This window comes from Agrobacterium sp. CGMCC 11546 (assembly GCF_013365515.1).
Lineage (GTDB): Bacteria > Pseudomonadota > Alphaproteobacteria > Rhizobiales > Rhizobiaceae > Agrobacterium > Agrobacterium fabrum.
The window spans coordinates 1,203,358-1,261,028 of sequence record NZ_CP047388.1; the positions used below are offsets into that span (position 1 = coordinate 1,203,358).

Annotated in this window: 42 protein-coding genes (2 of these 42 only partly in view); 19 read left to right on the plus strand and 23 right to left on the minus strand. The window is 60.2% G+C overall.

What is annotated here, in order from left to right; all coding sequences use genetic code 11:
• The 8 genes in view from GSF67_RS20190 to GSF67_RS20225 are tightly spaced (at most 37 nt apart) and all read right to left on the minus strand, a layout consistent with a single transcriptional unit that may run on beyond the window.
• Positions 1-5,665 carry the 5' portion of a non-ribosomal peptide synthetase gene (locus tag GSF67_RS20190; RefSeq protein WP_006310327.1) on the minus strand. The gene continues 1,535 nt to the left of window position 1, outside the view, so only the first 5,665 of its 7,200 coding nucleotides appear in the window; the start codon lies at positions 5,663-5,665; its stop codon lies beyond the left edge, outside the window.
• A complete protein-coding gene (locus GSF67_RS20195) occupies positions 5,662-10,095 on the minus strand; it encodes a type I polyketide synthase (protein ID WP_006310328.1) in 4,434 nt (1,477 codons plus the stop codon). The genes GSF67_RS20190 and GSF67_RS20195 overlap by 4 nt, the downstream gene beginning before the upstream one ends.
• Before the next feature lie 37 nt (positions 10,096-10,132).
• Positions 10,133-10,696 carry a hypothetical protein gene (locus GSF67_RS20200; protein ID WP_006310329.1) on the minus strand — a complete coding sequence of 188 codons (564 nt, stop codon included), beginning with the start codon at positions 10,694-10,696 and terminating at the stop codon, positions 10,133-10,135.
• Complete coding sequence (locus GSF67_RS20205) at positions 10,693-11,211, minus strand: hypothetical protein (protein ID WP_006310330.1); 519 nt, start codon at positions 11,209-11,211, stop codon at positions 10,693-10,695. Before GSF67_RS20205 ends, GSF67_RS20200 begins: the two co-directional genes overlap by 4 nt.
• Before the next feature lie 10 nt (positions 11,212-11,221).
• Complete coding sequence (locus GSF67_RS20210; RefSeq protein WP_006310331.1) at positions 11,222-11,461, minus strand: MbtH family protein; 240 nt, start codon at positions 11,459-11,461, stop codon at positions 11,222-11,224.
• Positions 11,462-11,475: 14 nt separating this feature from the next.
• Complete coding sequence (locus GSF67_RS20215) at positions 11,476-12,951, minus strand: aspartate aminotransferase family protein (protein ID WP_006310332.1); 1,476 nt, start codon at positions 12,949-12,951, stop codon at positions 11,476-11,478.
• Entirely contained in the window at positions 12,948-13,844 is an 897-nt protein-coding gene (locus tag GSF67_RS20220) for a class I SAM-dependent methyltransferase (protein WP_006310333.1), read from the minus strand. Before GSF67_RS20220 ends, GSF67_RS20215 begins: the two co-directional genes overlap by 4 nt.
• Positions 13,841-18,403: a non-ribosomal peptide synthetase gene (locus GSF67_RS20225; protein WP_006310334.1), complete on the minus strand. Its 4,563-nt coding sequence runs from the start codon at positions 18,401-18,403 to the stop codon at positions 13,841-13,843. The genes GSF67_RS20220 and GSF67_RS20225 overlap by 4 nt, the downstream gene beginning before the upstream one ends.
• 337 nt (positions 18,404-18,740) lie before the next feature.
• Between GSF67_RS20225 and GSF67_RS20230 the strand changes: the two genes are divergently transcribed.
• The 6 genes from GSF67_RS20230 (at position 18,741) to GSF67_RS20255 (ending at position 32,118) form a co-directional block, all read left to right on the plus strand.
• Entirely contained in the window at positions 18,741-20,978 is a 2,238-nt protein-coding gene (locus GSF67_RS20230) for an AMP-binding protein (RefSeq protein ID WP_256435178.1), read from the plus strand.
• Positions 20,979-21,019: 41 nt separating this feature from the next.
• Positions 21,020-25,585, plus strand: coding sequence for a type I polyketide synthase (locus tag GSF67_RS20235; RefSeq protein WP_176072074.1), 4,566 nt, complete (start codon positions 21,020-21,022; stop codon positions 25,583-25,585).
• Positions 25,586-25,624: 39 nt separating this feature from the next.
• Positions 25,625-26,692 carry an LLM class flavin-dependent oxidoreductase gene (locus GSF67_RS20240; protein ID WP_006310339.1) on the plus strand — a complete coding sequence of 356 codons (1,068 nt, stop codon included), beginning with the start codon at positions 25,625-25,627 and terminating at the stop codon, positions 26,690-26,692.
• Between the two features lie 10 nt (positions 26,693-26,702).
• Positions 26,703-30,089, plus strand: a complete 3,387-nt coding sequence (locus GSF67_RS20245; protein WP_006310340.1) for a non-ribosomal peptide synthetase — start codon at positions 26,703-26,705, stop codon at positions 30,087-30,089.
• Positions 30,090-30,120: 31 nt separating this feature from the next.
• The gene (locus GSF67_RS20250; protein WP_006310341.1) at positions 30,121-31,482 is read left to right on the plus strand and encodes an MATE family efflux transporter; all 1,362 of its coding nucleotides are present in this window, start codon (positions 30,121-30,123) and stop codon (positions 31,480-31,482) included.
• Positions 31,483-31,596: 114 nt separating this feature from the next.
• The gene (locus GSF67_RS20255; RefSeq protein WP_006310342.1) at positions 31,597-32,118 is read left to right on the plus strand and encodes an Rrf2 family transcriptional regulator; all 522 of its coding nucleotides are present in this window, start codon (positions 31,597-31,599) and stop codon (positions 32,116-32,118) included.
• A 32-nt stretch (positions 32,119-32,150) separates the two neighbouring features.
• Here the strand turns inward: GSF67_RS20255 and GSF67_RS20260 are convergent, their stop codons facing one another.
• From GSF67_RS20260 to GSF67_RS20270, 3 genes are all read right to left on the minus strand, one after another.
• Entirely contained in the window at positions 32,151-32,618 is a 468-nt protein-coding gene (locus GSF67_RS20260) for an aspartate 1-decarboxylase (RefSeq protein ID WP_006310343.1), read from the minus strand.
• Between the two features lie 54 nt (positions 32,619-32,672).
• The gene (locus tag GSF67_RS20265; protein ID WP_006310344.1) at positions 32,673-33,131 is read right to left on the minus strand and encodes an Rrf2 family transcriptional regulator; all 459 of its coding nucleotides are present in this window, start codon (positions 33,129-33,131) and stop codon (positions 32,673-32,675) included.
• A gap of 728 nt (positions 33,132-33,859) precedes the next feature.
• Positions 33,860-35,023 (minus strand): M20 aminoacylase family protein, encoded by a 1,164-nt coding sequence (locus GSF67_RS20270; RefSeq protein ID WP_006310345.1) that lies wholly within the window; start codon positions 35,021-35,023, stop codon positions 33,860-33,862.
• Between the two features lie 163 nt (positions 35,024-35,186).
• On the opposite strand from GSF67_RS20270, the gene GSF67_RS20275 reads away from it, so the two are divergent.
• Both GSF67_RS20275 and GSF67_RS20280 read left to right on the plus strand, forming a co-directional pair.
• Positions 35,187-36,305 (plus strand): D-alanyl-D-alanine carboxypeptidase family protein, encoded by a 1,119-nt coding sequence (locus tag GSF67_RS20275; RefSeq protein WP_035214607.1) that lies wholly within the window; start codon positions 35,187-35,189, stop codon positions 36,303-36,305.
• A gap of 186 nt (positions 36,306-36,491) precedes the next feature.
• On the plus strand, positions 36,492-37,649 hold the full coding sequence (locus tag GSF67_RS20280) for a GTP-binding protein (protein ID WP_006310354.1): 1,158 nt from the start codon (positions 36,492-36,494) through the stop codon (positions 37,647-37,649).
• Between the two features lie 220 nt (positions 37,650-37,869).
• Here GSF67_RS20280 and GSF67_RS20285 read toward each other — a convergent pair whose 3' ends face one another.
• From GSF67_RS20285 to GSF67_RS20305, 5 genes are all read right to left on the minus strand, one after another.
• Complete coding sequence (locus tag GSF67_RS20285; protein WP_006310355.1) at positions 37,870-38,106, minus strand: sulfurtransferase TusA family protein; 237 nt, start codon at positions 38,104-38,106, stop codon at positions 37,870-37,872.
• A complete protein-coding gene (locus GSF67_RS20290; protein WP_006310356.1) occupies positions 38,103-39,401 on the minus strand; it encodes a murein L,D-transpeptidase family protein in 1,299 nt (432 codons plus the stop codon). The genes GSF67_RS20285 and GSF67_RS20290 overlap by 4 nt, the downstream gene beginning before the upstream one ends.
• A gap of 293 nt (positions 39,402-39,694) precedes the next feature.
• A complete protein-coding gene (locus GSF67_RS20295; RefSeq protein WP_006310357.1) occupies positions 39,695-40,648 on the minus strand; it encodes an acetyl-CoA carboxylase carboxyltransferase subunit alpha in 954 nt (317 codons plus the stop codon).
• A 63-nt stretch (positions 40,649-40,711) separates the two neighbouring features.
• On the minus strand, positions 40,712-41,707 hold the full coding sequence (locus GSF67_RS20300) for a site-specific tyrosine recombinase XerD (protein WP_176072075.1): 996 nt from the start codon (positions 41,705-41,707) through the stop codon (positions 40,712-40,714).
• Positions 41,704-41,877 carry a hypothetical protein gene (locus GSF67_RS20305; RefSeq protein ID WP_006310359.1) on the minus strand — a complete coding sequence of 58 codons (174 nt, stop codon included), beginning with the start codon at positions 41,875-41,877 and terminating at the stop codon, positions 41,704-41,706. Before GSF67_RS20305 ends, GSF67_RS20300 begins: the two co-directional genes overlap by 4 nt.
• A 187-nt stretch (positions 41,878-42,064) precedes the next feature.
• On the opposite strand from GSF67_RS20305, the gene GSF67_RS20310 reads away from it, so the two are divergent.
• Both GSF67_RS20310 and aroB read left to right on the plus strand, forming a co-directional pair.
• Positions 42,065-42,646 carry a shikimate kinase gene (locus tag GSF67_RS20310; protein WP_006310360.1) on the plus strand — a complete coding sequence of 194 codons (582 nt, stop codon included), beginning with the start codon at positions 42,065-42,067 and terminating at the stop codon, positions 42,644-42,646.
• A gap of 5 nt (positions 42,647-42,651) precedes the next feature.
• Positions 42,652-43,785 (plus strand): 3-dehydroquinate synthase, encoded by a 1,134-nt coding sequence (aroB, locus tag GSF67_RS20315; protein ID WP_006310361.1) that lies wholly within the window; start codon positions 42,652-42,654, stop codon positions 43,783-43,785.
• Positions 43,786-43,802: 17 nt separating this feature from the next.
• Here aroB and GSF67_RS20320 read toward each other — a convergent pair whose 3' ends face one another.
• Positions 43,803-44,084, minus strand: a complete 282-nt coding sequence (locus tag GSF67_RS20320) for a BolA family transcriptional regulator (protein WP_006310362.1) — start codon at positions 44,082-44,084, stop codon at positions 43,803-43,805.
• Positions 44,085-44,198: 114 nt separating this feature from the next.
• On the opposite strand from GSF67_RS20320, the gene GSF67_RS20325 reads away from it, so the two are divergent.
• The 4 genes from GSF67_RS20325 (at position 44,199) to GSF67_RS20340 (ending at position 48,921) form a co-directional block, all read left to right on the plus strand.
• Positions 44,199-44,834: a J domain-containing protein gene (locus tag GSF67_RS20325; RefSeq protein WP_010973195.1), complete on the plus strand. Its 636-nt coding sequence runs from the start codon at positions 44,199-44,201 to the stop codon at positions 44,832-44,834.
• Positions 44,835-44,902: 68 nt separating this feature from the next.
• Positions 44,903-45,892: a cobaltochelatase subunit CobS gene (gene cobS / locus GSF67_RS20330; RefSeq protein WP_003523293.1), complete on the plus strand. Its 990-nt coding sequence runs from the start codon at positions 44,903-44,905 to the stop codon at positions 45,890-45,892.
• A gap of 109 nt (positions 45,893-46,001) precedes the next feature.
• Entirely contained in the window at positions 46,002-47,906 is a 1,905-nt protein-coding gene (cobT, locus tag GSF67_RS20335) for a cobaltochelatase subunit CobT (RefSeq protein WP_006310365.1), read from the plus strand.
• Positions 47,896-48,921: an esterase-like activity of phytase family protein gene (locus tag GSF67_RS20340; RefSeq protein ID WP_006310366.1), complete on the plus strand. Its 1,026-nt coding sequence runs from the start codon at positions 47,896-47,898 to the stop codon at positions 48,919-48,921. The genes cobT and GSF67_RS20340 overlap by 11 nt, the downstream gene beginning before the upstream one ends.
• Before the next feature lie 34 nt (positions 48,922-48,955).
• On the opposite strand, the gene GSF67_RS20345 is transcribed toward GSF67_RS20340, so the two are convergent.
• Positions 48,956-49,588: a queuosine precursor transporter gene (locus tag GSF67_RS20345; protein WP_006310367.1), complete on the minus strand. Its 633-nt coding sequence runs from the start codon at positions 49,586-49,588 to the stop codon at positions 48,956-48,958.
• A gap of 165 nt (positions 49,589-49,753) precedes the next feature.
• Positions 49,754-50,044, minus strand: a complete 291-nt coding sequence (gene rpmB, locus GSF67_RS20350) for a 50S ribosomal protein L28 (protein ID WP_003509888.1) — start codon at positions 50,042-50,044, stop codon at positions 49,754-49,756.
• Between the two features lie 252 nt (positions 50,045-50,296).
• On the opposite strand from rpmB, the gene GSF67_RS20355 reads away from it, so the two are divergent.
• A complete protein-coding gene (locus tag GSF67_RS20355; protein WP_035214610.1) occupies positions 50,297-51,070 on the plus strand; it encodes a DUF3108 domain-containing protein in 774 nt (257 codons plus the stop codon).
• 108 nt (positions 51,071-51,178) lie between these two features.
• Here GSF67_RS20355 and GSF67_RS20360 read toward each other — a convergent pair whose 3' ends face one another.
• Together GSF67_RS20360 and gloB are read right to left on the minus strand one after the other, a co-directional pair.
• On the minus strand, positions 51,179-51,619 hold the full coding sequence (locus tag GSF67_RS20360) for a cupin domain-containing protein (protein ID WP_006310369.1): 441 nt from the start codon (positions 51,617-51,619) through the stop codon (positions 51,179-51,181).
• Positions 51,619-52,389: a hydroxyacylglutathione hydrolase gene (gene gloB / locus GSF67_RS20365; RefSeq protein WP_006310370.1), complete on the minus strand. Its 771-nt coding sequence runs from the start codon at positions 52,387-52,389 to the stop codon at positions 51,619-51,621. Before gloB ends, GSF67_RS20360 begins: the two co-directional genes overlap by 1 nt.
• 119 nt (positions 52,390-52,508) lie before the next feature.
• Here gloB and GSF67_RS20370 point away from each other — a divergent pair, with 119 nt between their 5' ends.
• The 3 genes from GSF67_RS20370 (at position 52,509) to GSF67_RS20380 (ending at position 55,390) form a co-directional block, all read left to right on the plus strand.
• On the plus strand, positions 52,509-53,270 hold the full coding sequence (locus GSF67_RS20370) for a class I SAM-dependent methyltransferase (protein WP_006310371.1): 762 nt from the start codon (positions 52,509-52,511) through the stop codon (positions 53,268-53,270).
• Positions 53,271-53,354: 84 nt separating this feature from the next.
• Positions 53,355-54,461 (plus strand): histidinol-phosphate transaminase, encoded by a 1,107-nt coding sequence (hisC, locus tag GSF67_RS20375; protein ID WP_006310372.1) that lies wholly within the window; start codon positions 53,355-53,357, stop codon positions 54,459-54,461.
• A complete protein-coding gene (locus tag GSF67_RS20380; protein ID WP_006310373.1) occupies positions 54,461-55,390 on the plus strand; it encodes a prephenate/arogenate dehydrogenase family protein in 930 nt (309 codons plus the stop codon). Before hisC ends, GSF67_RS20380 begins: the two co-directional genes overlap by 1 nt.
• 174 nt (positions 55,391-55,564) lie before the next feature.
• On the opposite strand, the gene GSF67_RS20385 is transcribed toward GSF67_RS20380, so the two are convergent.
• The gene (locus tag GSF67_RS20385; protein WP_006310375.1) at positions 55,565-56,566 is read right to left on the minus strand and encodes a DUF2125 domain-containing protein; all 1,002 of its coding nucleotides are present in this window, start codon (positions 56,564-56,566) and stop codon (positions 55,565-55,567) included.
• A 49-nt stretch (positions 56,567-56,615) separates the two neighbouring features.
• Between GSF67_RS20385 and GSF67_RS20390 the strand changes: the two genes are divergently transcribed.
• Positions 56,616-57,167 (plus strand): gamma-glutamylcyclotransferase, encoded by a 552-nt coding sequence (locus GSF67_RS20390; RefSeq protein ID WP_035214615.1) that lies wholly within the window; start codon positions 56,616-56,618, stop codon positions 57,165-57,167.
• Here the strand turns inward: GSF67_RS20390 and GSF67_RS20395 are convergent.
• Positions 57,140-57,671: the 3' portion of a 1-acyl-sn-glycerol-3-phosphate acyltransferase gene (locus GSF67_RS20395; RefSeq protein ID WP_006310377.1), read on the minus strand. The gene runs 266 nt beyond the window's last position; 532 of the gene's 798 nt are visible here — the last part of the coding sequence; its start codon lies off the right edge, out of view — the gene reads right to left on this strand; it ends in the stop codon at positions 57,140-57,142. The two genes, GSF67_RS20390 and GSF67_RS20395, sit on opposite strands and share 28 nt — an antisense overlap.

A 57,671-nucleotide genomic window follows, 5' to 3' on the forward strand; every position in this document is an offset into this window, starting at 1 on the left:
CAACACCGATGCCGCCGATGAACAGCCGGCCCGTGACCCATGGCGGGCAGGGTCGGCCCTGATCGTCGAGGACATACCAGCGCTGGTTCGCCAGTGGCTGGCCATAAGGAATGCTTGTCCAGTCCCGCAGCGCTTCTCCGATCGGGTGGAAAATCGACCAGATGGAGGCTTCGGTGGCTCCGCCAAGGCTGATCAGGTCAGCATCGGGCAATTGTGCTTTCAAGGCGGGAGGCAGGCTGACGGGAATCCAGTCTCCGCTCATCATGATCATGCGCAGGGGTGGCTTTTCCCGGAGCGCCGGCAGTTCGGCCAGCAGCAATTGCGCAAGGGCCGGCACCGAGTTCCAGACCGTTACCCGATGTTGCAGCAAAAGCTTCATCCAGCGGGCATTGTCCGACACTTCCTCGCGCACGGGAATGACGATTGCGCCGCCAACCGCAAGCGGACCGAATATATCGTAAACCGAAAGATCGAAACTTAGAGACGAGAGCGCGAAAACCCGGTCCTCGGCAGAAACGCCAAAGCGGCGATTGATGTCGAGGATCGTATTTAGCGCACCGCGATGGTCGATCATCACGCCTTTCGGTTTGCCGGTCGAGCCTGAGGTGAAGATGATGTAGGCGAGGTCCGATGGTTTGGTCGCTGAGGGCGAAGGTCTTGCTCCGCCTTCTTCGGGAACCGCAATCACCCTTACCCGCTGCGGCCAGTCGCCCCCTTCGGCGATGACGAGATCGACCGCCGTGTCTTCCACGAGTTCGAAACGCCGTTCCGCGGGCAGGTCGGGGTCAACAGGCACATAGGCCGCGCCGCTTGCCAGAATACCGAGGCAGGCGATCACCTGGTCTGCGCCCTTCGGCAGAGAAACGGCAATCCGGTCGTTCGGGCCGGCACCGGCCTTCTGCAGGCTTGCCGCCAGCGCCAGCGCGCGTTCGGCCACCTGTCCGTAGGTCAATTCGATACCCCCTGCGCAGACGGCGATCTTCTCAGGGCTTTCCGCGGCTCTCTGAAAAAACGCTTCATGCAGGAGCCGCGTGTCGTCAGGAAGCGCGATTTTCGCCCTGTTGTTGAGCGTCTCGAACGCCTGGCAATCAATGATATCAGGCTCGGTCTGCCATGCTGCATCGTCGTTCGCCAGTGCCCGCAGCAACGTCTCATAGGCGGCAAACATCATGTCCAGCATGGATGGCGGGAAGAGTTCCTCGACCGCATCCCAGTTATAGACCAGATCGCCCTGGTCTTCGGAAACCTGATGGTCGAGATAGACCTGCGGTGTCTGGCTGACGCTGTCCACCAGGCGCGTATCGAGACGCGGAGCGCTGTCGTCTTTCGATGACTGACCCAGAACGCTGGTGAAAACGACGGGCATCAGGGCGCCGCCGGAGCGCCCGTTCTGTTTTGCCAGTTCGCGAAGCACGGAAACGCCGCTGAAAAGCCGGTGTTCCAGATCTTCCATCAGGCGCAACTGAACTTGACGCGCGCGCGTGGTGAAGTCGGCGCGGGCCGAAAAATCGAGCCCCAGCAGGAGCGATGCCGTGAAGTCGCCGACGATCTTTTCCACATCCTGATGAACCGGTTCGCGATTGAAGACGGTCAGATTGAGGGTGAAATCCTGACGCCTGCTCCAGCGCGCCAGAACCTCCGCAAAGATCGTCATGATCGCGGCTGTCGGGGTCAGGCCGGCGCTCTGGGCCATATCCTTGAAGCGCGACCAGTCCTTCGCGGCAAGCCGGCCCCGGCGACGCGTGAACCGCGGATGCTCTATCTGCGATGGATTGCATGCCAGCGGCAGATCCGGTGAGGCTGGCAGGGTAGCCATACGGGCGAACCAGTGCTCCCGCGCCCGCTCATAGGCCGAACTGGTATGCGCGGATTTTTCGAACAGGACATAATCCCGGAATGTCAGTCCGATTTCGGGAAGCGCGCGTTTCTGCATGAGGGCGGCGAGCTCGGTGCCCATCAATTTCAGCGACCAGGCGTCGCCGATGAGAACATCGAAACTGACGAACAGCCTCGTCGTCTTCCCATCGAGCCGGGCGGCTTCGATGTGAAACAGCGGCCAGTGATCCGCCTTGAAAATATTGTGCGACAGCCTGTTTCTGATGTCCATCAGGCAGGTAGCGCGGTCGGCTGCATCACGCAGATCCGCCACCGGCAGCGCATAATGGGGAACGTCCGCCAGCACACGCTGCCGCCCATCGGCATCGACGATGGCGCGCAGCATGTCGTGGCGCGCGACAAGTGCGTTTATGGCGTTTTCGAGCGCATCGGTATCGAGGTTGTCGATATCGAATTCCCGATAGCCATGGGATCCGACGCTGCCGAGTTCGAAGCCCTGGTTGCGACCGATCCAGTAGGCGTGCTGGATATCCGTCAGCGGAAACGGCTCATGGCGATCGTCAGGATCATGGACCACCGCGAGGCCGTCGACGTTGAGGGCTTCCTCAGCCTCATTCTCAAGCCGGTTTGCCAGCCCAGCGACTGTCGGTGTCTCGAAAATTGCCTTCAGCGGCAGTGAAACCCCGAAATCGGCCTTGATGCGAGCAATGATCCTGATGGCGAGGAGCGAATGCCCACCCATCTCGAAGAAGCTGCGCTCGACGTCGATCAGGCTCGTCTGAAGGACGTCCTGCCATATGGCTGCAAGCCGTTCCTCGATATGGTTTCGGGGTGCGGTGCCGCTACCGTCGGGCCCCTTGATTTCCAGTGCGCGCAGGGCGCTCCGGTCGATCTTGCCGTTCGGCAGATGTGGCATTGCCGGCAGGATGGTCCACAAGGCCGGAACGAGGTGGGAGGGCAGCTGCCTTGCAAGTGCGGCGCGGATGTCGTCCACCGTCAGTTGTCGGCCGGCATCCAGCGAAATATAGGCGGCCAGCTGGCGTTCCGGGCTTGCTTCGTCGCCGATGACTGCGATGACCGCCTCGTTGACACCATCAATATCCTCAAGCTGGTGCTCGATCTCGCCCGTTTCGATCCGCAGGCCCCTGATCTTGACTTGATTGTCGAGACGTCCATGGAATTCCAGCGTGCCATCGGCGCGGCGCCTGACCCGGTCGCCGGTACGATAGAGATAGGTGGAGGACCGGCCGGAGAAAGCGTCCGGCACGAAACGCTCCGCCGTCTGGCTGGGGCGCCGCAGATATCCGCGCGTGACGCCGGCTCCGCCGAGATAAAGTTCGCCGGCAAGGCCGTCAGGCCGCAGACGCCCAGCCCGGTCGAGGACATACGCTTGTGTTCCCGGCAGGGGAGCACCGATGGAAACCGTTTTCCCTCCGCTGACGGCGCGAACCATCGCGCCCGTCGAATATGTCGTATCCTCAGAAGGTCCGTAGAGATTGTGTATGCGCGACTGCGGCGCCTTCTTCGCCAGCTCTTCGAGCAGGACCGGCGGCAGCGGCTCTCCGGCAAGATTGACCCCGCTAACGGATGTCGGAAGCGCGTCGTGGCGCAGATATTCGCGCAGCAGACTTGGAACGGTGTTGATCAGGCTGACTTCTGCGACATGCTGCAAACGCGGCAAATCGAAGAGTGTGTTGGCCAGCACCACCTGGCCGCCGCAGGAGAGCGTGCCGAAAATCTCGAATATGGAGAGATCGAAGCAGACCGAGGTCGATGCCAGGACGCTCGCAAGCTCGTCACTGGTGAAGTTGTTGGCCGTCCATTGCATACGGGCGGCGGCATTCCCATGCGTGATCGCCACGCCCTTCGGTCGACCCGTCGACCCTGATGTATAGATGATGTAGGCAAGATCGGCCGGATCGCAGGCGTGAGTGGCGGAAAAGACCGCATCGGGCAGTTTGCCGACCTCAAGGAGCGTCAGATCATCCGTGGCATCGAATGCCAGCCGGTCGCTATCCGTCAGCACGACCCTGATGGCCGCATCCCGCGCAATGAAGGCAAGCCTCTCCGAAGGGTAGTCCGGATCGAGCGGCACATAGGCCGCGCCCGCTTTTAATACGCCAAACAGGGCAGCGATGAGGTTCGGTGTACGCTGCATGCAGACGCCGACGATGGAGCCCCGGCCAAACCCGCTGGCGGCGAGCGCGGCGGCAATCGCATCGCTTCGCTGATCTAGCTCCCGATAGGTGAGCTTGCCATGTTCGCTGGCCACTGCGGATTTTTCCGGCGTGCGTGTCGCCTGCGCCGTCAGCATCTCGTGCAGGCAAAGCCCGCTCTGTGTCAGCGCCTGGCCGGCGGACCGGCGGATTTGCTCCTGCTGCTCGTCGTCGCAAAGAAGAGAAAATTCCGACAGCCTGCGGGCGGGGTCCTCAGCGATCGTGCGCAATACATGTTCGAAACGCCGCCATAGGGTGGAGACCGTCTCTTCATTGAAAAGATCGGTTGCATATTCGATCTTGCCGCCGATATCGGGGTCATTGTCCTCGAGGTTGAAACGGATTTCGTTTTTTGCGGCACCGTCGGGCAGACGCAGGGTTTCGATCGCGAGACCGCCAAGTTCGGGCAACCTTGCCAGATTGTGCTGCAGATCGAATTTGGCCTGAAACAGCGGCGTCATCTCGGACAGGGAGCGCTTCGGATTGAGAGCCTCGACGATCCGCTCATAAGGCACGTCCTGGTTTGCCAAGCCGGTGCGGACGGTCTCGCTGACGCGCTGCAGCAGGCCGGAGAAAGCCGGATTACCCGCAAGATCGGTGCGCAGCACCAGCGTGTTGACCAGGGGGCCGATCATCGCCTGGGTTTCCGGCCTGTCGCGATTTGCGACTTCACTGCCCACCACGATGTCGTCGCTGTCGCAATAGAGATGCAGAACCAGTTTGAAAGCGGAGAGAAGCAGGACGTAAAGGCTGACATTGTGCGCCCGTGCCAGCGCCCTCAGCTGTCCTGAAAGTGCCGGATCGACGCAGACGGCAAATTGCGCGCCGAGGAAACTTGCAATGGCCGGGCGCGGACGGTCGAACGGAAGGTCCAGCACCGGCAGATCCGTGCCGAGCGCCCTTTTCCAGTATGCGAGCTGGTTTTCGAGCACCGGGCCGCGCAGCATCTTTCCCTGCCAGATCGCCCAGTCGGCATATTGAACGCGAATGTCAGGCAGATGGTGTGATTGTCCTGTCCTGTCCTTGTAGAAGCCCGCGAGATCACGGGCGAGAACAGTCATGGACCAGCGGTCGCCGGCGATGTGGTGCAGCCCGACCGCCAGCAGATGATCTTCGGCGGAAAGACGAACCAGCATTACACGCAATTGCGGATGGCTGAGGTCATAGGGCACGGAGAGCCGCTGCAGGATGTGCTGACGGGCCGTGGCTTCGGCATCGCTGTCCTGTCCAAGGTCGAGGAATTCGATTTCCGCGTCGCCAGCCGCCAGAATATCCTGTTCCGGAAAGCCGTCTGCGCCGGGGACGAAGCGGGTTCGCAGCGGCTCATGCCGTTTTACGACATTCGCCAGCGCCTCTTCCAGCGCCGTCCTGTCCAGTTTTCCGCGAAACCGAAGGATGCTGCGCATGTTGTAAGCCGTGTTTTCAGGTTCAAGCTGCTGCATGAACCACAGGCGCTGCTGTGCAAAGGACAGGGGTCGCTCACCATCGCCTTCCTCACGTCCCGGAATGACGGTATCGAGAGCCGACTGATATCCCCGCTCGGCAAGACGCTGCTCTATGAGGCGACGGCGCTCGGGCGAAAGGTTCGCGAGTTTGGCGTAGAATTCGTTCATCGTGCTTCTGCTCCTCCAAGCGCGCTCTGGACTTCACTGTCGGAAAGGCCTTCGATTTCCATCAACAGCGCTGCCATCTCGTCCAGATCGCCTTCATCAGGCATATGGGCGGTAATCATGCTGGCCACGCGGGCGACAGTCGGGTTTTCGAAGAGGAGTTCACGCATTTCGATCTTGACCGGGAATGTTTCCCGGAGCTTGGCGACAACGCGGATGGCCAGAAGAGAGTGGCCGCCCAGCTCATAAAACCCGTCATCGACGCCGATCCCGCTAACGCCGATCAGCTCTTCGAAAATGCCTGCGACCGTGGTTTCGATGCGGGTGCGCGGGGCAATGAAGGGCGTGGGCATCGCCGGCCTTGCACGACCCGAAGCGGGCGCTTTCGATAGTTGCGCCTTCTTGCCCGCCGTTGGTGCCACGGTGATGTCGCTGCGCGAAAGCATCGTTGTGCCGATAATGCCGTTCTCGATGATCTTTCTCGTCAGGTCCCAGGCATCTTCAGAGGCAATCGCATAGGCGTTGGTATCGAGCGAGGAACGTTTGCCGGCGGCCAGCACATCGATGAGCGGATAACCAATGGCGAACCATGGCATTCTTGCGCTGCGCGACTGGGCGGCCACAAGCAGCTCCACCGCCTGATATCCCGATGTATAGGCGGCGAGCCCGACGCCACCGATGACGGTTGCAAGCGATGACTGGATGCAGCAGAAACCTGCCCGCCGCTGCTCCATCGCCTCTATTAGCGCCCGCAGCGGCGCGATGCGAACCGCTTCATTGTAGCTGAGATGTGTCTCGTCCATCATCGAAAGCGGCGCTGCCGCCTGCCGGTTCGCCTGCGGCATGCTCAGAAAGATTCCGTCGATCCGGCCATGCATCGACACCACCTCATCAAGTGCCGCGCCGATGGTAGCCGGATCATTGCAGTCGATCCGGCGCGTATCGATAGCTGCGTCCGACTGGATCGCGGTTTCCGCATCCTCGACGGGTTGCAGAACCGACAGGCGTGTGCCGGATATTTTCGCCAGTTGATCCAGCCAGACGGTGCCGACACCTTCGGCGATATTGCCGATCACGACATAAACGCCGTTCTTTTTCAGCCGGGCCGACGCCTGCGATTCGGGCAGGTCGAGCGGCGCAAAGCCATGCGACCACCGATGTGGGCCCCTTATGGCAACCACCGCGCCGGTGCCGTTAAATTCCGCCAGGAGGCGATCCGCGATCGCCTGATCCGCCATGTCCGGCGTGACCATGATATCGATGTGCCTGCAGGTCAGGTCTTCATATTCCTGACCGGCAACCTTCAGAATGCCCGGCAGCTGGGACTGGAGGTCGTCGAGGCTCTCCAGCCCGGTAACATCCGTCGCTCCATTGGTCACCAGCGTCAGCTTGCCCTTATGCTCCTGTGCGGTGAGAGCCCGCACCAGATTGAGCAGCGCTGTAACTTCGTTCCGCCGGCCGGGCTTCAGGGGCCACAGATAAAGGATGTCCTGCGGCAGGGCCCCGCGCTCGCTCAGGGTCTCGAGCAGCTGGGCAAAGTCCGCCGCGGTATGTCCGGAAAGGCTGAAGCAGCGGAAATCGCACTCGTCAAACCTCTCGCCCGCAATGGCGCGATAGACCTGAGCGCCGGCGCCTTCCAGCCGTGCGGCGAGGGATTTGCCGATGCGTCCTTCATCGAGGATCAGTACACGGCGATTTCTGCAATCCGCCGGGGTTGCGGGTGAAAGGCGCTGCCATGTCGGACGATAGATTCTGGCGCTGTCGACGGGGGTGGTGATAGGCGCCTGATTTTCTGCCGTCTCAGCGGAAATCCAGTAGCGCTGCCCCTGAAACGGATAGGTGGCGAGCGGCACGCGAGCGCCTTCGGGCGATACGGCCTGCCAGTCGAGCTGCCCGCCGGTCCGCCAGTAATCGCCGAGCGCTGCAAGATACTGGCTCGTCTCGTTTTCCGGTCTGGAACGGCCAAGGCAGGGTATGATCCGGTCGGCGGCGATAGCGTGTTCGCGGATGAGGCCTGAGAGTGCCGAGCCCGGTCCCGCCTCGATGAAGACGGCGTTGTCGATGCCGAAAAGGGTTCGCATCCCCTCGTCGAAACGCACGGTCTGTTCCAGATGTGCGGCCCAGTAGTTCGGATCCGTCGCCTGCGAAGGGCTCAGCCAGGTTCCCGTCACGTTGGAAATCATCGCAATGGATGGCGGGGAAAACCTGACATTTCGCAATTCTTCCAGATAGCGCGCTGCGGCCTGCGCCATCATCGGCGAATGGAACGCATGTCCGGTCTTAAGCCGTCGGGTCGCGTAGCGGGCCTGTTTGAGTTCCGTTTCGAGCCTTGTTATGACGTCCATGCTGCCTGAAACGACGCTGAGGCCCGGCGCATTGCTGGCCGCAAGGGCAATGTCTGCGCCAAGCCACCAGTCTATCGGTGCATCGGGATGGACCACAGCAAGCATTGCGCCCGGGGCGGCCTGTTGCATCAACCGGCCGCGCACTACCACAAGCGAAAGCGCCGTATCGAGATCGAAGACGCCCGCCAGGCAGGCGGCCACATATTCGCCGACGCTGTGGCCATGGAGCGCTTGCGGTACCACACCCTGCGCCATCCAAGCCTTTGCAAGGGCATATTCCACGGCAAACAGCGCCGGCTGGGCAAATTCCGTATTCTGGATATCCTCATGTCCGGCAAAGAGATCAGCGCGGAAATCGCGTTGCATGATCTTCGAAAGACGATCCGCGCAGGCATCGAAAGGCGCGCGGAAAAGCTCCAGCCGCTCGTAGAGATCCTTGCCCATTCCGGCATATTGGCTTCCCTGTCCGGGAAACAGGAAAACCGGTGACGGCGTGCTGCCGACAATGGATGGTTTTTGCGCAGCAAGACGGTGCAGTTCCGCCGCGGCTGACGCCACATCATCGGCAACCAGCGACTGGCGATGGCTGAAAGCCTTCCGGCCATGACGAAGCGTGAAGGCAACATCCTCGAGCGCAAGTTCCGTGTCGGCCTCAAACGCCTTCGCCTGCGCCGACAGCAGTGCCGAGAGTGCTGTTGCATTGCGCGCCGAAAATACCAGAAGCTGCGGCGATGCCGTTTGCGCCTTGGCGCGCGCACTTGCGTCGATGGGTGCCTCTTCCAGCACCACATGCGCATTCGTTCCGCCGATACCCAGAGAACTAATGCCGGCTCTCCGGGGGCTTTCCAAGGCTGTCCAGTCCCGCAGTACGGTATTGACCGCAAAGGGGCTCGCCGGGAAGTCGATCTTCGCGTTTGCCTGTCTGAAATGAAGGCTTGCGGGAATTCTGCCGTGCTTGAGGCAAAGCACGGTCTTGATGAAGCCCGCAATGCCTGCGGCCGTATCGAGGTGGCCGATATTGGTTTTCACCGAACCGATGGCGCAATATCCGCTGCGCGGCGTGGTCTTGCGAAAAGCCTGCGTCAGCGCCGCTATCTCGATGGGGTCTCCCAGCGATGTTCCCGTGCCATGCGCCTCGATATAACCGATGGAATCGGCCGATATTCCTGCAGCCGCATGGGCCTCGCTGATGACCAAGGCCTGGCTGTCCACCTGCGGGGCGGTAAAGCTCGCCTTCAGCGCGCCGTCATTGTTGATGGCCGAACCGATGATGACGGCGTCGATCGTATCGCCGTCTGCAAGGGCATCTTCAAGACGCTTGAGCGCGACAACGCCGACGCCGCTGCCCGGAACGGTTCCGGCGGCATCCGCATCGAACGCCCGGCAATGACCGTCCGGAGACAATATTCCACCTTCGCGCGCGACGTACCCATGCGAACGGGAAACCGTGACGCCGCCCGCGAGCGCAATATCGCATTCGCCTGCAATGAGGCTTTGCGCGGCGACATGCACGGCAACCAGCGATGAGGAGCAGGCCGTCTGCACTGTCATGGCCGGGCCACGCAGATTGAGCTTGTAAGCCGTGCGCGTCGCCAGAAAATCCTTGTCGTTGGCCACGAACAGTTCAAACGGGCTGATCGACTGACGCAGCGAGGCATTGGCGTGCAGGTTCAGAAGATAGGTATTGAAGCCACTCGAGGCATAGACGCCGATAGAACCGTCGAAGGTGTCGCCCTGATATCCGGCGCGCTCCAGCGCCGCCCAGGCGCATTCGAGAAACAGGCGCTGCTGCGGGTCGAGAATCTCCGCCTCGCTGGGGCTGTAACCGAAAAATTCGGCATCGAACTGGTCAGCCCCCTCCAGCGGTGCCGAAGCCCGCACGAAATCAGGGTCCGCAAGCTGCTCGGGCGGAACACCCAGCGCGATGAGTTCCTCGTCGGTCCATTGCTTGACCGACTCCTGGCCGTGAACCAGATTATCCCAGAAGCTCTCGATGTCGGAGGCTCCCGGAAAGCGGCCTGCCATACCGATGACGGCGACCCGAAAGGCGTTCCGATCCTGGTTTGAAGCGCTGGTATAGTCGGACATGGGCAGTTCTCGCTGGATTAGAAATTGAACACGCACGTTACTTGTGGAACGGGCAGCCTTTTTTTGGGGGATCGATCATGCCGAGGCGACCGCGTTCAAAGCGCTGGAGCGTATCGATCGCCTTCCGGTCGCCGTATCGCAGGCTGCCGGCATCGGAGCCGACGAAACGTGAGCAGACGCCGACATGCCCTTCCGCCAGATATTTGTAGGCTGCGACGAATTCCGCGTGCGCGTCATGGAGTTCGACCGGCAACATGGCGAACACGTCCTTCATTTCACGCCAGACCTGGATGAGGACTGCGTGATCGAACGACATCAGCCCGCTGAAATCGTCTGACTCCACTGAAGGCGGCGTCATGGAGACGCGAATGGTATTTTCGTAATCCGCCTTGCTGAAGCTGGCGGCGAGGTCCATGGAGCTGGCAGATGTGCGCAGAAGTACCGCGGCGGCCCGCAATTCCCTGTCCGCTTCGGCAAAGTTGCCCTCATGCACCTGCATGTTGAAACGACGCAGGCACAGAACCAGCCCCTGCACGTTCATGAAAAACGCCCAGTGGAATTCGCGCCAGATCCGGGATGGCGACGGGAGAGCAATGGTCATTTTGCACACTCCACGCCGAAGCACCTTGCAAGAAGCCTTGCATGAACCCCGAAACCGTCAAACTGGGCTTTCGCGGCCTTCTCCGACAGGTGGGGCGCCCGGCAGAAAAGATCGGTAACGGACAGCGCGACCTGCAGGAAGCTGCGCAGCAGAACATGGGCGGGCTCAGCGGTGGTGATGCGGTTCACGCGGAAATACCGGTCATAGTCATTCGCGTGAAAAGACGTCAGCGGAAGGCCGCTGACATCCACGATGCCGGGATCGGACATCGGCTTTTCCATGTTGCCGAGGAGTGCGGCGATGCGCGCGCGGCATTCGGGATAATGCAGCGTAAACGCCTCCAGTGCCTCGCAGATAATGTGCTGCAGGTGGGCCTTGTCGTGTTCTTCCGGCGCCATTACCGGTGCCAGCGCCTCCGGCAGGAGCAGATCGAGAACGGCATCCTGCGCAAGCCAGTCCCTGTCCGGTCCGGCATCCGCGCGGGGCACCGGGCTTGGCCATGGTTGGTCGTCCATGGGTTACGTCCTATTCTTGCGCGCTGGTGGTGTTTGCTGCTTCGCCGTCCATCAACCGCCGCAAGCTCAAGGGGCGCATGTCGGTCCACTCCACCTCGATATGATCGAGGCACGCCTGCTTCGATCCGGAAAAGCCGCTCAATCGCCACCCCGCCGGGACCGCCTTGTAGACCGGCCATATCGAGTATCGCTCCTCGTCGCTGATCACGACGTTGTAGTGCAGATCTTCAGCCAGTGTCTGGGAACTCATGGTGGTCACTCCGATCAATGTCTGTCGAGAAGACGGTGGTCCGCCAGAGCCGTCAGGCTTTGCAGAACAGCGTCGTGAACAAAGGCGATGTCGTCATCGCTATGGGCGGTGGAAAGAAAACCACCACGATCCCCGGCACGAAGGTGAACGCCGGAGGTCAGAAGAAGGAAGGAAAGCATGGTCACAGCCTGCGGCGAGATGCGGCTGCGGGCAGCGGATATGGCGAAGAACGAACCGAAGCTCATGAACGCCACGGGCAACCCGGCACCCTTCAGCGCACCGTTCAGCCGTTCCACGAATGCCTGGGTCCTGGCGTTGAGGCCCTCTTGCAGGGCTGGGCCGTCTTCCAGCAATCGCGTCGCGACCGCCTTTGCGGCTGCGAGCGCCAGCGGATGGCGGCAATAGGTTCCGGCAAAAAATGTCGGAGCCACCTTCGGGAAGGAGCTGTCGCCGTAAGCCCAGGCTCCGCCGTCGACGAAATCCATGAACCGCCCCTTGCCGGCGATGAGCGACAGCGGCAATCCGCCGCCGGCGATCTTGCCATAGGTGGCAATGTCGGCATCGATGCCGAAATGGGACTGCGCGCCGCCGGGTGCGACGCGGAAGCCAGTGATCATCTCGTCGAATATCAGCGCGCTTCCGGTCTTTTCGGTTACGCTTCGCAACTCATGCAGAAATTCGCGGGGCTGCAGTTCCGGGTTCCGGCTCTGAACGGGTTCGACAAGCACGCCGGCAAGGCTGTCGCCGTGACGCCTGATGTAATCGATGGAGCGGGGATTGCCGTATTCCAGCAGCACGATATCGCGGGCGGAGGAGGGTGCCACACCTGAAAAACCGGGAACTGCTTTCGTCAGCACCATGCGCCTCAGAAGTGGTTTCAGCGCCACGAGCCATGCCGGATGAGACCGCAGCAATGCGCCCCTGCGGATATATTCCAGTTTGGTCGCCTTATGCAGGGCAGGGTCGGAGTGGCCGTGATACGATCCTGTAAACAGGACGATCTTGTCGCGCCCCGTCGCAGCACGGGCTATCCGCATGGCCGTCTGCACGGCTTCCGTGCCGGTATTGCTGAATGTGACGCGGTCTTTTCCGGTGATACGGCAAAACAGTTCCGCGGTCTCGCCGGCCAGATCGGATTGCGGCCCGAGCGCAAAACCTTTGGTCAGCTGCGCTTCGATTGCCGTGCGGATGAAGGACGGATTATGGCCGAAGAGATTGGTGCCGAGGCCCATGAGAATATCGACATATCTGTTGTTGTCGACGTCCTGCAAATAAGCCCCTTCCGCATGGGTAGCGACAATGGGATACAGCGCCTCCTTGGTCTGCATCGTGAAGGGAAGGCCGATCGAGCTTTTGTCCGAAAGGAAATCGCGGTTATAGGCGGCGGCGCGCTTCGAACCCGGCGTCTTGAGGTTGAAGCCGGTAACGATGGCGGTGACAGGGTCAGTCGCAGGGTGGGTAGCCGTGCCGGAATTATTGTGAATATTCATTCGACGGCCTCCTTTGTGACTTCCTGCCCCGCGCGGTCGCCGGCAATCTTCGTGCAGAGGAAGTAGACTGCTCGTTCATCGGTCACCGGACCGCCATCGGTGCTTCGCATTTTCACCGAAAAGCCCGAGGCCCGGAGAAGCTCTGTCACGGTGTCCAGATCGTGTCCCCACACAGGGTTGGTGACCGAATGGCGCTCCCAGTTATTTCCGGGAATGCCGAAGCGGGCGATGAGAGCAAGCCGCCGGCGATTGGAAAGCAGCCGGGCCGCAAGCCTGTATGCCGCCTCCGCCAGCGAGAAACGCGCCGCTTTCGGCCTCGTATGGATTTCCACCGTGAATGAACCCTCGTTCGATTGTGAATTATAGCGGGGCGTGATCAGCCAGGCGTAATCGTCGGTGAGTTCGCCCTCGGCCGGCACATCGCACCAGTAGCGCGCCATCTGGCCGGGATGATTGATGTCGAAAGCGAAAATTCCCTCATCCTTCAGGCAGCGGCGGACGCTTGAAAAGACCTTCCGCAGGTCTTCGGTATTCTGGATGTGGTTCAGCGATGCGCTGGTGCAGACCACGCCGTCAAAGGGCTGTTCAAAGGTGAAATCCCGTGCGTCACCCAGAACAAATTCAAGGTCCGGTGCGTTGCCTCGGGCGTGGTTTATCATGTCCTGCGAACCATCCAGCCCGGTGACGGCATATCCGCGGTCAGCCATCAGCTTTGCAAGATGTCCCGTTCCGCAGCAGAGATCGAGAACCGAAGCGCCGTCCGGCAGCTGCGAAAGAATCGCCCGCGCCAGGGGGGCGATCTTCTGTTCGCTATAGCGCGGGCCAAGCGTGTGGTTGTAAAGCCAGGCCCAATGGTCGTAATTGCTGGCTTCGCTTGATATAACTGTGCTCATCGTTCACCCTGCTTTCGCGCGTCATCGGACGCCGCGTTCAGAAAGTTGGCCTTGGCAAATGCGCGCAGATATGTTCGCAAAAGCTCGAATGTCAGGGCCGGTTCGCGGAATGGCGCGTCCGACAATGCCGCCTGCGTGAGGTGGCAATCGAAGTTGCGCGTCTGTTTCTCATCGCTCTTGCCGGCGGCGGAAGGGGAGCGCAGCAGTCCCAGTAGCGGATAGAGCGGGTGGTCGGGCGTTCCGCGGGCCACATCGCCCAGCAAGTCCTGCCATTCCCGCTGCGAAACCCGTTTCAGTTCGATCCCCTCCAGTTCGCAGGCCTCAAACAGGCGGGCGCTTGAAACGGGGGAGGAATGAATGAGGTGGAAAACCTGTCCTGCCGAAGCCGGTTTGCCGGAGAGATGGACAATCGCCCGGGCCACATGGTCGACCGGCAGCATATCGAGCAGCCTTTCGCCTTCCGGCGCTGTCCCGGTGTAAAGATAGGCCTGCACCAGACGGCACAATATGTCCGAGCCGTTGAAGGCACCGGTAACGCTGTCACCCGAAATGGCGCCCGGCCGATAAATCGTCACCGGCAATCCCCGCCTGCCGGCTTCGTTGACGAGATGTTCCGCGACCCATTTGCTCCGGTTGTAACCGCCAGCGGGCGGGACAAACCCTTCTACGCTTTCCAGTTCGCAGACGGGCCGGGGATCGCCGCCGGAACCGCGGCGCGGCGTGAGCGCACTGAGTGTCGAGATGTAATGAACGTGCCGGCCCTCTCCGGCGCAGGCGAGTTGGAGAATTTCGCGGGTTCCAAGCACATTGGTCTCGCGCAGCCGCTCGTATCGATGCAGGTGGTGAACTTCCGCGCCATTGTGAAAAATACAATCGGCATTCCGGACAATATTGTCGTAGTCCGCGGCGGCAAGCCCGAGGCCCGGTTTGGAAAGCTCGCCCGCCACTATCGTCACGCGTTCCGTCAGCACGGACTGCGGCAGGTCATATTGCCGGAAGGCCTGACGCAGGCGGCTCATTCCATCGTCGCCGCGCACGAGGCAGGTGACTTTTCTCTCGGGGTCGCGAAGCAGCTCGTGGAGCAGATAGGTTCCGAGAAAGCCGGTCGCGCCGGTCAGGAAAACGTGGTCGGTGCCGCTTGTGGCTTTTGCCGTCGCGCTTGGGCGAATTGCGTCGTCCAGTTTTATATCGCGCTTCAGCAGCAGGGTTTCATCGTCGCTGCCGCCGGTATCTCTTGTCCGCAGGCGGTTCGCCAGCGCTTCCACCGTGGAGGCGTTGAAAAGATCGATAACGCCGATATCGAGCCCGAATTTGTCCTTTGCGACGGCGCAGAAACGGGTCGCCAGCAGCGAGTGGCCGCCAAGCGTGAAGAAATCGTCGGTTGCAGCAACCTGATCGATGTTCAGAACATGCCCGAACGCGCCGGCTATCCGGCCTTCCATCTCGCCTTCAGGCGCCCGGCCATCGGGGTCCGTTTCGGCGCGGGGAGCGGGGAGCTTTAAGGGATCGATCTTGCCATTCACGGTGAGCGGCAGCGCCTCGAGCCAGTCGAACGTGTCGGGCACAAGGAATTTCGGCAGGCGGTTTGCCAGCCACGCGCGGATTTCCGATGGCGTCGGTCTGGTTGCCGCGTCCTGATCTATTTGAGGAACCGCATAGGCGGCGAGCCTTTTGCCGCCGCGGCCATCGTCGCGCACCGCCACCGTTGCCGAAACGATGGCCGGGTGGGCAAGCAGGCCCGCTTCTATTTCCCCGGGCTCGATCCGGTATCCACGGATCTTGACCTGGCTGTCCAGCCGCCCCGAAACGTGAACCCGGCCATCGGCCAGCAAGACGGCGCGATCGCCCGTGCGGTAGAGCACGCCTGCGCGCCCATCTGTGGCAAATGGATCGGGAACGAAACGTTCGGCGGTCAGTGCCGCCCGGTCGTGATAACCGCGGGCAATGCCGCAGCCGCCGATATGAAGTTCTCCCGGCACACCGAAGGGCAACAGCTCGAGATTATCATCAAGCACATAGAGCTGCTTGTTTGCCGCGGGCCTAAGCACCGGCAGGCCGGCACGCCCGCCGCCCATGTCGACCATGCTGGCATTGACGGTGGTTTCGGTGGGGCCATAGGCATTGATGAAACGACGGTTCTTTCCCCATCTTTCGATGAGTTCGGGCATGGGAACCTCGCCCCCGACCAGAACGGTGCGCAGCGACGGCAGGACGTCAACCGGCAGGGAGAGCAGGGCCGATGGCGTCATGGTCAGATGCGTCACATGGCGCGCGCGCAGAATGTCGGCCAGTTCGGCGCCGGGAAGGGTCGCATATCGGGGCAGAAGGAGGAGTCTGGCGCCGGCGCCGAGGCTCATCACCAGTTCTGGAATGGAGGCATCAAAACTGAAGCTGAAGAACTGCAACACACAATCGTCAGCCGTGACGTCGCAGGCGCGAATCTTGTCCCGCGTCAGATTGATTAGCCCGCTATGATCGACAAGGACGCCTTTTGCCTTGCCCGTCGAGCCTGACGTGTAGATCACATAAGCCAGCTGCGACGGGTGGGTGACCGTTTCCAGGTTGTCGGCGCTTTCGTCGTCAGGGAAGTCCTCATCCAGATTGAGCCGGTCGGCTGTCTTTGGAAGATCGATCGAACTGTGGCTGACGACAAGCCGGGCACCCGCATCCGACAGCATGGCGCCGATGCGCTCTGCAGGGTACTCCGGATCGAGCGGCAGGTAGGCGCCGCCTGCTTTCCAGACCGCAAGCCAGGCCACGATCATGTCAAAGCTGCGCGGCAACGAGATTGCGACGACGGTTTCCGCGCTAACGCCCTTACGGCACAGCAGGCGCGCCAGCCGGTTTGCGCGCGCGTTAAGCTCGCCATATGTCATGATGTCATCGGCATCCGCCCGCGGCATGACGAGCGCCGCGGCCTGCGGCGCGCGTGCCACATGTGCTTCGAACAGTTCATGAAAATATTGTGGGCCCGCGTGTTCCTGCGCCGTGCTGTTGAAGTCGCAAATCCGCTGCTGCTGCTCCTCCTGTTTCAAAAGCGCAAGGGTTGCGACCGGGAGGGAGGGGGCGGCGGCGATGGATTTCAGCAGTTGCTGGAAATGGCTGGCGAACAGGCCAATCGTCTCGGCGCGGAACAGCGCGGTCTTATATTCGATCGTGCCGGAAAGCGCTGCCTCCGTCTCGCGCAGATCGAGGCACAGGTCCAGCCTCGAGACCTTGTCCTGGCGTGCAAGCCGGCGCATTTCGAGGCCGGGAAGCCGGATGCGCTCGCGTGGTGCGGCGTCGAGCTGGAATTTTATCTGGAATAGCGGGTGGCTGTCGGGGTCGCGTTGCGCACCGACCATATCGACAATGCGCTCGAACGGCATGTCCTGATGGCTGATGACCTGCTGCAGGGTCGCATGTGTTTCCCGCAGGGCCTTTTCGAAATTGCCGAAGGGATCGACACGCGATCTGACGGGAAGAGGATTGACGAACAGCCCGAGCAGATCTTCCGTCTCCACATGAGGGCGGCTGGCGACGGGTGTGCCGATCACCAGATCGGTCTGCCCGGTATAGCGGTGGATCAGCAGGTTGAAGGCGGTAAAAAGTGCCGTGAACAGCGTCGTTCCGTGTGCGGCGGCAATCTTGCGCAGCGCATCGGCGGTCTCTTTTTCGATCGTGAAGTCATGCAGTTCACCCGCATGGCCGTGGCCCGCGGTGCGCGCCATGTCCGTCACCAGCTGCGTGGTCTGTAGAGGCTGAGAAAGGTGCTGCTTCCAGAAGGCGTCGAGCGTTCCTGCGATTTCCGTCGCCAGACGCTCGCGCTGCCATGCGGCAAAGTCGCCATATTGTATCGGCAACGCAGCTTCCGGGGTCGCGTTACCGGATACTTCTGCGCTGTAAAACGCACCGAGATCTTTCAGCAGGATTTCAGTGGACCAGCCGTCGGCGCAGATGTGGTGCAGCGTGAAAACGAGGACATGGCGGCCGTCGTCGCACTTGGCGACGAGCAGGCGAATGGGTGGTTCGGCGGCAAGATCGAAGGGCCTGCTCGTTTCCGCATGAATGACGTCTTCCATCGCGGCAGCTGCCGGCGAAATCTCCACGACGGAAAACGGTGCGTCACAGGCAGCGGATATGGTCTGTTTCGGTACGCCCTTGTCGCTGTATATGCGGGCGCGAAGCACCGTGTGGCGGCTCATGACGCCGGCGAGTGCCGCCTTCAGCGCATCGAGATCGAGGGCGCCACGAACCTCAAGCGCAATGCAGATATGGTGCAATGCCGAGCCCGGATAGATCTGGTCGATCAGCCACAGTCTTTCCTGTGCGAAAGACAGCGGTGGGCAAGTCTCATTGCGGAGCGGAATATCATTCTGGCCGGGCGTGGCGGTATCCGCGTGCGCCATGTTGAGAAATGCCAGAATGTCGGTTTTTCTGGTCCGGATTTCGCTCATCACCGCGTCGTTCAGGTGACCATCGGGGTCTGAACATTTCAGGCTCCCGGCATCGATCCATACGCGGATATTGTTCTGATGAAGCCGGGTTATGAGGGTCTCTACTGGCTCGATGTAATTCATAAGCCGCCCCTTGGCTTTGTCAGCTTCACGCGATCCGAAGAATGAATGGTGAGCCCTTCCGGGTTAGTGTCGGGCAGCGTCGTCCGTATCGCTAAAACAACTATCAATTGCATGTTCGGCCGCCTGAAACCGGTCTTCAATTTCAATTTCTTATTCTTGACTAAGCGATTCAAGAATTATATGCAAGAGGTAATTGTTGTCATCGAGACGCAGCGGGCAGCGATGCATGCCGCTGACGATCGAGTGTGAGCAATCAGAACGATGAGCATCCTATGGTTGCTCTTCGTGAATAGTGATGGCCGGACGTCAGGAGTTTTTTCAGATGCAGATCATACCGATGTTCGCTCGAAAGCCATCTGGAGAACGCAATTTTATAACTATAATACATAGGCTTGAGGATATAGTCGCAGAACGGCCGGCAGACGAGGCGTTCCGTTTTTTTCCCGATGACCCAGGAGCGATCGATGAAAGCCGTAGTGACGGCTGGACGTGGGGCGAATTGAGCGCTCGCGTTAAGATTGTTTCCGATGAGGTTTCCAAGACAGGTCTCGTCGGGCAGGGCGGCCGGGTCCTCATCGTTTATCCGCCTGGTCTCGCCTTCATCGCAGCCTTCCTCGGATGCCTGCATGCCGGTGCCGTACCGGTGCCTGTCCCGGCGCCGCGGCGAAATGAAGGAATACACCGTTGGTTGCATATTGCGAAAGACGCCGGCATCTCGGGAATCGTTTGCGCTGACGAATTGAAGGAGCTGCTCGAGCCGCTCCAGAGGGCCGTCGGCCACGGATTTTGCCTTGCGCCTTCAGGCGCCGATCCGAATATCCCACTGCACGATCTGACGCCTTCCTCAAGCGCGCCTGCCGTTCTCGACGGAAGCCGGATTGCATTTCTGCAATATACGTCCGGTTCGACCAGTGATCCGAAAGGCGTCATGGTCACCCATGCCAACCTGATGGCCAACCTGCGGCAGATCAGCCTTGCGTTTCACTATGGTGCCGAGGATCGGTCCGCGACGTGGTTGCCCCATTATCACGATATGGGGCTGATCGACGGCATCCTGTCACCGATCTTCAACGGATTTCCGGTGTCGATCATGGCGCCTGCCAGCTTTCTGCGGCGTCCCCTGCGATTCCTTGAACTGGCGACGCAAAACCGGGCGACCATCATCGGCGGGCCGAATTTCGCCTATGAACATTGCGCCGACCGCTACAGTGCGGAAGGGGCAGCACAGCTTGATCTCTCCGCAGTCCGCATCGCCTATAATGGGGCGGAGCCCGTGCGCCCGCACACGCTGAGACGCTTCAGCGCCCTGTTTGCTGATCACGGCTTCCGGCACGACGCTTTCTATTGCTGCTATGGCCAGGCCGAAGCCACGCTTTTCCTGACTGGAAATGCTCCATCCGATCCGCCGCAATTGCGGTGCTTCGAGCGCGAAACGCTGGCGAAACGGGGAACGGCGCTGCCGCTCCCGGCTGGAGCGGACGAGCATGATGCAATCGAACTGGCGGCCTGCGGACGTCCCGGAGCGGATATCGAGATCGTTGTCATGGAACCCGAGGAAAACCGGCTGCTCGATGATGGGCAGGTCGGCGAATTGTGGATCCGGGGTCCGAATATCACGCCCGGTTACTGGGCAAGGGCAAAAGCAAGCGCGGAAAGCTTCGACCAGAAAATCGCCGGTGAAGGTGGCTGGCGCCGGACGGGCGATCTCGGCTTTCGCCATGAAGGGCAATATTTCATTACCGGCCGTCTCAAGGACCTCATCATCATCAGGGGGCAGAACCATCATCCCGAGGACATAGAGCAGACCGCCTTCTCCTCGCATTCAGCACTTGCGCAGGGGCGAGCGGGCGCTTTCGCGCTTGACGTGGACGGGGAGGAGCAGGTCGGTCTCGTTTGTGAGCTTACGCGCGATGGTTTGCGCAATCTCGATGCCGAAGCCGTGCTGCAAGCCATTCGTGGTTCCATTTCCCGTGTTCACAAGCTCAAGCTTGCCACCATCGTCCTCATCCGCCCCAGCAGCCTGCCGCGCACGCCGAGCGGCAAGGTGCGGCGTTTTGCCTGCCGCCAGGATCTGCTGAATGGCAATCTCAAGGTGGTCGAGCGTTGGGAGGCCGCCCCGCAGGCGAATTTCACGCCCGTTGCCGAGCCGGGTGCGGTTGCGGACTGGGCGCAACAATTGGCGCAGGTTGACCGATCCCGATATCCGGCCCTGCTTCGGCAGTGGATCAGGGAGGAAGTCTCATGGCTTTCCCGTCTTCCTGCCGGAACTCTGCCCGCTGCGAATGCCGGTTTTTTTGATCTCGGACTGGATTCCGTGGCGCTTGTCGGCCTTGCCGGAACGCTGGAGCGCGAACTGGGTGTCAGAACGCAGCCGACGCTGTTTTTCGAGCATTCGACGATCGATGCGCTGGTGGAACATCTCTGCGGCAATCTCCTCACCGCCGATGTAACGGCGCAGTTGGATGAGACGCCGATACAAAATTCCCGTCCGGACGAACCGCAGGAAGAAACCGACCTCTCGTCCGAACTGGCTGCCCTGTCGTCACTTCTGCAGGCCGGAACAGGCCGGAAATAATCTCACGCTTTTCATGCAATCGATGATCGGAGCCATCGCCGATGAACGTAAAACAACAGGCCGGGGCCGGCAGTCAGTCCGATCAGGCGACATTGCTCGGAATATTGCGGGACGCGCGGGAGCGTCTGGAGATTTTCCAGACACGTCAGGATGAGCGCGTCGCGATCATCGGCCTTGCAGGACGGTTTCCCGGTGCCGATGACATTGATGCTTTCTGGCAATTGCTTGCCGATGGCGGCTCGGGATTGACGGCGGTCACGGATGCCGATCTCGAAAGCGCCGGTGTCGACCCGCAATTGGCGGGACAGCCCGACTATGTCAGGGTCTGGGGCGGGTTCAGCGACCCGACCGCTTTCGATGCCGGGTTTTTCGGTTATGCCCCAAGGGAAGCGCAGTTGCTCGATCCGCAGCAACGGGTGTTTCTCGAATGCGCCTGGAACGCGCTGGAACATGCCGGTTACGGAAGCGGGAAGAGCCGGGGCCGCACGGGCGTTTATGCGGGCGGTTCGCTGAATTATCACTTCACCCATATCCATTCCGACCCCACCCTGCGCGACAGCGTGGCGCCGCTGCAGGCAGGGCTCGGCAATGTTTCCGGTATGATCGCATCGCGCGTCGCTTACCATCTCGATCTTGATGGCCCGAGTGTGGGCGTCCAGGCAACCTGCGCCACCGGGCTGGTGTCGGTGCATCTCGCCGTCCAGGCATTGCTGTCGGGTGAATGCGAGATGGCGGTGGCCGGCGCGGTTTCCGTCGGCCAGCCAAAACCTGCCGGTTATCTTTATGAGGCGGGTGGCATCGGTGCTCCGGATGGTGAATGCCGGCCATTCGATGCGGCTGCGAACGGCACCATATTTACCAATGGCGTTGGCACCGTGATTCTGAAGCGCCTCGGCGATGCGAAGGCGGCTGGCGATACGGTCTATGCCGTCATTGCGGGATCGGCGATCGGTAACGACGGGAGCTCCAAGGTCGGGTTGACGGCGCCGAGTGTCAAAGGTCAGGCTTCGGTTCTCAAGAAGGCACTGGCCAATGCGGGCATCGCGCCTTCGGCGGTGGATTATGTGGAAGCGCACGCGACCGCGACGGCGATTGGCGATCCGATCGAGCTGACCGCGCTGAACCGTATCTACGGGCCGTCGCTGCGGGCCGAAGGCCGGACTTGTCTCATCGGTTCGCTCAAGGGAAATGTCGGGCATATGGATGCCGCGGCCGGCATTGGCGGGCTCATCAAGACCGTCCTTGCGCTGCGGCATGAATGCCTGCCCGCAAGCGGCAATTTCACGACGCAAAGCAGCGCCTGCGATTTTGAAAGCGGTCCCTTCCGGGTGGCCGCAGGCAAGTCCGACTGGAAAGCCGATGCCGACAGACCGCGCCGTGCCGCCATTAGCGCTTTCGGCATGGGGGGCAGCAATGCCCATGTGATCATTGAGGAGGCACCCGCACGACAGGAATCGGCGCAAGGCGAGGCGGGCGCGCTGCTGCTGCCGCTCTCGGCGCGTTCGGCCGCATCGCTCGCCGCAATGCAATCGTCCCTTTCGGATGCGCTCGCGAAAATCGGAGAAAATGAAGGGGTATCCGTTGCCGATGTCGCCCTTACGCTGCAGACAGGGCGCGAGACCTTCAACCACCGTTCCATCACGGTCGCGACGACGCTATCCGATGCATCCGAGAAACTGAAAGCCGCATCCGGACCCGGTTTCGCAACTGGCCAGATCCCGCAGCATGATCCAAGTCTGATATTCATGTTTCCGGGCCAGGGCAGCCAGCATGTGGGAATGGCCCGGTCGCTTTATGAGCGTGAGGAGCACTTCCGGGCCGCGCTGGATGAATGCCTGTCACTGATACCAGACGATCTTGGAATCCGCCCACTGCTTCTTGCAGAGGCAGATGCCTCCGATACCGGGCTGGACCGCACCGACCGCGCCCAGCCCGCTTTGTTCGCCGTTGAATATGCGCTGGCCAGAATGTGGATGCAGAAGGGTTTGCAGCCGCGGGCGATGATCGGCCACAGCGTCGGTGAATATGTAGCGGCCTGCCTGGCCGGGGTTTTCTCCCTGAAAGATGCCATGTTCCTCGTGCTGGCACGGGGGCGGTTAATGCAGGGTTGCGCGCCCGGCGGAATGTTGGCGGTGATGCTGCCAGAGTCTGATCTGCGCGCCCGGCTGGAAGAGGGGCTGGAAATAGCTGCGGTGAACGGGCCGGGCAGTTGTGTCGTCGCTGGCGACACGGAGGCTCTGCGTCGTTTTGCCGAACGTCTGGAGAGGGACGGGGCCGGGTGCCGGCTGCTCAGGACATCGCATGCGTTTCACAGCGCGGCGATGGAGCCGATTCTCGAAGAGTTTGCGGGCCTGTTCGACGGCATCGCTCTCTCTGCGCCGGCAATCGATGTGATGTCCAATCTTTCCGGAAACTGGCTGCGGGCCGAAGAGGCCTGCGATCCACAATACTGGACCCAACATCTTCGCAGGGCGGTAAATTTCAGCGACGGCATAAAACATAGTCTCGAGCTTTCCGCTCCCGTGCTGTTGGAGGTCGGGCCCGGCTCCACGCTTTCAAGGCTGGCGCGCCAGCAGGCAAATGATGATTGCCGCATCGTCACGTCATTGCCGGATGCGGCCGGTGCGGCAGGCGCTGCCGACCATGCGCTGCTGGCCTTCGGACAGCTGTGGCTGGCGGGTATCGATATCAGCTGGGAGGCGCTTCACGACGGATCGCCGCGTCGCCGTGTTGGCTTGCCGGGCTATCATTTCGAGCGTCAGTCATACTGGATCGCGCCGCCCGCAAGCCGGCAGGAAGTAGCCGCTCCTGCAACCCACAGACCGATGGCCGAATGGTTCCATCAGCCGGTGTGGAAGACACGGCCGTTGAAAAACGGGTCAGCGTCAAGCGCTCGAGGCCGCTGGCTCGTGTTCGGTGCGGAGGCTCTTTTCGATATTCCGGACGGGATCGATGCGGTTGTGGTTCGTGAGGGTGCGACATTCAGCGCTTCCGAGAAAGCCTATACGATTGATCCGGCGAAAGCGGAGCATCTTGTTGCCGTGTTCGATGATCTCGCCGAAAAGAACTGGACGCCGGATCAGATCATTAGCGGTTTTGGATTGGCGGAGACGGACCTGCCGGATGCCGCGTGGAATTTCGCGCTAGCTCTTGCCGGAACGCTTGCCGGCGGCAAGCTGCGCCCGGATGTGACATTCATCGGCCGCTCCATGCATGGGATTTTCGCCGCCGACAGCGTCGAGCCCGCAAGAGCCCGGATCAACGGGCTGGCGCGCATGCTGGGTCAGGAACTGCCGGGATTGTCCTGCCGCAGTATCGATCTTCAGGGGTTGCAGGACGCAAATGCCGCAAAGTATCTTCGGAACGTCATCTCGTCACCGTTTGTCGAAGGAGAGCAGATTTATGCTCTCCGCGACGGTATTTTGCTCTCGCTCTCCCATGAGCGTGTCGAACTCAGCGAGGCGGCAGATGGCGCTGTCGCAAAGCGCGGCGAAACCTATCTCGTCATCGGCGAACTTCTGGGAGGGCTGGGTCTTGTCTATGCCCGCGCCCTCATCAAAGCTGGGGCGAAAGTCATTCTGGCGGGTCGCGCGGGAATTCCGCTGGTGCCGGACTGGGAGCGCTGGCTTGCATCCCACAGCCCCCGCCATCCGGTCAGCCTTTTTATCCAGACGCTCAGATCGCTCGGAACGCCCGGAAAGGACTATCTTCTCTTTTCCGGCGATGTCAGCGATGCGTCATGGCTTCGGTCCGCGCTGGAGGAGGGTGAGAAAAACCTTGGTCGGGTGAAAGGTGTTTTCCACACAGCCGCCATGGGCGACCAATATTTCGGCCTGCTCAGCAGTGAAAATTTCGACACGAAAAGCCTTCAGACCGTAAAGTCCGGCGCCATCGATGCCCTTGATCGTGTCGTTGGAACGCGCAGCGATATTTTCGTGCTCGTCCAGTCGTCGCTGTCATCGATCGTTGGTGGCACCGGTCTTGGCCGATACGCTGCGGAAAATTCCTATCTGGATGCTTTCGTTTCCGCAAAACGGCGCGCGTCCGGTCCGGTCTGGAAATCCGTCAACTGGGATGCCTGCGCAGCGGTTCACGCGACGGAGGCTGACCATGCGGCCCACAGGGAAATAAACCCGGAGGAGGTCTGGCAGGTCACGGCGCAGGTCCTTTCGGAGGCTTCACCGGCGTCAATTGTGGTCACGCCCTATGATCTCGGAAACCGCCCGGCAGCGGATGTTCAGGATGCTGCCCACGGCGCTGTGGCGACCAGCCAGAAATCATCCCGCAGCGGGGTATCGGCCGCCTATGTCGCGCCGCAGGGGCCGCTTGAGGAAGACGTCGTCGCCATCTTGGCGGAGCTTCTCGGGATAAACGGTATCGGCGTCGCCGACAATTTCTTCGAACTCGGCGGTCACTCGTTGCTCGCCATCCAGGTCGTCGCGCGGCTTCGAAAACGCTTTGACGTTGAAATTCCGATGCGTGCCCTGCTTTTCGACGCACCGACGGCCGCCGGCCTCGCCAGGGTCATTCAGGAGGGTCTCGACGCCCGCAACAAGGAGGCGGATATGCTCGCCTCGATGCTTGATGACGTCGAGGCCGGTCGTTGAAGACGCCGACAACGCTCACACACAATCGGGATCATTCTGATGAAATTCAGCCTTTTTTATTTTGACGGTGACGGATCGCGTCCGGGTCAGGAAAACTACCGTCTGCTGATGGATAGCGCGCAATTTGCGGACAAAAACGACCTCGAAGCCCTGTGGGTGCCGGAACGGCATTTCCATGCATTTGGCGGTCTTTACCCCAATCCTTCGATCGTCAGTGCCGCGCTGGCCATGGTCACGCGCAAGGTGCAGCTGCGAGCCGGCAGCGTTGTTGCGGCCCTGCACCATCCTGCCCGCGTGGCCGAGGAATGGGCGGTCGTCGATAATCTTTCCGGCGGCAGGGCAGGCATCGCGATTGCAGCCGGCTGGACGAAAGATGAATTCGTCTTTTCGAAGGAGCCGCACGGCCACCGCCGTAGCACCATGTGGCGCTCCTATGAACAGATCACCCGGCTGCTTGCCGGTGAAGCGGTCTCGTTCGAGGATGCGGACGGCAATATCGTCGAGGCAAAAACCCTGCCACGGCCCGTGCAGTCGCGCATCCCCTTCTGGGTCGCGTGCCAGTCCACGGAAACCTTCATCGAAGCAGGCCGCCGCGGCCTCAACGTCCTGACGGCTTTGCTCGGCGAGACGACGGAGTCGCTTGCGCCCAAGATTGCGGCCTACCGCAAATCGCGGGAAAAACATGGGCACGATCCGGCGGCGGGGACGGTCAGTATGATGGTCCACACCTTCCTGGGTGACGATACCGGCAAGGTCAAATCCAATGTTTCCAAGCCGTTCGGGGATTATCTCCGCACGCACTATCACTTGCTCGAAGGCCTTGGGCGGAGCATGGGTGTCGACATAACGCTTGATAATTTCAGCGATGACGATCTCGACAGCCTGATCGAATTCGGCATTGAGGGTTTCATGAAAGGCAGGTCCCTGATCGGTACACCCGAAAGCTGCCAGTCGACGGTGGATACATTGGCGGAGATGGGGGTCGATGAAATCGCCTGCCTGATCGATTTCGTCCAGGATTACGACCTCGTTATGGGCAGCCTGCCATTCCTGCTGAAACTCGTGGAAGCAAACCGGCCGCCAATGCGCGTTGCCAGAGCGGTCTGAAGGATTTGCGATGATGTCGAATGCCGAGACGATTGCTCTATTGCGTAACCGCATCGCAAATCTTGACCCGGAACAGCGGGCCCGGCTGCGCTCGCAGATAGAGGCGCGCGGCATGTCATGGCACGATGTCGCACCGGAGGGTGACGATGGTGCCGACGGGGCCGGGCGATTGCCGCTGACATCATCGCAGATGCATTTCTGGCTGCAGCAGAAGATTTTCCCTGAGAGCTCGGCCTATGTCATTCCATTTCGGTGGCATATCGACGGCGCGCTGGACCACGACGCGATCCTCCGCACGCTTCGGATTATCGTCGCGCGGCACGAGCCGCTGCGAACGGCTTTTCCGCTTGAAGAGGGAAGGCCCTGGCAGCAGGTTCACGGTGATATGGAGCCCGAACTTGTGGTTTCCGATTGCCGGTCCATGTCTGCTGCCGATTGCGACGAGACCATAGGCCGGATCGCCCGCACAGCTTTCGATCTGTCCAAAGCGCCGCTGATGCGCACGCATCTTCTGCAGCTTGGAGAAAACGAGCATATTCTCATATTCGTTTTTCATCACACGGTTGCCGACGGATGGTCCCGCGGCATTCTGATGCGCGAATTTTCGTTATGTTACGCCGCGGTCGCAAACGGGCAGGAACCGGTCCTCGATCCCTTGCCGCGATCCTATGGCGACTTCGTCCGCGTCAGGCAAAAATGGTCCGGCACGAAGGACTACGAGCGGCAAAAACAATATTGGGTCAACCGGCTGCAAAATCTCGAGCCGCAGGAATTTCCCGCCGATTATCCCCGCCATGAAACGACTGATATGGCCTGCGAGACGCTGGTGAAAGAGATTTCGCAGGAGCTGATGGCGCAAGTGTCGGCTCTGGCCGCCAAACTCGGCACGACGACCTTTGTGGTGTTTGCCGCCGTCTTCCAGCTTTTGCATCACCGTTATACCGGTCGCAGGGACCTTGCCGTGTGCGTACCCGTTGCCGGTCGCGGCGATCCCGATACGGCAGGGTTGATCGGCTTGTTCACCAATACCATTGTGTTGCGCAACGATCTCAGCCCCGCCATGTCATTCCGGGACTGGGCGAGACGTATACAGGAAGACTTCGCCAATGCTTTGGAGCATCAGGACTATCCCTTTGCAGAGTTGATGGATGTGCTCGGCAGTAACCGCGAAGGGGTGGAAAATTCACCGTTCCAGATTTCCTTTCAGGTCCAGACGCAGGGCTACAGGCAGCAGAATGCGCAGGGCTTCGATCTGGGCAATGCCAGCCTGCGGGTAAGGCAGGAAGCGATACCGGTTGCGGAAGCAAAGCTCGATATGAGCTGGATGATCATGGAGCGCGCATCGGGCGCACTTGTCACCGTCGAATACCGGTCCGGTCGGTTCGAGGCGGTGCGCATGGAGCGGCAGCTGGAGCATTTCGAAAACCTGCTGCGCTCGGTCGTTGCTTCCCCCGACGCGCTTCTTCCGACCTTCGACTATATCTCCGCCCGGGAGCGCGAAGCCCTTCTTTCATCGGGCGCGCTCGTTGCGAGGCCTCTCCCGGTCAAGGGCGTGCACGACCTGATAAGCAGCGCGGCGCGCCTCCATCCCGAAAAGATTGCCATCGAATGCGTCGGCCGGAGCTGGACCTATAGTCAGCTCGAAGAGGCGTCGAATAATCTCGCACGGGCGCTTCTGACGCTGGAGAGGCCGGTTAAACCGGGAATGCGGGTCGCGGTTTCGTTGCCGGGGCAGGCGAGCGGCATCATATCGTTCCTTGCGATCATAAAGGCTGGCGGGGTTTATGTGCCGATCGATCCGCGCCACCCGGCAGACAGGATCGGTTACGTGCTGGAGGATGCCGCAACGGTTCTGGTGCTGACAGATGATGCGGGGCTTTTCCCCGGCATTACCTGCATCGATCCTGTTCATCATCTTGAGAACCAGCCGGATGCCGTGCTTCCGGCGATGCCTGATAACAGTGACATCTATATCCTCTACACCAGCGGCAGCACCGGGCGACCCAAGGGGGTGCCGATTACGCACCGGGGTCTGCTCAATCAATTCCAGTCAATGGCGCGCCAGCCGGGCATAAGGGCCGGAGACCGAATGCTTTCAGTAACGACGCCGGCATTCGACATTTCCGTTCTGGAAATGCTCTGGCCATTGAGCGTTGGCGCCACGGCCGTCATGCGTGAACCGGACCTTTTGCTTCAACCTGAGAAGCTGGGAAGGACGCTAGACGAACATGATATTTCGCATTTCCAGGCGACCCCCGCCACCTGGCGAATGCTGCTGGACAGTGGCTGGCAAGGGAAAAAATCCCTCACCGGCCTCTGCGGCGGCGAGGCTCTCGATGCGCAACTTGCCGGCCGGCTTATTCAAAAGATCGGCTCTCTCTGGAATGTCTACGGTCCGACCGAAACGACGATCTGGGCAGGCGCATTGCTGGTGGAGGAGGCCCATTCCAGAAGCGGCAAGGTGCCGATCGGCGGCCGTCTGGACAACACCTCATTTCTGGTGCTCGATGCCTATATGGATCCCGTTCCGGAAGGCGTGCCTGGCGAGTTGCACATTGGCGGCATAAGCCTGAGCCGCGGCTATTGGGAGCGACCGGCGCTTGCGGCCGAAAAATTCGTTCCCGATCCCTATGACCGGACATCCACGCCGGGTTCGCGCCTCTACAAAACGGGTGATCTCGTCGTGCGCAGACCGGATGGCAATCTGGAATTCGTCGGACGGACCGACTTCCAGATCAAGCTGCGCGGCTATCGTATCGAGGTCGGAGAAATCGAGAGCCTGCTTCAGGAAGAGAACGGGGTCGATCAGGTTCTGGTTCTGCTTGACGCGAACAAGCAGCAACTGCTGGCGTATGTTCTACTTGAGGATCGCTCCGGCACGGTCGATAAGGGTGCCATGGGTATCAGGCTCAGCAGGGCGCTTTCGGCCCGGTTGCCGCGTTACATGGTGCCTTCGCATTTCATCCTTCTGGAAGAGTTTCCGATGAATGCGAATGGCAAAGTGGATCGCAAACGTCTGCTGCTGCCGGATCGCTCGGAACGGGCGGCTTCCGAAATCACCTCTCCGGCAAACAATGTCGAACAGGCCCTCCACGCCCTCTGGCAGAAGATGCTCAAGCGCGAGGATATTGGCGTCAACGACAATTTTTTCGAGCTGGGAGGCGATTCCCTCCTGATCGTCGCCATGCCTGCCAGGGTGCGTGATGCTCTTGGCATCGAGCTGGAAGTCACGGATTTCTTCCGTTTTCCGACATTGGAAACACTGGCCGGCCACATAATCGATCTGCAGCACGGCAAGACTGCGGCGCCAGAGAGTGCGCGTGGGCGAGGCGACACCAGGGGCAAGGGGCGTGAACGGCAATTGCAGCGGCGCATCAGGTCAGGCAATTTCGCCTGACCTGCCTATAAAGTCTGTCAGGATCACCGCCATGGAACAGGGCGCCGCAACCGCCGATAAAGAAGACTTCAATGCGCGTGGCAAGCCCACCCTGTTCCAGTTGAGCTTTCCGCTCCTGCTTCATTCGCTGCTGAGCTTCTTCGTCAATCTGGCCGATACCGCAATCATAAGCGCCTATTCGGCAGAAGCAGCGGCAGCCGTTGCCGTCGCCAAACAGGTGATGATGATCGCTTTCGAATTGTCCGGGCTGGTCGGCATCGGCGCGGTCATCGTCATTTCCCGGCACCTTGGCCGAGGAGAAGTGGAGGCGGCACGGCAGGTGGTGGCGGTGGCGCTCCTGACCAACACGCTTGTTGGTCTGGCACTTGGCCTGTCTTTGATGGTTGCCGGCCCCTTCGTGCTTGAACAGCTGGCCGGGTCGACCTCCCTCAATGACGAGGCCGGCCTCTACCTGAACATCGTCGCGGTCGGCATGGTCTTTAACGGCTTCATAGCCGCCGGGCTTGCCTGTCTGCGCGCATTCGGCCACAGCAGGTTGATCCTGGCATTCGGGGTGGGCGTGTCAGCTTTTTACCTTCTCGCCGAATGGATTCTCATTCTGGGGGTGGGTCCGTTGCCGGGCATGGGCGTGACGGGTGCCGCACTTGGCACCTTCAGTATTCGCGTGCTGACGACAGTCGTTCTGACGCCGGTTCTCATGCGGAAACTGGGGTTGCGTTTCTCATTTGCCGAGACGATCGCGCGTCTTGCGATTGCCCGACGGATGATCGCAATCGCCTTACCGAGTGTGACCGATTATATTGCCTACAGTTTTTACCAGATCATTCTTTTGGGGCTGGTTGCCAGATTCGGCGTCGAGGCCGTCCTGGGCCGCACCTATACGATGCTGGCCATGGCATTTCTGATCGTTGTCGTCATGGCAATCAGCCAGAGCAACGAGGTTCTGATCGGTTACCGCTTCGGTGAACGGCGGCTTGAGGCGGCGACCAGCCAGGCGCTCCGGTCTGCAAGCGTTGCCGCTGCCGCGACGACGTCCATCGCCACACTGATCTGGCTCGCATCGGTTCCTTATATCAAGTTGTTCACCGACAATCCCGCCGTGATAGAATTGTGCGACAGCCTGCTATTTCTGACGATATTCATTCAGCCGGGATTTGCATTCAATACGATCCTCTTTCAATCGCTGCGGGCGGTGGGCGATGTCCGCTGGCCGGTTTTCGTCAGCCTGACCGTGACATGGGGTCTTGGCCTTTCCACGGCCTGGTTCTTCTGCCTGTTCCTCAATCTCGGGGTGACGGGTGTATGGTTGTCGCTGATCATAGAGGAGACCGTAAAGGGCAGTCTGTTCCTGCACCGCTGGCTCTCACGCGGGGTTAGGCACGAGGCGGGCTGATGTATCCATCATGCGGGATGGCCGGCATGGAGCAATTGAATGACGCGATGTAACACGATAGTCTCAGCACCGGGCCGGCGATCCCTGCGCTTGCCATTAGGACGTTCACAAGCAATGCATCTGAAACGGCAGACTGAAATCGCCTTTGGCATCCTTGCGGTATGCGCGCGGCAGGAGGGCGAAATCATATCGGTGCAAAAGGTCGCGCAGGAAATCGGTGCGACGAAAGACCATACCTATCAGGTTGTCGCGCTGCTCGCGCGAAACGGTCTGCTGCAAAGCGAGCGGGGTCCGGGCGGCGGCCTGAAACTGGCAAGGGACCCGCGATCAGTGAAACTGACCGAGGTGCTGCGGCTCGTACAACCCGAATTGCTTGGGGAGGGCGCAGACGTACTTTCATCGCCTCAATCGGAAACAGAAGCATTCCTCGGCCGCATCGTCTCGACGACCTCGTCTTTTTTCGCCCGTCTTCTCGACCGCTTCACGGTTGCCGATCTGATCGCTCCTGAAAGCAACCTGCGTGTCAGCTGTCTTGATTGTGGCCTGTTGGCTTCAAGCCAACAGGCTACGGTCTCCCTGACGGGCGATGTCCGGCCGGAACCTCTGGTCGCCTGGCGGTCTGGCACCCGTAGCTAGGTGTGCCTCATTGACGGGACACCGGCGCCTTTTCAGGCAATGGCGTGATCCGCAACGTTTTCGTCTTCCGTATCGGAGTTTTCTGCGTGCGGCAGGGTTTCGATAAAGAAATCGAAGGGGCGGCGCGCCGTTTCCTTGACGCGATAGCGCAGAACATCTTTCACATCGTTTTTCGGCGTGAACGTCAGCACCATCGGTGCGGTGTCATAAAGCGCCGTTTCCTCAACGTAAGACGACGAGCATATGATGACCTGATCGCCACGCTGGCAGGTGCGCGCCGCAGCGCCGTTCAGGATGCAGCATTTCGATCCGGCTTCGCCGAAAATCACATAGGTCGAAATTCTGGCGCCGCTCTGCTTGTTCCAGATGTCGACAAATTCCAGCGGTCTGATCCCGGCGAGGTCACAATGCTCGGGATCCAGCGTGATGGATCCGTGATAATCGAGATCGGCTCCCGTTACGGTGATGCCGTGCAGCTTGGCTCTGACGATGCGTATCAAATGCGACTCTCCTCAACATGATTTCAAATTGTCGCATTCGACCGGCTGACAGCCTCAGTCTCTCCCGGTGACTGGTACTGGTGGCACCAATCGCCGGCTGCGACACTGTGAATTGCCGATCTTTGTCGGAACGACATCGGCAATCTTGCAAGAGTCCGCAAGTTCGATGAAATAGTCGGAGGTTGCTTCCGCCAGCATGTGGAAAACGCCCGTCGTGCCGGAAGGATTGGCATTGCGCGTGCGCGGTCGCCGGACGAGAACCGGCTGCGTTGCCCGCAGGATCATGCCGACGGAAAGACTTTCCGGGTCGACATTGAGAACGACCCCACCGGTCCGCCCCCGCCTGCTCTGCAACAGACCGTTTCTGACGAGAATGGCAACCACCCTCGCGGCATGATCTTTGGTGACCCCAAGCCGATGAGCGAGCTTCCCGGTCGTATGGGCTTCCTCCGCCTCATGGACAAAGTTGGTCAGAATACCGATTGCGATCTCAGATTCTCTGGTCAGATACATCAGATGTTCTCCTCACACCGAGAAACGGAACGTGCAAATTCCCTCTCGTAGTTTAGACGAGCAGCATCCGTCCTTTGGGACTTCTTCATATAAAAATATTGCGACGGACAGCGACGTCGTAAAGTCGGTTTCCTCCGTCGCGCCGGAAAATCAGTCTGGTATCAGATCGGTAATTTGCCCATGTGAAGCACTTGATACCTGGGCCGGTGAGGCACGATCGCGGGTTTCGCAATGGTGGTGAGGTAATGAGTCTTGCTTTCCTCAAAGAGGAAAATAATTTATATTTACGATTACTTAATAAGAGTATGCTCAGGAAAATGGTGTCCACGAGAGGATTCGAACCTCCGACCCCAGGATTCATACCGCTTCGGCTTTCGCCGCCGTTCCACCAATTCTCAGGCAGAACGTTCGTGGTCTGGACTGTCCCTTCACCGTGGACCTTGCGGCCTTTAGGTGCTGCCCATCCAGTCTCTACACCTTCACCGGATTTCTCCGGAGCTTGGCTCGGGATTGGCATGCTGGAAGACCAGCGAAGCTTTCCCCGACTTTGAGCAGATCGATTGCGTCGTTTCCGGGCGCAACCCCCAATTTACCTTAGGAATCCTGTGCTCTATCCTGCTGAGCTACGTGGACACTGAATTGCTCTTTAACCTGACCATGCCTGCGGATCAACCGCGTTCTTCATCGCGGTCGATCTCTTTCTCGGCTTTCTGTGCGTTATCAGGCGGTCAGTTCGCCAGACGCTGTTCGGCCAGCTTCACCCAGTAGGAAATGCCATAGGCGATGGCCTCGTCGTTGAAGTCGTAGCTGGGGTTGTGGAGCCCGGCCGAATCACCATTGCCGATGAAGATGAAGCAGCCCGGCCTTTCCTTCAGCATGAAGGAGAAATCCTCGCCTGCCATGGAAGGATCGACATCGGGATCGACATTAGGCTCTCCCACCACATCGCGGGCGACGCGGACGGCGTAGTCAGTCTCGGCCGAATGGTTGAAAGTGACAGGGCAATAGCGCTCATAAACGACCTCGGCTTCCGCACCATTGGCAAGCGCTATGCCTTCCGCCATCTGCTTGATGCGCTCCTGCGCGAGATCGCGCACCGTTTCATCGAGACTGCGCACGGTGCCGGCGATCAGCGCTTCGTTGGGGATGATGTTGTGGCTGGAGCCGGCGTGGAAGCGGGTGACGGAGACCACCACCGACCGGATCGGATCGGCATTGCGCGAAGCGATCATCTGCAGGTTGCCGACGATCTGTGCGCCGATGGTGATCGGGTCGATGGTGCGGTGCGGTTGTGCCGCATGGCCGCCACGGCCCTTGACCGTGATGGAGAATTTGTCAGGTGCCGCCATGATGCCGCCCTTGCGGACGGCGAAGGCACCAAGCGGAATGCCGGGCATATTGTGCATGCCATAGACTTCGTCGATGCCGAAACGCTCCATCAGGCCATCCTCGACCATTGCGAGCGCACCAGCACCACCTTCTTCGGCGGGCTGGAAGATGACGGCGATCGAGCCGGCGAAATTGCGGGTCTCGGTGAGGTACTTGGCCGCGCCGAGCAGCATGGCGGTGTGGCCGTCATGGCCGCAGGCATGCATGGCACCGGCCGTTTTTGACGCCCAGGGTTTGCCGGTTTCCTCGAGAATGGGCAGTGCGTCCATGTCCGCGCGGAAGCCGATGGTGCGATTGCCGGGAACATTGCCCCTGATGATGCCGACCACGCCGGTGCGGCCAAGACCGGTCACGATTTCGTCAACACCGAAGGATTTCAGCTTCTCCGCAACGAAGGCTGCGGTGTTGTCGACGTCATACAAGATTTCGGGATTTTCATGCAGGTGATGCCGCCATTCGCTGACTTCCTGTTGAAGTTCGGCGGCTCTGTTCAAAATCGGCATTCGCTCATTCCTGGGTTCATCGGTGCGGCATGTGGTAAAAGCCATCCTCCGTGGTGGATAGTGCGCCGCATAATTGACGTAATCAATGTACTTTGCCATTGCTAGGACATATATGGTGAATATTGCCATTCCCCGACTGAAGACGGGAATTCGAGGACTAGCCTTGCCAAACACAGTGAAATCGCCCAACGCCGCCCGCCGGCTTTCCGCAGCCATTGCCATCGTCACCGCAGGCGTCGTCGCCGTAGCGCCCGTGGCCAATGCCAATCCAAAAATGGTGGTGGATGTCAAAACCGGCAAGGTGATTTCCCATCAGGAAGCCTTCCGCAAATGGTATCCCGCTTCGCTGACCAAGCTGATGACCGCCTATATAGCCTTTTCGCAGATGAAGGCCGGCAAGATCAGCCCTCAGACGGAAGTGGTGATGAGCAAGAAGGCCGCCGACCAGCCGGCCTCCAAGATGTATTTCAAGCCCGGCCAGAAGCTGACCATGGACAGCGCGCTGAAGCTGCTGCTGATCAAATCCGCCAATGACATCGCCGTGGCCATCGCCGAAACCATCGGCGGCACCAGCGACAATTTCGTCGCGCAGATGAATGCGCAGGCGCAGCGTCTGGGCATGAGCTCCACGCATTACGTGAACCCCAACGGCCTGCCGGGCAAGGGGCAATATACGACGGCGCGTGACCTTGCATTGCTGGCATTGATCATCAAGCGGGAATTCCCGGAATATGCCCATTATTTCTCGCTGGAAGGTGTCACCACCGGCAAGAAGAATTATGCCAACTTCAACATGCTCGTCGGCCGTTTCGAAGGTGCCGATGGCATGAAGACCGGCTTCATCTGCGCCTCTGGTTTCAATCAGGTGGCATCGGCCGTGCGCAACGGTCGCTCCGTCATTACCGTGGTGCTGGGTGCCGATAGCCTAGCCGGGCGCACCGACCAGTCGGCCGATCTTTTGCAGATGGGGCTGACCGCGCCTTCCGGTCAGGGCGTTTCGCTCGCTTCGCTGGCGCCCTATGGCGATACCGCCGAGGTCAACGATATCAGCGCTGAAATCTGCAACCCGAAGGCCGCCAAGGTGCGCAGCGAAGGTCGCGACGAGGCGGGCCGGATGGTCATCCATTCGCCCTATGTGACGGAAATGACCCGCCCGCCGGAATATTCCTTCGCCGGCCTCATTCCCGGCAGCGAGACGGTGGCCGTCAACGCGCCCAAGGGTGCGGCCGGCAAGGGCCAGCTGGCCAATGTGCCAATCCCGATCCCGCGCCCGACATTCTGATCAGCGGAAACGGGCCTCGAGCCCGGTGCCGTAATGCGTTTATGTATTCGCAGCGTGATCATGTTATGATATTACAATGTCGCTCGTGGCTTCCAGCCACGGGCGATTTCTTTTCGTTCCGTGCGGCTCCAGGTCTTGTCTAGCATTATGTCATGCCGGGGGCAGCCATCACCATACAGGCAAGACATGTCTCGCGATCGCATCCCGGTTTCCATCATCACCGGCTTTCTTGGCGCCGGAAAATCGACGCTGCTCAACCGTCTTCTCAAAGATCCGGAGATGAGCGATGCCGCGATTATCATCAATGAATTCGGCGATGTCAGCATCGACCACATGCTGGTTGAAAGCGCCGGCGAAGGCATCATCGAGTTGGCCGAAGGTTGCCTCTGCTGCACTGTCAGGGGTGAACTGGTGGATACGCTGGCGGAATTGATGGATGGTATCCAGACCGGCAAGCTGAAGCCGGTCAAACGGGTGGTTATCGAGACGACTGGCCTTGCCGATCCCGCCCCCGTCATGCAGTCGGTCATGGGCAATCCTGTCATCGCGCAGAATTTCGTGCTGAACGGCATGATCACGGTGGTGGATGCCGTCAATGGCCTGTCCACACTCGACAATCACGAGGAAGCGGTGAAGCAGGCGGCCGTGGCCGACAGGCTGGTGATGACCAAGCGGACGCTCGCCGATGCTTCTGCGATTGCCGCCCTGATGGCGCGTCTTGAGACGCTGAACCCGCGTGCGACAATCGAGGATGGCGACAAGGCCGACTGGAGTGCTGCCGGGCTTCTCGACAATGGCCTTTACGATGTCTCCAGCAAAAATGCCGATGTCGGCCGCTGGCTGGGCGAAGAGTCCGGTCATGTTCATCATGACCATGACCATGATCATGAGCATGAGCACGATCACGCGCACGGTCATCACCACCATCATGGAGACCACGATCATCATCATGATGTGAACCGGCATGACGCCTCGATCCGCTCCTTCTCGATCATTCATGACAAGCCGATCGAGCCGATGGCGATCGATATGTTCGTGGATCTGCTGCGCTCGGCCCATGGCGAAAAGCTCTTGCGCATGAAGGCGATCGTCAAACTGTCGGATAATCCGGGCCGACCTTTGGTACTGCATGGGGTGCAGAACATTTTCCACACGCCCGAGCGCCTCGCGGCCTGGCCGGACCCGGCCGATCAGCGCACGCGCATGGTGCTGATCACGAAGGATTTGCCGGAGGCTTTCGTGAAGGACCTGTTTGCTGCCTTCACCGGCACACCGGGTATTGACCGGCCGGACAGGCAGGCGATGACGGATAATCCGCTGGCGGTTTCAGGGTTGCGGTTTTAGGGCGTACCATGATGGGCGAGGTCGGTGGGTGTGGTTACCCCCTCTGCCCTGCCGGGCATCTCCCCCTCAAGGGGGGAGATAGACTCGTGGCTGGCTCTCGAGCATTTCGACATTTGATAATAAAGCAGCGATGGTGCGTCTTGCCGATCTCCCCCCTTGAGGGGGAGATGTCCGGCAGGGCAGAGGGGGGTAACCGCGCCCGATACGGTCAAATGTCGGCTTACCCGCCCTTCACAATCCGAAACCGATGACCCTTATCCAACGTAACCGTCTCAACCAGATTATGCCCATCCTCATTGCACATATGAGCAATGTCGATGACGGCGAGTGGATCGGTCGTCTCGACGGTCAGGATATCGCCGGCCTTGAGGGTGGCGAGCTTCTTGCGGCTTCTCAAAACCGGAAGGGGGCATTTAAGCCCCCTCAAATCATAAACGATATCGGCCGTGTCGCTCATTCCTTGGCCCAGAACTTCCAGAACGGCTTCTTTTCCGGCGCTTCCGGTGCCGGGGCAGGTGAATAGGCGAGCGGGTTCATCGCCGGGACCGGTATACCCTGGGCGGTAGCGCCGGTCTGGCCTGCTGTTGCGGGCGCTGCCGTTGCAACCATGGTCGGGGCTGCGGGTGCCGGGTTCGATTGCGGCGTCGTGGCGGGCTGGGCCGCCGAAGGACGCGGGCCGCGCAGGGCGGAGGCGGTTGCGGTCGTCGTGGGTGAGGATGACGTGACCTGCTGCGCCTTCTTTTCCATCAGCGCGGCATATTCCGTTTCCTTCATCAGTTTGCCGGCCTTCAGCGCCGAGCCGGTCGGTGCATAGGCGGGTTCGCGGCCCTTGCGCTTTTCGGCAACCAGCGCCTTGCGCTCGGCCTCGCTCGGGTCGTACCAGGCCATGCCGTCATATTTCTTCATCGCCGTTGCATAAGCGAGATCGTAGGTCTTTTCGTAGCTCGAAAGCGCGCTTGCCAGTGCGGGCGGCGTGCTCATCGCCGGGCATTGGCCGGAGCCATTGAAGCTGCCGCCTTCCGTCTGCTGGTTGAAGACATATTTCTTCTCGCAGACATTCACGTCCGGCGGGCGTTTGGTGACTTCGAAATTATCGTAGCCCACCTTCAGCATCTTCCAGAATTCGAGATGCTCGCTCTTGCGGTGGCGGGCCATGTTTTCCGCCGTCATACGGAAGGGGAAGGCCTGCAGCTGCACGGTTTTCTGACCGCCCTTGAAGGCGTCCCGTGCAAAACCATAAATTTCAAGAATCTGCGCATCCGTCATCGAATAGCAACCTGACGACGAGCAGGCGCCATGGATCATCAGATTGGTGCCGTTGCGACCATTGGCGGCATCATAACGGTTCGGAAAACCGGTATTGATGGCGAGATAATATTTGGAATTCGGGTTCAGGTGCGCGGGCGTCAGGTTGTAGAAACCTTCCGGCGCCTGCCGGTCGCCTTCCTTCACCTTGGGGCCGAGTTTGCCGGACCATGCGCAAATCTCGTATCCGGCGATCTTTTCGAAGCGATTGTCGCGCCTTGCCTTCCAGATCTCCAGAGCACCCTCTTCCTTGAAGATGCGGATCATGATCGGCGAGTTGCGATCCATGCCCTTCTTGTCGATCTCGGCCAGAATGGACGGAGACAAGGGGTAATCGACCTTGTTCTTGACGTGAGAAACGTCGCGTTCGACGGTTTCAAGCGTATCGTTGCAGCCGGTGAGAATAAGCGCGGTGCAGGCGAGAAGGGCAAAATGTGTCAAACGCATGATCTGATCCGAAAGACGATGGCACGAAACGGTGGCAGTTCTATACCGTTCCGCGTGCAATTTAAATACGGTATTAACCGTTTACATCTTCTTAACTCAAATCGGATCCGCCCCCGCGGCCGCCGATACATCTGTTGATGTGACCGGACTATGGCCGAGTTGGGGCGATCTTGCCGGAAATTAAGGCCGAACTCATATCACCTGGCCGTTCTTCGCACCGCCAAGTGATATAACTTTTTCTTTGAACGCATTTTCCGGACGTAAAACCGCGACGCACTTTTACTGGAAATGCTCTAGAGGTTCCGGCCGATATCCAGGAACTTCTGGCGGCGTTCAGCGCGCAGCTGTGTGCCGGAACGCTGGGAAAGATCGGCCAGAGCCTTGGCGATAACATCGCCGGTCGCGCTGATAACGGTTTCCGGTGCGCGGTGCGCGCCGCCGATGGGTTCCGGAATGATGCCATCGATGACACCGAGCGATTTCAGATCTTCCGAGGTGATCTTCATGTTGGTCGCGGCTTCCTTGGCACGGGTCGAATCGCGCCAGAGAATGGATGCGGCACCTTCCGGCGAAATCACCGAATAGACCGAATGTTCGAGCATATAAACGCGGTTGCCGGTGGCAATGGCGATCGCGCCGCCCGAGCCGCCTTCGCCGATGACGACGGAGACGATCGGCACCTTGACGTTGAGGCACATTTCCGTCGAGCGGGCGATGGCTTCGGCCTGGCCGCGCTCTTCCGCGCCAACGCCGGGATAAGCGCCGGCGGTATCGATGAGGGTGACGACCGGCAGCGAGAAACGATCGGCCAGTTCGAGCACGCGGATCGCCTTGCGGTAACCTTCCGGGCGCGCACTGCCGAAATTGTGCTTCAGGCGGCTTTTGGTGTCGTTACCCTTTTCCTGGCCGATGATGGCGACGGGCTGACCGTTGAAGCGGGCAAGACCGGCCTGAATGGCGGCGTCTTCGGAAAATTTGCGGTCGCCGGCCAGCGGTGTGAAATCCGTGAACAGGGACTTGGCATAATCGACGAAATGCGGGCGCTGCGGATGACGCGCAACCTGCGTTTTCTGCCAAGCATTCAGCTTGGAATAGATGTCCTGCATCGCATCGTTGACGCGCGATTCCAGGCGGTTGATCTCCTCCGAGGTGTCTATGCTCTCGTCTTCATCGGCAAGCTTCTTCAGCTCGATGATCTTGCCTTCAAGGTCCGAGATAGGTTTTTCGAAGTCGAGATAATTGTGCATGAGATCCGTTTCCGATCGTTTTGCGCAAGGTTTGAGCCGGATTATCCGGCGGTTCCGGTCGCTCTAATCAAGGTTTTTGCCCTGTTTGGCAAGGGGGTGATGTGTTTGTACCAGCTCTTGCAAGCGTTTTTCCAGCACATGTGTATAGATTTGTGTCGTGGAAATGTCGGAATGGCCGAGCAGTTCCTGGACCGCGCGCAGATCCGCACCGTTCTGCAAGAGGTGGCTGGCAAAGGCGTGGCGCAGGACGTGCGGCGACACCGCCGACGCTGTCAGGCCTGCGCGGATGGCAATATCCTTCAGGTCGCGGGCGAAGACCTGGCGGGGCAGGTGACCTTCCTTACTGTTCGAGGGAAACAGCCACGGGCTCTCAGCTGTGTCCGTTTTTTTCTGGGAAGCAGCGGCCTTGCTTTTTTCCTGCGAGAGCGCCTTTCGGCCGGCCTCGTATTTTTCCATCGCCTCAATCGCGGCGCGTGAAAGAAGCACCATACGGTCCTTGTTGCCCTTGCCGCGGATCATTAGGAAGCGGCCTTCCTGGCGCAGCACCTTGACGGGCAGCGAGACGAGTTCGCTGACGCGCATGCCGGTGGCATAAAGCAGTTCGAGCAGCAGATGCATGCGGATGCGGGCAAGCTGGCCCGGGCCTTCGGTTGCCGCTTCCTGCGCCGCGAGACCAAGAAGCCGGTTCACATCGGCAACGCTCATGGTTTTCGGCAGGGCAAGGCCTTTCCTGGGTGCATCGATGATGCCGGTCGGGTCGTCGCCGCGCAGCCCTTCCGAATAAAGAAAGCGGTAAAACTGCCGCATGGAGGAGAGACGCCGCGCCTGCGAGGTGGCGGCGAAGCCCTGAGCGGCAAGGTGGGTCAGATAAGCGGAAAGGTCAGGCGTTTGCGCCTCCGTCAGGGACTGGCCGCGACGGCCGAGAAATTCGCGCAGGTCGGCAAGGTCGTGCTCATAAGAAGAGAGCGTGTTGGCGGCAGCACCCCGCTCGGCGCTCATCATTTCCAGAAAACTTTCAAGCCGCGCGCCGTCGCGCCCTGCCATCGGTTGTCCGCTCATGGGGTGCGCCTTGCCGGTTCGGTGGCGGGCGGGTTCAGCCGCTCCGAGGGGATGCGCACGGTCACTTCGCGGTCGCGTGGCTGCACGAACATGACGAGCAGCACCATGCCGCCATAGATCAGCCCCGCGATGGTCGCCAGTATCATCGTGAAGCGGAAGAGGGTTGGCATGGCGGCTCCGTGGGGTGGCAGTCGAAATCTATATGCGGTGCGGCGAAAGCGGCGACAAGATCAAAATGCCCGCTCCACCCCGCGCTGCATGCGGCGTTGATTGTGATTCACCACCATTCAGTCAGCAATTTGGCTTGACGCTTCGTAAACATTTGCAGATATCCATGCCAAACGGGCTTTCAAATCTATGAATGAAACGAATTTATCCGTCCCGGCCACACTCGGGGAGCAAGCACGGGCAAAGCTCGGACGGCGCAACATCGTCTTCGTGGGGCTGATGGGGGCTGGAAAGTCGGCGGTGGGCCGCATGGTCGCCCAGCAGCTCAAGGTGCCTTTCATTGATACGGATGTCGAAATCGAGCGCGTATCGCGCATGACGATATCGGAGCTTTTCGCCACCTATGGCGAGGAGGAATTCCGGGCGCTGGAAACGCGGGTCATCAAGCGGTTGATGCGCGGCGGTCCCAAGGTCGTCTCCACGGGCGGCGGCGCATTTATCAACGACACTACCCGAGGCCATATCAGGCGCGGCGGCATTTCGCTGTGGCTGAAGGCCGATCTCGAGGTTCTGTGGGAGAGGGTCAACAAGCGCGACCACCGCCCGCTTCTCAAGACTGAAAACCCCAAGGCAACGCTCGCTGCCCTGATGGAGAAACGTTATCCGATCTATGCGGAGGCGGACGTCACCATCGAATCCCGTGATGTCCGCAAGGAGATCATCGCGACCGAAGTGCTGACGGCTTTAGCCGGCCTTAAACAGAAAGACTGACCACCATGACGCCTTCCGAAATCCACGCCGATGAACGTCTTGTCCATGTGCCGCTCGGCGAGCGCGCCTATGACATTCTGATCGGGCCGGGACTGATCGGCAGGGCGGGCGGCGAAATCTCGGCGCGGCTGAAGGGCAGACGCGCGGCGATCATCACCGACGAGCATGTCGCGCCGCTTTACCTCGAAGGCCTGATGGACGGTTTGCAGACGGATGGCATTGAGGCCGTTTCTCTGACGCTGCCGGCCGGAGAGAAGACCAAGAGCTTCGAGCATCTCGTCACCGTCTGCGATGCGGTTCTCTCCGCACGGGTGGAGCGCAACGATGCGGTGATCGCACTCGGCGGTGGCGTCATCGGCGATCTCGCCGGTTTCGCCGCAGGCATCGTGCGCCGCGGCGTGCGCTTCGTGCAGATACCGACCTCGCTTCTGTCCCAGGTCGACTCCTCCGTCGGCGGCAAGACCGGCATCAACACCCGCCACGGCAAGAACCTTGTCGGCGTTTTCCATCAGCCTGATCTGGTGTTGGCGGATACGGCGGTGCTCGATACGCTGAGCCCGCGGGAATTCCGCGCCGGTTATGCTGAAGTGGTCAAATACGGTTTGATCGACAAGCCGGATTTCTTCTTCTGGCTGGAAAAGAACTGGGATGACATCCGCACTGGCGGCCCGGCCCGCATCGAGGCGATCGCCACGAGCTGCCAGGCCAAGGCCGATGTGGTGGTGGCCGACGAGAAGGAAAACGGCGTGCGCGCCCTTCTGAACCTCGGCCACACCTTCGGTCACGCGCTGGAGGCGGCGACGAATTACGACAGCAAGCGGCTGGTGCACGGCGAAGGTGTCGCCATCGGCATGGTGCTGGCGCACCAGTTCTCCGCCCGCCTCAACCTCGCCAGCCCCGATGATGCCGCGCGTGTCGAGGCGCATCTGAAGGCCGTCGGTCTGCCGACCACGATGAAGGATATTACCGGCGAATTACCACCGATCGAAACCTTGATGGCGGCGATTGCGCAGGACAAGAAGGTCAAGGGCGGCAAGCTCACCTTCATCCTCACCCACGGCATCGGCCAGTCCTTTGTGGCCGACGATGTGGCGGCGTCCGAGGTGCAGTCTTTCCTGTCTGAGAAGCATCCCGGCTAACGTAAGGCGCGCGTTGCCTAGAACCGCGTCGGCTCCCCCGGTGCCGTCGCCTCGATCGCCAGCGCATGCAGCCCGGCGTCTAATTCCGGCTTCAAAAGCGCGTTGATGGCCCGGTGACGCTCGATGCGAGACTTGCCGGAAAAGCTTTCAGACACTATCTGAACACGCATATGCGTCTCGCCCGTGCCTGTCATATCCGGCTGGTGGCCCGCATGCATCTGGCTTTCATCGACAACCCTCAGGCGTTCCGGCGAAAAGCTCTGCCGAAGCTTTGTTTCTATGCGTTCTCGCAGGGACATGCAGAGGGCTCCATTTCTGTTTTCGGTCTTTAAAAGGGGCTACCTAAAAGCCTGTAACATTCCGCTTTGTCAATTCTTGTTGTGCGTCTTTTCGCACCCCATAATCAGGGCATCATGAAACTGGATTCGAAATATTTCGATCGCATCCGCACGCGCCGGAAAAGGGAGCGGGAACCTGAGGTTCAGGCCCCAACCTGCCAGTGGGACGGATGCGACAAGCCGGGTATTCACCGGGCACCCGTCGGCCGCAATGCCGAGGGGCAATTCTTCCTGTTCTGTTTTGAGCATGTGAAGGAATACAACAAGGGCTATAATTACTTTTCCGGCCTCTCCGACAGCGAGATCGCCCGTTACCAGAAGGAGGCGATCACCGGCCATCGCCCCACCTGGACAGTGGGTGTCAACAAGACGGCGCGTGACGCCCCGCTGCATTCCACGCTGCGTTCGGGCACCGCCAGCGCGAATGCCCGTATCCGCGATCCTTTCGGTTTCACCGGTGGTTTTGCTGATGGCGCAAGGGCTGGTGGACAGCGCATGCAGCGGGACCGCAAACTGAAGACGCTCGAGGCAAAAGCCTTCGATACGCTCGGCCTTTCGTCCAGCGCAAAGCAGGAAGAGATAAAAAGGCGCTATAAGGAGCTTGTCAAAAAGCACCATCCTGATGCTAATGGTGGCGATCGTGGTTCGGAAGAGCGTTTTCGGGCTGTTGTTCAAGCATATCAATTGTTAAAGCAGTCAGGTTTCTGCTAAGCCAACGTTCGTGTTTACCGCCTGATTGATGATGTGGCCGGGTGGCTGCCGCCCGCCTTGGAGACGTGATGAGCAAAATCGACCTTGATATTTCCAACCTGCCCGACACGACAGTGTCCGTGCGGGAGGTTTTCGGCATTGATACGGATCTGCGGGTTCCCGCCTATTCCCAGGGCGACGCCTATGTGCCGGACCTCGATCCCGACTATCTTTTTGACCGCGATACGACGCTTGCGATCCTTGCCGGTTTTGCTCACAACCGACGCGTCATGGTTTCCGGTTTCCACGGTACGGGTAAATCCACCCATATCGAGCAGGTCGCCGCCCGCCTCAACTGGCCCTGCGTGCGCGTCAACCTCGACAGCCATGTCAGCCGTATCGACCTCGTCGGCAAGGACGCCATCGTCCTCAAAGACGGCAAGCAGGTCACCGAATTCAAGGACGGCATCCTACCCTGGGCCTACCAGCATAATGTCGCGCTCGTTTTCGACGAATATGATGCCGGCCGCCCGGACGTGATGTTCGTTATCCAGCGCGTGCTGGAATCCTCCGGCCGCCTGACGCTGCTCGACCAGAGCCGCGTCATCCGTCCTCACCCCGCCTTCCGCATCTTTGCGACCGCCAACACGGTCGGCCTCGGCGATACGACGGGCCTCTACCACGGCACGCAGCAGATCAACCAGGCACAGATGGACCGCTGGTCCATCGTCACCACGCTGAACTATCTGCCGCACGAGCAGGAAGTGAACATCATTGCCGCCAAGGTGAAGAGCTTCGATAATCCGAAGGGTCGCGAAACCGTTTCCAAGATGGTGCGCGTGGCCGATCTTACCCGTTCGGCCTTCATCAATGGCGATCTTTCCACCGTCATGAGCCCGCGTACCGTCATCACCTGGGCGGAAAATGCGGAAATCTTCGGTGATCTCGCTTTTGCCTTCCGAGTGACCTTCCTCAACAAGTGTGATGAACTGGAGCGCACGCTGGTGGCCGAGCAATATCAGCGCGCCTTCGGTGTCGAGCTTAAGGAAAGTGCTGCGAACATCGTTCTCAGCGCCTGATCGTCCCCGGTCTGTCCGGAGAAGATCACCGATGACTTGAAGACGCCGGCCGGCCGCGCATCCTGAAGGATGGGCGTGCCGCAGGCGCCGACGAATGACAGGAAAGACAATGGCAGGGCGCGGCGACAATTCCAGAGCGAAACCGGGTACGGCGGTCGATACGGAGCCGTTGCGTCAGGCGATTGCCGGCTGCGTGCGATCCGTTGCCGGCGATGCCGAGGTCGAGGTCGTTTTCGCCAATGAGCGGCCGGGCCTTGCCGGCGAGCGCATGCGCCTTCCGGAAATCTCCAAGAAACCCACCGCACAAGAAATCGCCATCACGCGCGGCCTCGGCGATTCCATGGCGCTGCGTCTTGCCTGCCATGATGCGGATACGCATGCGGTGATGTCGCCGCAGGGCGCCGAAGCGCAGCTGGTTTTCGATGCCGTCGAACAGGCGCGGGTGGAATCCATCGGCGCGCTGCGCATGCCGGGCATGGCCTCCAACATTCAAGCCATGAATACGGAAAAATACGCCAAGGCCAATTTCTCCGGCATCAACAATAAGGATGACGCACCGCTCGCCGAGGCTGTGGCGCTTCTGGTGCGTGAGAAACTGACCGGCGAAAAACCACCGGCGAGCGCCGGCAAGGTTCTCGACCTCTGGCGCGACTTCATCGAAGAGAAGGCCGCAGGCGACCTCAACGATCTCTCGCGCGTCATTACCGACCAGAAGGCGTTTTCGCGGCTGGTGCGCAAGATGCTGACCTCCATGCAGATGGCAGAAGATTTCGGCGACGAGGATAACGAGCCGGACAGCCAGGAAGCGGAGTCCAACGAGGACCAGCCGCGCACCAACGAGACCGAAGAAGAGCAGGTCGAGGAAGAGGCCGGCTCCGACGCAACGCCCGCCGATGAAAACGAAGCCTCGCAGGAGGAAATGGAAGAAGGCGAGATGGACGGCGCCGAGATGTCGGACGAGGAAATGTCCGACGATCTCGACGAGGATTCCGAAACGCCCGGTGAGACCCGTCGCCCCAACAGCCCCTTCGACGATTTCAACGAAAAGGTCGACTACCGCATCTTTACCGAAGAATTCGACGAGGAAATCCGCGCCGAGGAACTGTGTGACGAGGCCGAGCTTGACCGGCTGCGCGCCTTCCTCGACAAGCAACTCGCGCATCTTCAGGGTGCCGTCGGGCGACTGGCGAACCGGCTGCAGCGCCGCCTGATGGCGCAGCAGAACCGCTCCTGGGATTTCGATCTGGAAGAGGGTTATCTCGATCCGGCCCGTCTCGTCAGGCTCATCATCGACCCGATGCAGCCGCTCTCCTTCAAGAAAGAACGCGACACCAAGTTCCGCGATACCGTCGTTTCTCTGGTCATCGACAATTCCGGTTCGATGCGCGGCCGTCCGATCACCGTTGCGGCCACCTGTGCCGATATTCTGGCGCGCACGCTGGAGCGGTCGGGCGTTAAGGTGGAAATCCTCGGCTTCACCACCAAGGCGTGGAAGGGCGGGCAGTCTCGCGAACAGTGGCTCGCCAATGGCAAACCCGCTTCACCGGGCCGTCTCAATGACCTGCGCCATATCATCTACAAGTCGGCGGATGCGCCGTGGCGGCGTGCACGGCGCAATCTCGGCCTGATGATGCGCGAGGGGCTTCTCAAGGAAAACATCGACGGCGAAGCACTGATGTGGGCGCATAACCGCCTGATCGGCCGCCCGGAGCAGCGCAAGATCATGATGATGATCTCGGACGGCGCGCCGGTGGATGATTCGACCCTGTCGGTCAATCCCGGCAACTATCTGGAACGGCATCTGCGCGCGGTCATCGAGCAGATCGAGACGCGCTCACCGGTGGAACTGCTGGCAATCGGTATCGGCCATGACGTGACGCGGTATTATCGCCGTGCTGTCACCATCGTCGATGCGGACGAGCTGGCCGGCGCGATGACCGAGCAGCTCGCTGCCCTCTTCGAGGATACGAGCGGTACTTCCGGTTCGTCCCGCAGGATCCGCCGTGCCGGATAAGCGGGGTCGGGCTTCCTCCGCCTGCAAGTCTTTTGCGCTGGCCGCCGTTCTTGCGGCGGCTTCGCTTTTTCCCGTTCCCATCGGCGCATCGACCATCGATGTGCCTGTCAGCGTTCGTCTGCTGTCGAGCTTCGAGGTCGGCACCAGCGCAAAACGTTTCGGCAAACTGGAATTTGTCGGCGGCATGGTGATGAGCGCTCCGGAAAAGCTGTTTGGGGCGATATCCTCCATCCGTTTCCGCCCCGATGGAGAAGAATTTATCGCGGTGCTGGATACCGGCCACTGGCTGACGGGCAGGGTCACGCGTGATGCGGTTGGCGCGCTGTCCGGGCTTGCCGATGGCCGCATCACCGCCATGTTTGATATGAGCGGTCGTGAACCGCCCCGCAAAATGGAAATGGATGCGGAAGGGCTGGCGCTGCGCGACGGCAAGGTGTTCGTCAGTTACGAGCAACGCCACAGGATCGACATCTATCCCGATCCGGGCTTTGCCACCTCAAAGCCGCTCGACCGCCTGCCATATCTCATACCCAGTAACGAGTTGCGCCATAATGGCGGCATGGAGGCCCTGGCGGTTTCGCCAGCCGATTCGCCGCTCGCCGGCGCTCTGGTCGTGGTGGCTGAAAAGAGCATCGATGCGGACGGCAATCTTCTCGCGGCAATATTGGAAGGCCCGCTGAAGGGCACATTCGCCGTTACCCATCATCCATCATTCGATGTGACTGACGGTGCTTTCCTGCCGAACGGCGATCTGCTGCTTCTCGAGCGGCGCTTCAACTTCGCCGAAGGTGTTGGCATGCGCATTCGCCGCATCCATGGGGGCGACATCAAGCCGGGTGCCGTGGTGGATGGTGAAATCCTCATGGAAGCGGGCATGGCCTACCAGATCGACAATATGGAAGGGATGGATGTAGTGAAAGGGCCGGATGGTTCAACGCGCCTCATTATCGTGTCCGATGACAACCACTCATTTCTCCAGCGCAACCTGATGCTGGAATTCAAGCTGGTGGAATAGAAGGCCCGCTCGCGCGGGCTTTCCAATTGGCGTCTCATACCTTTGCAGGCGGCATCGGCTTCAGTGTGTTCATCAGCGCGCCGTAGGGCAGCAGCATGACGAGGCCGACGACAACCTTGACCGAAAGATCACCCATTGCCCAGGAAATCCACCGGGGGGCTTCCAGAGCGAAGACGCCGAGCAGCGGCGCGCCTTCGATGGCGAAGGCATCATTGGGGCCGACAAAGGAGAAGCTCGCGGCGAAGGCGATGGAGAAGAACAGCGCCGTATCCAGCACCGAACCCAGCATGGAGCCGGCAAGCGGTGCATGCCACCAGCGCTGGCGGCGCAGGCGGTTGAAAACCGAAATATCGAGCAGCTGGCCGATCAGATAGGCGGTACCGGAGGCGACGGCGATGCGGGGGATTGATGTCCAGAAGGACAACGTGACGCCGACGATGAAGCCGGCAAGCACCACGCGACGCGCGACCGAGGGGCCGAACTGGCGATTTGTCAGGTCGGTGACGAGGAAGGCGACAGGATAGGTGAAGGCGCCCCAGGTCAGAAGATCACCGAGGTTGATACCAAACAGTGAGCCCGACAGCGGATATTGCACCAGAATATTGGAGGCGACGACGACGAGTGTCATCAGCAGAACGTAGATAATCGTAAAGCGCAGATAGGGCATTTTTTTATCCTGGGTGATGCCACCAGTTGGAGCCAAACATTGGAGCGAAACGTCTGACACGATTTCCGCAAAACCCGATGCAATTAAAATCTGAAACAAACAAAAGGCTTGAGCGGCGAAAAGCCATTCAAGCCTTCTGAATATCAGATGATGTCAAAGCCGCTATTAAGCAGCTTCAGCAGTCTTCTTGGCGATCTGGCGGCGCAGGAGACGAGCGCGCATGCTCAGTTCGTTTTCGCCGGACTTCAGAAGGAAGGCATCGAGGCCACCACGGTGTTCAACGGAGCGCAGAGCGGCTGCGGAAACACGCAGGCGGAAACGCTGGCCGAGAGCATCGGAGATCAACGTGACCTGGCAGAGATTCGGAAGGAACCGGCGCTTGGTCTTGTTGTTGGCGTGGCTGACGTTGTTGCCCGTCTGGACGCCCTTGCCGGTCAATTCGCATACACGGGACATGGGTACACCTATTTCGTTTCGTCTGTTTCACCACTGGCTCGCCACCGGCAAAACCGGGGTGGCAATCCAACTGGCCATGATTGGAAAGTTGCGGTTCTATAGTCAGACGGGACTTAACAGTCAAGCCGCTCGCGATCAAATCAAAGGAAATTCCGGCGTTTTCAACCGTCGTCCGCTTTTTTATTGCCACAAGTCAGCGTATATGATCGCCCGATAAGGCCGCTTCCGCGCCTCTTTTAAGGTGATATCGAAATGATTGCCAGAGGAAAAAGCATTTTTATGGCCGCTACTATGGCGTTTGCGGGCGTTTCTCCCTCGCTCGCCGCCGAAGCACGCCACACAAGCGAATACAGCATCAATCTCGGCATTTTGCCGATCGCGCGGGCAAGTTTTTCGACTCGCATGGACGGACCGAACTATTCGATCTCCGGTTCCTTCAGCGCCGCCGGCCTTGCCAGCATTCTGAAAGACATTTCCGGCAAGACCACGGTCTCCGGCGCCAAGCGTGGCCACCGGCTGCAGGCCAACGAATATTCGCTGGTCTACAAGGACGGCAAGCGCGTGCGCACCTATGACGTCGTCTATCGCAACGGCAATGTCACATCCACGACGGTAAAACCCGAACCCAAGGCCCGGCCGGACAACTGGGTGGATGTGAAAGACCGCGACCTGCGCTCGGTTCTCGACCCGATTTCCGGCCTCATCATTCCCGCGGGCGGCCGCATCTGCCCGACTCGCTTGCCGATCTACGATGGTGAGTCCCGACTCGACCTCGTTTTGAGCCCTAGCGGCACCAAGCCTTTCAAGACGAACGGTTTCAGTGGTGACGCCATCGTCTGCAAGGCGCGTTACGTTCCGAAGTCGGGTTACCGGCAGGGACGCAAGGATATCGAATATCTGAAATCGATCTCGATGGAGATCTGGTTCGCCAAGTCGAACAATATGGATGTCTATGCGCCTGTTTATGCGATCATCCCGACGCGGGTGGGGCAGGTTTACATTACCGCTACGAAATACGGCGGCTGACGAAGGCTTATTTGCTAGGTGAGTGACGCCCGGCGGCGCAGCATATTTCTTCTCCCCGACTGGGGAGAAGAAACAAGGGGCACGCGCTCGCTTCACCGGCTCTGAGGTTCAGGGCGCATCCCCCGGCGACCAGCCGGGTTCCGCCATCACGAAGCTCGAAAAGGCAAAGCCCGGCGAGACGGTGCAGCCGACGAGCGTGAAATCGCCGAGGCTTTCCGCCGATTGCCAGCAATTGGCCGGCACGATCACCTGTGGGCGCTCGCCCTCCAGAATCGCGGGGCCAAGCGTAAAGGTCTGCACCTCTCGGCCGTCCTGCGAAAGATGCAGCGCGATCGGCGCACCGGCATAATAGTGCCAGACCTCCACCGCATCGGTGACCCGGTGCCAGTGCGAGCGCACGCCCTTTTCCAGCAGATAATAAATCGCCGTCGAATGCCCACGTTCGCCGCCGGCCTTGTCGCGGAACGTCTGGTGGTAGAACCCGCCCTCTGGATGCGGCTCCAGCCCAAGCTCGCGAATGATCGCCTGCGCCGACATATCCGTTCCCATCAGAAATTATCCTTGCGCGTGCGGATTTCCGCGAAGACATCGGCATCGGCAGCGCCTTCAAGGCCGAGATGTCTGCGGATACCGGCATCCGCCACCCGCATATAGGGATTGGTCTGTTTTTCGAGCCCGATGGTGGTGGGAATGGTGAATTCATTGGCCTGCCGCGCGGTCTCGACACGTGCCGCGCGCTCGCGCAGCACAGCATTGTCTGGATCGACGGTCAGCGCAAAACGGGCATTCGAAAGCGTGTATTCGTGGCCGAAATAGACCCTCGTGTCATCCGGCAGGGCCATCAGCTTCTGGAAGGAATGCCACATATCCGCCGCCGGCCGTTCGAACAGACGGCCGCAGCCCATGGCAAACAGCGTATCGGCGGCAAACAGCAGCCCGTCATCCGGCAGGTAATAACAGATATGCCCTGCCGTATGGCCGGGTGTGGCGATGACCTGAACGCGGCGGCCGGCAAATTCGAATTCGTCGCCATCGGTCTGCGAACGATCAAGGCCCGGTATCGCAATCGCCTCGTCGTAGGGGCCGTGCACCTCGCAACGGAACTTGTCCTTCAGCGCCAGATTGGCTTCCACATGGTCCTGATGGTGGTGGGTGGTGAAGATATGCGTGAGCTTCCAGCCATGGCCATCAAGGGCGCGCAGGATAGGTCCTTCTTCCGGCGCGTCTATGGCGGCCGTCGCCCCGCTTTCGGGATCGTGCAACAAAACCCCGAAATTGTCGCTGCGGCAAAGAAAGACGTCTATTTCCAAAGGTTTCATCGTATCCTCTCCATTTGCCGGCCAAAACCGGCGCGTTCGCCTGCCTGACTTTCCCAACTGGCTTTCAATGTAAGGGCAGACGCCTTGAAGTCCAACCGCCTGATGCTACATTCTCGCCCATGAATACCGATATCGTCGATCTGCGCGAATTCTATCATTCTCCGCTTGGCCGATCGGCCGAGCAGGCGATCACCATGGCGCTTTCGACGCTGTGGCCGCCCTTGCCGGAAGAACGGCTAGTCGGCCTCGGTTATGCCGTGCCGTTTCTGGAGCGGTTCCGCCACGATACCGAGCGCACCTTCGCCTTCATGCCGGCGGGGCAGGGTGCCGTGAACTGGCCGGCGGGCGAGCTTTCCTCCACCGCGCTGGTGTTCGATGAGGAGCTGCCGCTGCCCGATTCGTCGATAGACCGGGTGTTGATGGTGCATGCGCTGGAATTTGCCGAAAATCCGCGTGAGAGTTTGAAGGAACTCTGGCGTGTGCTCGCGCCCGGCGGCCGTCTGGTGATCGTGGTGCCCAACCGCCGCGGTGTGTGGGCGCGCATGGAACATACGCCGTTCGGTTCCGGCCGGCCCTATTCGCGCGGGCAGCTGACGGCGCTTCTGCGCGAAACCAATTTCACGCCGGGCGCCAGCGCCGAGGCGCTGTTCTTTCCACCCACCACAAGCCGGCCGGTGCTGAAATTCCGCCGTTATCTCGAACATACCGGCCGTCGCCTCTGGCCACTTTTTTCCGGCGTCATCGTGGTGGAAGCCCAGAAGCGTCTCTATCAGGGATTGCCCGTCACCCAGCGTGCCTCGCGCCGCGTTTTCGTGCCCGTGCTTGCACCGCAGGGGGTGCCCACCACCCGCACTGCCGCAAGCCAGGGAAAGCCGCGCTGACCCTCGACAAAACGACCATTCCGGTCTAATGCCTCCGGCATTGCTTTTGCCGGGTTCTCCGGCGTTTTTCCAAAGGTCGATCAAATGAGTGCAGAGCTTAACCAACCTGTTCCGCGTCCGGGTATTCTGGATATCGCCGCTTATGTTCCCGGCAAGGAACATGTGGATGGCGTCGCGAAGGTTTATAAGCTCTCCTCCAATGAAACACCGCTTGGGCCGAGCCCGAAGGCGATCGAGGCTTTCAGTGCCGCCGCCAGCCATTTGGAAATTTATCCGGACGGTCAGGCGATCGCGTTGCGTCAGGCGATTGCCGATGTGCATGGCCTCAACATCGCAAACATCCTGTGCGGCAACGGTTCGGACGAGCTTCTCGGTCTGCTTTGCCACGTCTATCTGGGTGCCGGCGATGAAGCGATCATCACCGAGCACGGTTTTCTCGTCTACAAGATCCAGATCATGGGTGCGGGCGCGACCCCGGTGACGGTGAAGGAAAAGGATTGCGTTGTCGATGTGGATGCGATCCTCGCCGCTGTGACGCCGAAGACGAAGATGGTTTTTCTCGCCAATCCGGGCAACCCCACCGGCACCTATGTTCCCGTCGCGGAAATCCGCCGCCTGCAGGCCGGACTGCCGAAACATGTCGTGCTGGTGCTGGACGCCGCTTACGCCGAATATGTGCGCAAGAACGATTACGAAGCCGGACTGGAACTGGTCTCCGGTAGCCGCAACGTGGTGATGACCCGGACCTTCTCCAAGGTTTACGGCCTGGCCGCACTGCGTGTGGGCTGGATGTATGCCCCGGTGGATATCATCGATGCGCTGAACCGTGTGCGCGGCCCGTTCAACATGAGCGCGCCGGCCATCGCGGCCGGTGCCGCTGCGATCCGCGATCAGGCATTCGTTCAAAAGGCTGTGGCACATAATGCCCTGTGGATGGAAAAGCTGGTCACGGCCTTTACCGGTCTCGGCCTTACCGTCACACCATCCGTTGCCAACTTCATCCTCATCCATTTCCCGGATCAGGATGGCAAGCGGGCGACGGATGCGGATGAATTCCTGAGCCGCCGCGGTTATATTCTGCGTGCGGTGCGCGGTTATGGCTTCCCGAATGCGTTGAGAATGACCGTCGGTTCTGAAGAGGCCAATCTCGGCGTCATCGCCGTTCTCACCGAGTTCATGGGGCAGGCGTGATGGGCGATATCATGTTTGAACGCATCGCGCTGATCGGCATCGGCCTGATCGGCTCGTCGATTGCCCGTGATGTCAGGGAACTCGGGCTTGCCCGCCATGTGGCGATTTCCACCCGCAGCGAAGACACGCTGAAACGGGCGGAAGAACTGGCGCTAGGCACGGATTATACCGTTTCGGCGGCGGAGGCGGTGAAGGATGCCGATCTCGTCATTGTTTCGGTGCCGGTCGGAGCCTCGGAAAGCGTGGCGCAACAGATCGCGCCACATCTGAAGCCGGGTGCCATCGTCACCGATGTCGGCTCCACCAAGGCCTCGGTCATCGCGCAGATGGCCCCGCATATGCCTGAAAACGTGCATTTCATCCCCGGCCATCCGCTGGCAGGCACGGAAAAATCCGGCCCGGATGCCGGTTTTGTCGGTCTCTTCCGCGATCGCTGGTGCATCTTCACGCCGCTGCCGGGCACGGACGCCGCGGCGCTGGAAAGGCTCAAGGATTTCTGGCGGGCGCTCGGTTCGCGCGTCGATGAAATGGACGCCGAGCACCACGACAAGGTTCTGGCGATCGTTTCGCACCTGCCGCACATCATCGCCTACAATATCGTCGGCACGGCGGATGATCTGGAAACGGTGACCGAATCGGAAGTCATCAAATATTCCGCTTCCGGTTTTCGTGACTTCACGCGTCTGGCGGCCTCCGATCCCACCATGTGGCGCGATGTATGCCTGCACAACAAGGATGCCATCCTTGAGATGCTGGCACGGTTCTCGGAAGACCTCGCCTCGCTGCAAAGGGCGATCCGTTGGGGGGAGGGCGACAAGCTGTTCGAACTGTTCTCCCGCACGCGCTCCATCCGCCGCTCCATCATCGAGGCCGGTCAGGACGTCGATACGCCTGATTTCGGGCGTCACGCGCTGGATCAGAAGAAGTAAATCGCCGCAGGCGACAGTCTTGGCCGGATTTGATCCGGCCATCAGACCACCGCTGGCAAAGTGTCAAAGCCCTGCTCCTTGGGCTTGTCCCAAGGATCTAAACACATCAACATAAACAATCGGTTGCAGATCCTCGGGACAATCCCGAGGATGACGTCGAATAGGGGGTAACCCTCAGATCGGTGGAATCTTGCCGAGCGGAATGAAGCCGCTGACAGTGGCGCGGCCGCGATCCACCACGAGGTCGACGGATGCCCGGTCACCGCCACCGGCGAGCGCGCCGAGCAGCTTGCGGGCGGTATCGATAGTGGATTGCAGCTGCGGAAACGCCTGTTTGGCATTGTCCGACCAGGAGCCGAGCTTTTCGATTTCCAGCTTGAACTGGCCGGAGAGATAACCCTGATCATCGAAGGAAAAGGGGCCGCTGATGCGCATGGTGCGGCCCTCGCCAATATCGGCCACCAAACGGCGAAGCTCGCCGCTTGTGCCATAAAGGCCGGATTTGTCGCTGCCATCCACCATGCCCGCTTTGCCCGCGAGCGTGACATCCAAGATGGCGTCGAGGCGGGGAAGAACCTGCGGCCAGTCCTTGATGACGGTTGCCGAATCGGTGAGCGTGATAGCGCCGTCGAGATCGGCGCCGTTCTGGCGCAGATGCATTTCCGTCTTGACGGCATCGAAGTCGATGGTCTGGCCGGTGACGGAAGAAACCGCCTGCGCCTTCAGCCCGTCGATGACGAGCGAGCTGCGGTCAATGCCCTTCAGCTTGGTGACGATGCTGGACTGCATGTTCTTCCAGGCGGCCGAAATCGTCAGGCCGTGGGCCGAGCGGATTTCCGCTGGCGAATCGAGTTCCCAGACGATGTGGCCGGGATTATAGACCTGCGCCGCCGAGCGAAGTTCGCCGAAGGACGCGGAAACGCCGTTTTGGCTGTCGTCCACCGTCACTTTGGAGCAGAAAAGGCCGATGCGGAAGGGATAACCCTTGAAGGCGATATCGCCACATTCGCCGCTGACGCTGCGGGCCTGCGAGGGGGAGATGACGTTCAGCACCGTCTGTTTCAGCCGTTCTGCGGCGTAAAACCACCCGGCGGTGTAAAGTCCGATAACCACCACGATGGCGACGGCGAGCCAGAGGAATTTTTTGGCCGTGCCGGATTGGCTTGACGCTGCCATATTGATCTCCGATGAACAGACTTCAGATATTTTTGATTTGGCTTGGGATATGGACGATTTTTGGGTCTTTGGCTACGGTTCGTTGATGTGGAACCCCGGCTTCGCTTTCGAGGAGAGGCAGCAGGCCCGGCTGCACGGTTATCGGCGCTCGCTCTGCATCAGTTCCAACTTTTACAGAGGCACGGAGGAGAAACCCGGCCTCGTTCTCGGCCTGGAGCGCGGCGGCTCCTGCCTCGGCGTCGCTTTCCGCGTGCGCGGCAAGGACCACGATCCCGTCATGGCCTATCTGCGCGAGCGCGAACTGGTGACGAATGTCTACAAGGAGCGGGTGGTTTCCATTGCGCTCGCCAATGGCCGGCGCGGCAGCGCGGTGACCTATGTGGCCGATCCCGCCCATGAGCAATATATCGGCGGTCTCGGTGTTGCCGAATCGGCTGTCATCATCGCAGCCGCGACCGGTCGCTCCGGACCGAACACGGATTATGTGTTCAACACCGTGCAGCATCTGCAGGAAATGGGCATTCGCGACTCGCTGCTGGAAAGCATCGCCGCAAGTGTCGGTACGCTTTCGGCTCAGCCGGCGGTTGTTTCCTTGCCCTGAAGTTCGGCAATCCGCTTCACGGCGGTCGGTGGCAGCGGCAAATCCGGGTTGTTGCGCGCGGTTTCCAGAAGCAGTTCGTCGCTCGCCTTTTCCGTCACTTCGATCAGGCGCTTGAAAAACACGTCGGGGTCGAGCCCCGGCTCGATGGCCGGCAGGATACGTACCTTGAAATGGCCGGGGTAACGCATGGTGGACCGGCGCGGCCAGAAGAGGCCGGGATGCATGGCGACGGGAATGACCGGCACCTGAAGGTCCCGGTAAAGCCTTGCGATGCCGTAACGATATTCAGGCTCCGCGCCGGGCGGGCGGCGTGTGCCTTCCGGATAGATGATGAGTTCGCGGCCAGCGGCCATTTCCTCTTTTGCCCGCTCCATCACTTTCAGCATGACCTTGCCACGCGCGGCGCGGTTGACCGGGATCATGCGCTGTTTCATGGCGTACCAGCCGAACAGCGGAATCCACAGGAGTTCACGTTTGAGAATATAGACGGGGTCCGGCAGGTTG

Coding starts and splice junctions, on each gene's coding strand:
- rpmB (WP_003509888.1), bottom strand. CDS start 50,044: ATGTCCCGTGTATGCGAATTGACCGGCAAGGGCGTCCAGACGGGCAAC.
- GSF67_RS20255 (WP_006310342.1), top strand. CDS start 31,597: ATGCATCTGAAACGGCAGACTGAAATCGCCTTTGGCATCCTTGCGGTA.
- GSF67_RS20285 (WP_006310355.1), bottom strand. CDS start 38,106: ATGAGCGACACGGCCGATATCGTTTATGATTTGAGGGGGCTTAAATGC.
- GSF67_RS20215 (WP_006310332.1), bottom strand. CDS start 12,951: ATGAATATTCACAATAATTCCGGCACGGCTACCCACCCTGCGACTGAC.
- GSF67_RS20280 (WP_006310354.1), top strand. CDS start 36,492: ATGTCTCGCGATCGCATCCCGGTTTCCATCATCACCGGCTTTCTTGGC.
- GSF67_RS20290 (WP_006310356.1), bottom strand. CDS start 39,401: ATGCGTTTGACACATTTTGCCCTTCTCGCCTGCACCGCGCTTATTCTC.
- cobT (WP_006310365.1), top strand. CDS start 46,002: ATGGCAGGGCGCGGCGACAATTCCAGAGCGAAACCGGGTACGGCGGTC.
- GSF67_RS20205 (WP_006310330.1), bottom strand. CDS start 11,211: ATGGACGACCAACCATGGCCAAGCCCGGTGCCCCGCGCGGATGCCGGA.
- GSF67_RS20225 (WP_006310334.1), bottom strand. CDS start 18,403: ATGAATTACATCGAGCCAGTAGAGACCCTCATAACCCGGCTTCATCAG.
- GSF67_RS20230 (WP_256435178.1), top strand. CDS start 18,741: ATGTTCGCTCGAAAGCCATCTGGAGAACGCAATTTTATAACTATAATA.
- GSF67_RS20200 (WP_006310329.1), bottom strand. CDS start 10,696: ATGACCATTGCTCTCCCGTCGCCATCCCGGATCTGGCGCGAATTCCAC.
- gloB (WP_006310370.1), bottom strand. CDS start 52,389: ATGAAACCTTTGGAAATAGACGTCTTTCTTTGCCGCAGCGACAATTTC.
- aroB (WP_006310361.1), top strand. CDS start 42,652: ATGACGCCTTCCGAAATCCACGCCGATGAACGTCTTGTCCATGTGCCG.
- GSF67_RS20360 (WP_006310369.1), bottom strand. CDS start 51,619: ATGGGAACGGATATGTCGGCGCAGGCGATCATTCGCGAGCTTGGGCTG.
- GSF67_RS20380 (WP_006310373.1), top strand. CDS start 54,461: ATGGGCGATATCATGTTTGAACGCATCGCGCTGATCGGCATCGGCCTG.
- GSF67_RS20370 (WP_006310371.1), top strand. CDS start 52,509: ATGAATACCGATATCGTCGATCTGCGCGAATTCTATCATTCTCCGCTT.
- GSF67_RS20300 (WP_176072075.1), bottom strand. CDS start 41,707: ATGAGCGGACAACCGATGGCAGGGCGCGACGGCGCGCGGCTTGAAAGT.
- GSF67_RS20355 (WP_035214610.1), top strand. CDS start 50,297: ATGATTGCCAGAGGAAAAAGCATTTTTATGGCCGCTACTATGGCGTTT.
- GSF67_RS20320 (WP_006310362.1), bottom strand. CDS start 44,084: ATGTCCCTGCGAGAACGCATAGAAACAAAGCTTCGGCAGAGCTTTTCG.
- GSF67_RS20265 (WP_006310344.1), bottom strand. CDS start 33,131: ATGTATCTGACCAGAGAATCTGAGATCGCAATCGGTATTCTGACCAAC.
- GSF67_RS20240 (WP_006310339.1), top strand. CDS start 25,625: ATGAAATTCAGCCTTTTTTATTTTGACGGTGACGGATCGCGTCCGGGT.
- GSF67_RS20310 (WP_006310360.1), top strand. CDS start 42,065: ATGAATGAAACGAATTTATCCGTCCCGGCCACACTCGGGGAGCAAGCA.
- GSF67_RS20235 (WP_176072074.1), top strand. CDS start 21,020: ATGAACGTAAAACAACAGGCCGGGGCCGGCAGTCAGTCCGATCAGGCG.
- GSF67_RS20305 (WP_006310359.1), bottom strand. CDS start 41,877: ATGCCAACCCTCTTCCGCTTCACGATGATACTGGCGACCATCGCGGGG.
- GSF67_RS20385 (WP_006310375.1), bottom strand. CDS start 56,566: ATGGCAGCGTCAAGCCAATCCGGCACGGCCAAAAAATTCCTCTGGCTC.
- GSF67_RS20250 (WP_006310341.1), top strand. CDS start 30,121: ATGGAACAGGGCGCCGCAACCGCCGATAAAGAAGACTTCAATGCGCGT.
- GSF67_RS20270 (WP_006310345.1), bottom strand. CDS start 35,023: ATGCCGATTTTGAACAGAGCCGCCGAACTTCAACAGGAAGTCAGCGAA.
- GSF67_RS20195 (WP_006310328.1), bottom strand. CDS start 10,095: ATGTCCGACTATACCAGCGCTTCAAACCAGGATCGGAACGCCTTTCGG.
- GSF67_RS20390 (WP_035214615.1), top strand. CDS start 56,616: ATGGACGATTTTTGGGTCTTTGGCTACGGTTCGTTGATGTGGAACCCC.
- cobS (WP_003523293.1), top strand. CDS start 44,903: ATGAGCAAAATCGACCTTGATATTTCCAACCTGCCCGACACGACAGTG.
- GSF67_RS20220 (WP_006310333.1), bottom strand. CDS start 13,844: ATGAGCACAGTTATATCAAGCGAAGCCAGCAATTACGACCATTGGGCC.
- GSF67_RS20210 (WP_006310331.1), bottom strand. CDS start 11,461: ATGAGTTCCCAGACACTGGCTGAAGATCTGCACTACAACGTCGTGATC.
- GSF67_RS20245 (WP_006310340.1), top strand. CDS start 26,703: ATGATGTCGAATGCCGAGACGATTGCTCTATTGCGTAACCGCATCGCA.
- GSF67_RS20325 (WP_010973195.1), top strand. CDS start 44,199: ATGAAACTGGATTCGAAATATTTCGATCGCATCCGCACGCGCCGGAAA.
- GSF67_RS20345 (WP_006310367.1), bottom strand. CDS start 49,588: ATGCCCTATCTGCGCTTTACGATTATCTACGTTCTGCTGATGACACTC.
- GSF67_RS20295 (WP_006310357.1), bottom strand. CDS start 40,648: ATGCACAATTATCTCGACTTCGAAAAACCTATCTCGGACCTTGAAGGC.
- hisC (WP_006310372.1), top strand. CDS start 53,355: ATGAGTGCAGAGCTTAACCAACCTGTTCCGCGTCCGGGTATTCTGGAT.